Raw genomic sequence first — 57,671 nt, 5'->3', positions numbered from 1 at the left:
TCGCTAGTTTAATTAAGCGATAAAAATCTGAGCCAGTGCGTAGCCTAAACAACATGCGCCTACTACACCGATTAAACCCACCGACATGAATGAGTGGTTGAAGTACCACTTACCAATCTTGGTTGTGCCAGAGACATCGAAGTTAACCGTAGCGATATCTGATGGGTAGTTCGGGATAAAGAAGTAGCCGTACACCGCTGGCATCAAACCGATAAGCAGTGCTGGGTCTAGCCCTAAGCCAAGGCCAACAGGTAGCATCATACGTGCAGTTGCTGCTTGAGAGTTCACCACAACCGATACAATGAATAGCGCTAGTGCGAACGTCCATGGGTAGTTAGTCACCATTTCCACGATGCCCGACTTAAATTGAGGCATTGCGTATTGGAAGTAAGTATCCGACATCCATGCGATACCGAAGATAGCGATCGCTGCCACCATACCCGATTTGAATACCACGCCGTTTGGCACATCTCGCGGGTCAGTTTTCGTCGCCAACAAGATGATACCGCCGAAACAGAGCATCATCATTTGGATGATGACCGACATCTTGATTGGCTTGTCACCGTCTACGATGGTTCTGATTTCTGGCACCATCGCCACAATAACAATCACCACAATCGACAATAGGAAAATCAATACTGCATTACGCGCTGAGCTTGGAAGCACTTCATCCAAAGATGTCGCCGTCGTGTTTTCAATACGCTTTTTCCACTCAGGATCTTTCAAGCGCTCTTGATAATCAGGATCGTCGTTCAGTTCTTTACCGCGTTTCAAGCTGTACAGAGAAAGCAAAAGTGTGCCGAACAGCGTTGCAGGAACCGTCACCATCAAAATAGAAAGCAGAGTTATGGAATGTTGAATATCTGAAAGCTGCGCGAGGTAGTACACCACTGCTGCTGAGATTGGCGATGCAGTAATGGCAAGTTGAGATGCAACAGAAGCCGCTGCCATTGGACGCTCAGGACGAATCCCGTTCTTCAATGCCACATCACCGATGATAGGCATGATGGAATACACCGCGTGGCCAGTACCCAATAGAAAAGTCATCGAGTAAGTCACAAACGGAGCTATCAAGGTGACGCGTTTCGGGTTCTTTCTCAGCACCCTTTCCGCCACTTGCAGCATGTATTTTAAGCCACCGGCCGCTTCGAGGATCGAAGCACAGGTTACCACCGCGAGAATGATCAGCATTACGGTGACAGGTGGAGACGTTGGTGGCATCTTGAAGACAAACACCTCGATAACCAAACCAATACCAGAAACAACACCTAAGCCAATACCGCCATACCGAGACCCGATATAAAGGACGACTAATAAAAATAGAAACTCAAAATACAACATAAGCAACCCTGCTAAAAATGTGGACTAATGTTATTTTCTCCCTAAGCTCAGCCATTTACTTATTGCTTGGTCACACTATGATTGCAGGTTCACGTCAATTGTTTTTTATAAGATTATGGTCACGCTAGCACGCCCATAAGTTTATGAAATGTAATAAGAAGCCAGACGCAAGACCTAGATTTGTTATGTGGAATAATCATAATTGTTTCTGTTAGATCTGGATGGCCTATAAAATATCAAACTCATAACTGAACGGTATGATTTCATCCACAATCAATTGCACTCAAAGTCACTCAGAAGCATATTGCCGAGCTGATTCGATACATTCTTACTGAACGCTGACTCGCCTATCACTAGACACTATGTCAAAATACCCGCCCTCACGACGACAACACAGAAAGAACCACGTATATGAATTTTCAAGCTGCTATTTTTGATATGGATGGACTGCTGCTCGACACCGAGCGACTTTGTATGCAGGTTTTTGAAGAAGCATGTCACGCGCAAGGTGTTCCGTTTTTGCAAGATGTCTACTTAGGCATCATTGGTTGTAACGCAAAAACCATCGAACAGATTTTCCGAAATGGCTACGGTGAAGGGTTAGATTACCCCGCGCTGAATAATGAATGGCGCACCCGCTACAGTGCGATTGTTAAAAACCAAGCAATCCCAGTAAAAGATGGCGTGATTGAGCTGCTTGAATGGCTAAAATCGAATGACATTCCAATCGCGGTGGCGACCTCCACTCAGCTTGATATCGCAAAGAAAAAGCTTGAGCTGGCAGGCCTAGATTCGTACTTCACCTCGTTAAGCACAGGCTGCGAAGTGACTCACGGCAAGCCTCACCCAGAGATCTACTTACTGGCGGCAGAACGCCTAGGTGTTGCGCCTGAAACTTGCTTGGCGTTTGAAGATTCAAACAACGGCATTCGCGCTTCTATGGCAGCGAACATGATCAGCTTCCAGATCCCTGATTTGGTTGAGCCTTGCGAAGAAGTCAAAGCGCTTGGACACACTATCAGCCCTTCTTTGCATCATGTGTTAGCAAAACTTCAACAAGCTGCAGCTTAAGCTCTTATTACCGTTGATAACGCTTTAATCAACACAGAATAACCTTTCTATTAAGCCGACTCACAGAGTCGGTTTTTTTGTGGGTATTCCTTTTATAAAAGATAAAAACTCGCGCTTGAAACTGTTAAAGTCGATGTGAAACGATGGAAATCGAGAAGCAATATTGATAATGGAGAAAGGGACGCGTGATAGAAAAATTTGAAAGCCAACTGCTTGATTTTGCAAAGCAAGAGATGACACAAGATGCAGCGCACGATATCAGCCATATTAAGCGTGTCGTCAAAACCGCCAAGGCTTTGTGTGCTCAAGAGCAAGCTAAGCTTGAAGTCGTTTTACCCGCCGCTTATCTTCATGATTGCTTCACCTTTCCTAAGAACCATCCAGACAGAGCCCAAAGCTCGCAAATGGCGGCCGACAAGGCGATCTCTTTCCTCAAATCTGTCGAGTATCCCGCGCCCTACCTTGATGAAATCCACCATGCTATTGTCACTCACAGCTACAGCGCCAACATCACACCAGAAACCTTGGAAGCTCAAATCGTCCAAGATGCCGATCGCCTAGATTCTCTCGGTGCGATTGGTATTGCACGCTGCCTATACGTGGGTCAAAGCTTTAACGCAGAACTCTATAACCACGAAGACCCGTTCGCGGAACATCGTGACTTGGATGACAAGCATTACAGCGTCGACCACTTCTACGTGAAGCTGTTTAAGCTCGCTGAAACCATGAATACAGAATCCGCCAAGTTAGAAGCCAACAAGCGCACCGACTACATGCGTGGCTTTCTTGAGCAGTTGGGCGCGGAAGTTTAGTGGCTTAGAATTAACAGCTTAGAAAAGAGAACACGATAAGGAAGGAGACAAGGATATGGAAATAAACCGCTTTAAAGACTCCGACGCCGAAGAGATCGTCACTTGGTTTACATCCCTAGAAGACTACGTACTATGGGGCGGACGAACCTTTGGTTGGCCGTTAGAAGCCGCCTCCATCATTGAACGTTCTCAAGAGCCCTATGTCGAGCTTTACACATTCTCCACATCTAGCACTAACTCAAATGCTAATGACTTGCTCGGTTTTATGGAGTTTCAACGTATGTCAGACAGTGAACTTCGTTTCTGCCGAGTTGCGATTCACCCAAGCCAACGAGGCAAAGGGCTTGGGCAATCAATGATAGAAAGTGCATTAGACGCCGCGAAACAAATCCCTGATGTCACCACCATCAGCTTGGCGGTATTTCAGCAGAATATCGGAGCAAAACGTTGCTACGACAAAGCCGGCTTTCAGGTGGTTGACAAAGAACCAAGCGTGAAAGAGTTCAATGGCAAAACATGGCCCTTGTATCAGATGGAATTAAAGCTCTGCTAGTTTGTTTTGATCAACAAACTGGTTTTAATTGCTAGATTCAACCCCATATCATTAAGCATTGGCTACACAGATGTAATTTGGAACCTTCAATGACCCAAGAAAAATTCGACACTATTTACCAACGTGCAGCTCACCGCAAAGGCGGAGCGGCCGAACTCGAAAAAATTGTTCGTGCGCCCCTTTCACAAGCCGAGCTATCACAAATCACCGACGATCGTTGGCTAGCCGCCTTTACCGAAAAAGTATTCCAGTGTGGTATTTCATGGAATGTAGTGAGAAAGAAATGGCCGCAATTTGAAGAAGTGTTCTTTGAATTCAATATCGAAAAAATGCTGATGCTGCCGAATGAAATGTGGGAACAAAAAGCGCAAGATCCACGCATTATTCGCCACCTCACCAAGGTGATGACCATCCCTGCCAACGCAATGATGATCCACAATGCCAAGCGTGAAGCCGATTCATTCTCACAAATGGTTGCCGACTGGCCATCAGAACGCATTACAGAGCTGTGGGATTACCTGAAGAAACACGGTAAGCGATTGGGTGGGAACACAGGTGCTTACACCTTGCGCCAAATGGGCAAAGACACATTCATCTTATCTTCTGACGTGGAAGCACACCTACGCAGTACCGATGTGGTGGATAGCGGTCGTAACACCAAGCGAGCACAACTGGCTGCGGGTGAAGCCTTCAACGAATGGCAGCAACAGTCAGGTCGTAGCCTGAGCGAAATCAGCCAGATCGTTGCCTACAGCTGCGGTGATAATCGAGTTTAGTTGGATTAGAAATGGCTTAAAGCTAAAGGTTGCACACAGTTCCCTGCAAACAAAATGTTATAAGTCATTAACAAATAAGCGTGCATCGCACTTTCATCCGGTGGCATTGTATAGATAAGTGTATACAATATAGAGTAACACTCATGAATTATTCTCGACCAACCCAACTCGACTAAACAAGGGCCCTTATCTCTATGACAGTTCTCAAAAACTCTGTCTCCAAAGGTGTAAAAACGAAAGTAACAGGCCAGACTCAAGACGATGTTGTTTACTGCCATATCTTCGACGCGATACTAGAACAAAGGCTGCCACCAGCCACCAAATTAAGCGAAGAAGCCCTAGCAGAAATCTTTAGCGTTAGCCGCACCATTATCCGCCGTGCCTTACTGCGTCTTTCTTTAGAACAAGTTGTGGTGATCCGTCCTAACCGAGGAGCCGTGATTGCAGCCCCAACAGTAGACGAAGCCAAACAAATCTTTAAAGCACGTGAAGTGATGGAAATTGCTATCACTGAGCTGGCGGTGAAAAACGCCACCAAAGCTCAGATCGAAGAGTGCAGAAAATTAGTCGCGAAAGAGAACTGCGCCTTTGACCAAGGTGATTACGGCTCTGGCCTACGTTTGTCTGGTGAGTTCCACATCAAATTGGCTGAAATGGCAGAGAACGCACCACTGCTGGCTTTTCAACGCAGCTTGGTATCACAAACCTCATTGCTGATCGCCCAATACGAAACAGGCAACCACTCGAACTGTTCTCTAGACGAACACTCAGGCTTACTGGATGCGATAGAGTCAGGCAACGAACAACAAGCAGTAGAGTTGATGCAAGAGCACCTAAGCCACATTCGCTCTAAGCTCAACCTAGACAGCAGCACCGCATCGAGCGACCTGCATGTCGTGTTCTCAGATCTGCTTAAGAGCAAGTCATAGAAGATTTAACAACCTTTTGTTAACAAATCAAGAGAGGTAAGCCTTCGCGTTTACTTCTCTTTTTTCTACCCTCTCCCCTAAAAACAAATACGACGATCGGCTCACATCCATCTAAAAATACTGTCTATTCTGGCCTCAACAACGATCTTAGCCTCTACGGAATCACTTCCCACAGTGCCATAAACCTTGCCTTCATCTTGTATACATAGCCAGCAATTCATTCACGCCAGTAAACTATTTACCTTCAACTCAAACCCTTATAAAACAATAAACTATGACTAAAATAAAATTGTATACAATTACCACTAGCATCTCTTTGTTGCATTTTTGTAAATAAATAGTTGACCACAGGGTCAGGATGGATAATTATTGACCTAGAAGTCAAAAAGAATACACATGGAAATATGTCGATTTACAAGGAGGTCTCTTGATTACTTTTTTGCTCAATCAGGAAATAAGACGTGAAGATAATCTGTCGCCAAATATGACAGTGCTCAACTACCTTCGTACCAAGGTCAATAAAACGGGTACAAAAGAAGGTTGTGGGTCGGGTGACTGTGGTGCATGTACGGTAGTTCTCGGTGAAGTGGTTGATGGACAGCTGCAATACCGCTCGGTGAACTCTTGCCTTACGTTCGTTTCAGCGCTGCACGGAAAACAGCTAATCACAGTAGAAGATCTGCAAAACCGAGATAAGTCACTGCACCCTGTACAGAAAGCGGTGGTTGATTTTCACGGTTCACAATGTGGTTACTGCACGCCAGGTTTCATCATGTCGATGTTTGCCCTAGGCAAGAACAAACCCGATGCGAGCAAAGAAGATGTCATGGAATCACTGGCGGGTAACCTATGTCGCTGTACTGGCTACCGACCAATTGTTGATGCTGCGATGTCACTTTCAACAGACCAACCTTTGATCGACCAATTCGCTGAGCTTGAACGCAACACCATCAAGAAGCTAGAAGGTATTCAAGACACCGAAGCCAACTTACGCCTTGGTCACCTCACCGCTTTTTCCCCGAAAAGCACGGATGAGCTGGCCAAGCTTTTTCAAGCACATCCGAACGCGAAACTAGTCGCTGGCGGCACGGATTTAGCTCTGGAAGTGACGCAATTCCACCGCGAGATTGAAACACTGATCAGCGTAAACCTTGTTGAAGACATGAAAGTATGCGAAGAGACCGACACCGACTTAATCATTGGTGCCAACCTGCCTATCAGCGATTCTTACGCACTACTGAAAAAACACTATCCAGATTTTGGTGAACTACTGCACCGCTTTGCGTCACTGCAAGTGCGTAACCAAGGCACCATTGGCGGTAATGTGGCGAATGCTTCACCTATCGGTGATACCCCTCCTCTGCTGATTGCTCTCGACGCGAAGATCAAACTTCGTTGTGGTAACGAGTCTCGCACGATGCCAATTGAAGATTACTTCATCAGCTACAAAGTGACGGCGCAGAAAGAGAGTGAATTCATTGAACAGATCATCATTCCTAAGCCAACCAACGACAGCTTCCGAGCTTACAAAGTGTCGAAACGTTTAGACGACGACATCTCTGCGGTGTGTGGCGCGTTTGATATTCAAATTGAAGATGGCAAGGTTTCTTACGCTCGTATCGCTTTCGGCGGTATGGCAGCAACACCTAAGCGTGCAACTCGTTGTGAAAATACGTTATTAGGCAAACCGTGGACAGACGCTAATATTAAGTTAGCGATGCAGGAACTGTATAACGACTTTGAGCCGCTATCTGATTTCCGTGCAAGCCAAGAATACCGTTCATTGTCGGCGGCCAATATGTTGCGCCGTTACTTCATTGAACGACAGAACAAAAACAACCAAATCGAAACAAGGGTAACGTCTTATGTCTAAATCAAATTCCTCTGGTCACAAGAGCAATGCGATGACCCACGAAGAGATGGTTACCATTGCAAAACAAGACCTAAAAACTGGCGTAGGTAAAAGCGTTAAACACGACAGTGCAGCCAAGCAAGTCACGGGCGAAGCGGTATACATTGACGACCGCCTAGAGTTCCCAAATCAGCTGCACGTATACGCACGCCTGAGCACGCAAGCACACGCCAACATCACTAAGATAGACCTGTCACCGTGTTACGAATTTGAAGGGGTAGCGATTGCCATTCAAGCCAAAGACGTTCCGGGCGAACTGGATATCGGCGCCATCCTTCCTGGTGACCCACTGCTTGCCGATGGCAAAGTAGAATACTACGGCCAACCTGTGATTGCGGTAGCAGCTAACGATTTAGAGACGGCACGCAAAGCCGCACATGCAGCCATTATTGAATACGAAGAGCTACCCGCGATTCTTGATGTAAAAGAAGCGCTAGAGAAAGAACACTTCGTAACAGAAAGCCACACTCAACAACGTGGTGACTCAAAAGCCGCACTGGCAAAAGCGAAACACGTGATCTCTGGTGACCTAGAGATCGGCGGACAAGAACACTTCTACCTAGAAACTCAAATCAGTAGTGTAATGCCAACCGAAGATGGCGGCATGATCGTCTACACCTCGACACAAAACCCGACCGAAGTTCAAAAACTGGTTGCGGAAGTGATTGGCGTACCGATGCACAAAGTCGTGATTGATATGCGTCGTATGGGTGGTGGTTTCGGGGGTAAAGAGACTCAAGCAGCCTCTCCAGCGTGTATGGCCGCGGTGATTGCTCACCTCACCGGTCGTCCAACCAAAATGCGTTTGCTGCGTAATGAAGACATGCAGCAAACTGGTAAACGTCACCCGTTCTACAATCAATACACCGTCGGTTTTGACGACAATGGCGTGATTCAAGGTGCCGACATTACCGTTGCAGGTAACTGTGGCTACTCACCAGACTTATCAAGCTCTATCGTCGACCGCGCGATGTTCCACTCAGACAACGCTTATTACCTAGGTGATGCAACTGTGGTCGGTCATCGATGCAAAACCAATACAGCATCGAACACCGCTTACCGTGGCTTTGGTGGCCCGCAAGGCATGATGACCATCGAACACATCATGGACGAGATTGCACGTTACCTGAAAAAAGATCCTTTGGAAGTACGTAAGGCGAACTACTACGGTGAAGAAGGCCGTAACGTAACCCATTACTACCAAACCGTTGAAGACAACTTTTTACCTGAGATAACCGAACAGCTTGAACGCAGCAGTGACTATCACGCACGTCGTAAAGAAATCGCTGAGTTCAACAAGCAAAGCCCTATCTTGAAGAAGGGCCTTGCTATCACACCCGTGAAATTCGGCATCTCGTTTACTGCGACTTTCTTGAACCAAGCAGGTGCGCTCATCCATATCTACACCGATGGCAGTATTCATTTGAATCACGGTGGTACGGAAATGGGGCAAGGCTTGAACATCAAAGTGGCACAAATCGTTGCACAGGAGTTCCAAGTCGATGTCGAACGTATCCAGATCACCGCTACAAACACAGACAAAGTTCCGAACACATCACCAACCGCAGCCTCATCGGGCACCGACCTCAACGGTAAGGCCGCGCAAAACGCCGCAATGACCATTAAGCAGCGCCTGATCGACTTCGCTTCTTCGCACTTCAAAGTGTGGCCTGAAGAGGTGGTATTTAAGAACGGCATGGTGCAAATTCGCGACGAGATCATGACCTTCAACTCATTTGTTGAGCTGGCTTGGTTTAATCAAATTTCGCTATCGAGCACCGGCTTTTACCGCACTCCGAAGATCTATTACGATCACGAGAAAGCACGCGGTCGTCCGTTCTACTACTACGCGTATGGTGCCTCTTGTTCAGAAGTCATCATAGATACCCTAACCGGCGAGAACAAGATTCTGCGTGTCGATATTCTGCATGACGTAGGCGCTTCATTGAACCCAGCAATTGATATCGGCCAAGTCGAAGGTGGCTTTGTGCAAGGTGTCGGTTGGTTAACCACGGAAGAGTTGGTGTGGAACCAACAAGGCCGCTTAATGACCAATGGCCCAGCGAGTTACAAAATCCCAGCCATTGCTGATATGCCAATTGATTTCAGAACGCACCTTTTAGAAAACCGTAACAACCCAGAAGACACCGTCTTCAACTCGAAAGCCGTGGGTGAACCGCCTTTCATGTTGGGTATGTCGGCATGGAGCGCACTGAAAGACGCAATTAGCTATGTCGCCGTCGATGGCGCGATTCCTAAGCTCAACACACCTGCGACACCAGAGCGTATTCTGATGGCGATTCAGGAAGTCACTGAAACCGCACCGACTTCGGTCGATGCTCAATCAGAAACGGCTTAGGGCTCATGTGGATCGTTTAGATCGCAATAAATAGCTTAGGGCGCCTATACATAGCTTAGGAAGCATAAAAAGGGATTTAGGAGGACATATGTTTAAGGATAATTGGATTCACGAACTGGCAAAACTGGAAGAGAACTACGAGCCATGTGTAATGGTGACGGTGCTCGAAGACAGAGGTTCCGTTCCACGCGATGCGGGCACCAAAATGCTTGTCACTCGTGACCGAATCATCGCTACGATTGGTGGTGGTCACCTTGAACATGTGGCCACCAAAATGGCTCGCGAGATGCTGATTGCCAGCGAAAAATCGCTCAAAGTGGAACGCTTCAACCTAGGCGCTCGCTTAGGCCAGTGTTGTGGCGGAATGGCAACACTAAGCTTTGAACCGATTGGCACTCAGCAGAATCACCTTGTGTTGTTTGGCGCAGGCCACGTTGCCAAAGCGCTACTGCACATTGTCGCGACTCTGCCTTTCCGTGTGACCTGGATTGATGAACGTGAAGAAGTATTTCCTGAAACGCTGCCACATGGTGTGAAGAAGCTTGTCTCAGACGACCCAGTCGGTGAAGTAAAACACATGCCACCGAACAGCTATTACCTCGTGATGACGCACAACCACCAGCTCGATTTTGACCTAACTAAGGCCATCATCGACCGTGAAGACAGCCGTTACTTTGGCATGATTGGTTCGCTTACGAAGCGTAAGAAGTTCGACTTCCGCTTAGAGCAACGCGGCTATAGCCAAGAGCAAATTGAAACCATGCTTTGCCCTATTGGTATTAGCGCTGTGAATGGCAAACACCCTGCCGAAATTGCGGTGTCGGTTGCGGGTGAACTGATCGCACACTATCAAGGCCAAGCACTTGAACAAAAGCGCCCAACCAAACAATATCGAAATCAGGATTTGACCGATCAACACAGTCAACCAAGCGACGTAGGCGAACCACCATTGGAAGAGAAGATCGCCTAATAAAAGTCGCAAAGCTTCAGTGGCCATAAAGTCGCTGAAGTCATTAAAAGGAAGTAAACATGACAACGCAACGCAAAGCTTATCGCGCCAGCATTTTACACAGCGTCGCCGACCCAAAAGATGTCGGTATCGATGAGTCTTATGACTATTTTGAAGACGGTGTTTTAGTGGTTGAGAACGGCCATGTCGTCGACTTAGGCCATGCCGATGAGGTATTAGCTCGCCAACCTAAAACACTCGAAGTAAAAGAATACAAAGACAAGCTGATCACCTCTGGCTTTATTGATACGCACATCCACTATCCTCAAACAGGGATGATCGCGTCTTATGGCGAACAGCTACTTGATTGGTTAGAGAACTACACCTTCCCAGAAGAAAAACGCTTCAAAAACCCAGTCTATGCACACAAAGTGGCGAAGCTATTCCTAGACGAATTAGCAAGCAACGGCACCACCACGGCACTGGTATTTGGCACTGTACACAAAGAGTCGGTTAACGTGTTCTTTGAAGAAGCTGAGAAACGTAACCTACGCATGATCGCGGGTAAGGTGCTGATGGATCGCAATGCTCCTGATTACCTGACTGACACACCAGAATCTGGCTATACAGACTCAAAAGAGCTGATCGAAAAGTGGCATAACCGCGGCCGTTTGCTTTACGCGGTGACACCTCGTTTTGCGCCAACCAGCACACCAGAACAACTTGCTACTGTAGGTAAACTGCTAGAAGAATACCCAGACGTGTACATGCATACTCACCTTTCTGAAAACGAGAAAGAGATCGAGTGGGTGAAATCGCTGTTCCCAGAGCGCGACAGCTACTTAGATGTGTATGACCACTATGGCCTACTGCACAAACGCTCGGTATTCGCGCACGGTATTCACCTTTCTGATTGTGAATGTAAACGCCTTGCCGATACTGAATCTGCCATCGCCTTCTGCCCGACCTCTAACCTGTTCTTAGGCTCAGGTCTGTTCAGACTACCCGAAATGGAAGAGCACGGCATTCGTGTTGGTATGGGTACCGATGTGGGCGCAGGTACTAGCTTCTCAATCCTGCAAACCATGAGCGAAGCCTACAAGATCATGCAGCTTCAACATAAGAAGCTTCACCCAGCGAAATCCCTGTTCTTGGCAACATTAGGTGGTGCACGTTCTCTGCATTTAGAAGACAAGATCGGTAACTTAGAAGTAGGAAAAGAAGCCGATTTCGTGGTACTCGACTTACACGCCACACAATTGATGCGCTTCAGAATGGAACAAGCGACCAAGCTTGAAGAAAAGCTATTTGTGCTAATGAGTTTGGGCGACGACAGAACCGTCAGCGAGACTTACATCTACGGCGAGAAAGCCTACGATGTGAATTTCAAAGACTACCAAAAGCTCGTTAGCTAGCCTTAAAACTGAGTAACAATCGCTAGACAGCGACAGCCGTCGTTTATTAAAAATCCGTCCAGATTTATCTAGCCTTGAAAGACCAGTTGCTGATGCCGCTGGTCTTTTTTGTGCTTCATTCAAAGAAATATAAATTAACCGTTCACAAACAACGATCTTCGGTGACGCCAAGTCATTATATTGATAGGTTAATGTTTATACATCTCGATTTCATACTTCACTTTAGCGTCTCTCTAAAACATTCGTATCTCAGCTAAATGGAAGCACTCAATCTAGAAAGGAATTCTATGTTCGAACAGGTCGTCAGCATTCTGTTTCCCGTTTTTTCTTTAGCCAGTGCTGGCTTTGCGGTCGGTCGTTGGCTCAAGCCCGATTTCAAGCCGATCAATCGCATTAACATGGATGTCTGTATTCCTGCTTTGGTGTTTGCATCGCTGACCACCATGCCCCTCGACACCGAGCAACTACCACTTATCTCTGCCTCTTTGGTGGCGGTGTTAGTGCCAGCATTGTTAATGATTCCAATCTGTAAGATCTTTAAGCTCAACTTCAAAGCTTGGGCGCCGCCACACATGTTCCGCAACAGTGGTAACCTCGCCATTCCCCTATTCACCTATACCTTTGGCGAGAGCGCATTAGCCCCTGCTGTATTGCTGTTTGTGGTGTCGGCTTGCGTGCACATTAGTGTTGGCTTGGCGCTATTGAGTGAAGGTAATCCGATCAAACAGATCCTCAAGATGCCGATATTCTTAGCCGCTGCATTAGCGATGACGCTGAACTTATCTGGAGTTGGTGTTTGGAACCCAATCTACGAAGCCACATCACTACTCGGCCAAGCAGCCGTGCCAATCATGCTGTTGTCGCTGGGTTCGCAAATGGTCAACTTGAGATTGAGCGGATTAAAAGTCGGCTTATTGTGTACGGCTCAATCACTGTTTACTGGGGCCATCGCCTTTACCATCATCTACTTCTTCATCCCGCTGCCAACGCTGCACCTGCAAATGATGGTGCTGTTCACCATGCTGCCACCCGCCGTGATGAACTACCTGTTTGCAGAAAGGTTCAATGTAGAGCCACCCAAGGTCGCGTCTATGGTGTTGTTCGGCAACTTTTTGAGCGTGGTTACCTTGCCTATCTTGCTTTCTTTCGCGCTGTCTTTGTCGTCTTAAAGAACCGCGAACCTTCAGGTTTACGACTTTTAAAACTCAGCCGATCAATAAAAAGGGAGCGCAACTTAGCCAAGTTGACGCTCCCTTTTTCAGAATATATTTCCTGTATATCTTAGGCTGTGTTTCTCTCCGCAAGCACCTCTTTAAATGCGAACATGCCATTTAATGCAGAAGGGAATCCCGCATACACCGACATCTGCAATATCACTTCTTTAATCTCTTCCTCGCTGCATCCAACATTGAGTGCCGCATTCAAATGCACCTTAAGTTGAGGAGCACAATTACCGAGTGTGGTAAGGGCAGCGACGGTCGCGATCTCTCGTGATTTCAAATCCAAACCGGGGCGTGAATAGATGTCTCCGAAGGGATACTCGATAGTATACTTGGCAAGATCAGGGCAAATGTCTTGCAAGCTTTCGATAACCTGTTGCCCTGCTTCTCCGTCGATATGATTAAGTCTTTCTAAGCCAGTTTCAAAACGTGATTGATTCATGAGTCTGTTCCTGTATTTATAGTTCACAGGAACACCTTACAAGTTAGAGTCGACTCTAAGTCAACGGACTTTTCCATCTCGATACAGACTAATTTTTTCTTCCAACGCTGCCATGTGCTTTTGCTGCTCTTCGATATAAACTCGCAAATTCTGTTGATGTTGTTCGAGCAACACTTGGCGTTGAGAAGTCGATTCTGGCCCTAACTCCCTCAGCTTTGCGTATTCTAAAATCTCATCCAGTGGCATTGCGGTATCTTTTAAGCGCTTCACAAACTCAATCCAGGTAACGTCCTTCGATGTATACACTCGATGACCGCTACTGTTCCGCTGAACATTTTTCAGCAAGCCTATTTTTTCATAGTAGCGAAGCGTATGGGCAGACAAGCCCACCAACCGAGAAAACTCACTCACATTCATTACTTCACCTTTTCTATCTGGGTAATAAGTACTAGGAACTCAAGTTATGCGCACTTATCTAATTTGAGCTCTGCGGTCACTTTCGTCAAACGCAAAGCAATAGCGAAGCACACTAAGTAAGGACTCACATACCAGAAGATGCTTTCTAATGGCTGCTTCACCTGCGCTTCTCTGGTTTTTATGTATTGGTTTTTCTGCATCTCATACTGACTCAACATACCATCCACCCACACTGCATCACTTTCCACCAGCGATACGTTAGGCGCAGGAACCGTAAAATCAGCGGCGTTGGGCAACAGAGTGAAATCGACATCTTTGAATGTAATAGCCGTGTTCAAATACCACAAACACGCTTCATGGTGCTGTCCATTAGCGTCTAAAGATGGCTGACCTGTGCAGATGTCGCTTCTTAATTTATCCAAAGAGAACTGCTGAATCGACTCTAAAATAGTGACGGCTCTAGTTTGTTCAGTTTCAACCCAATCACCGGCTACCGATGCCCGAATTTCAGACACCGCACCTAACATGCCGATACCCGCGAGCAGCGGCCACAAATAGTCCATCAATTTCCATTTGCGTCGGCTCAAGTTGAATCCACACCAAATTGGAATATGTAAGAGGAGCGTTAGCCCAAGGGATAGCAAAACGAAATTCAAGGAGCTAGAGAGCATGAGTTCGCTATCGAAGAAGTGCTTCATAATGAGTTACTTGCCTGTATGACAAAGAGTAATTTGATACTAGGTTCGATATTAGAAAAGAGTGTAAGAGGAAAGTAAAAACAGCACCAAGAATTGGCGTTGGCGCTGTTTATTTGAGCATGTAATTACCGAGACAAAGCTTACTTTGGAATTATTCGATAGTACTGAAATCTAGATTTCTAGGTACCGCCACACTAACCACCTGAGTGCCTGCGATTAAATCATGCAAGCAGCGTCTATTTTTGCGGAAAACAAACAGGTAATTAAGAATAGATATAAACTGACCAATAACAGGAATATAAACAAAGATGCTCATAGGTAAGATTCGTTTGATCACTATGTTGAACAGTCCTATTTGCTTACCATCCATATCAACAATCGCAATTTCCATTACATTTTTTCCGATCGTTTGTCCCTTCTTTTGCAGTAAGTAGCCATGACACAATAGGAACACCACCCAACCGTAAACTGAGGCTATAAGTAGTTCTTTCGTATCAATTTTCCCTGTATCGAATATTTTTTGAAAATAATCGGTATAGAGAAAGATTGGCGTCATCATAGCTATACCAATCAGGCCATCAATCAAACTTGCCCCTACCCGGGACCATCGAGACGCGAGTACAATTGTAGGGGTGTTTTCTATTACTTCAGACATGTCCTTTCCTAAAGTCAAAATGCCTATAAATTAAAAAACGTCAGAAACTCAAAGCTCTGACGTCATCTTGAATTAGATTGAATCACTATATAGAAGGGCAGTTACCGCTTTCAGCCATTGCGACTTTGCGTACTTCAGCTTTCCCTACTTCTTCATCGACTAACTCAACACCTGCACCACCGACAAAAACGCCCATTTTAATGTATTGGTTAACGAAGTAATTCCGACCTTCAGCAGTAAAAAGGGAGACGTGATTTTCAGAAAATTCAGATTCCGTACTGACGACATGCTCTTCGTTTCCTTTGACCTCGTGATAAAAGAACACACCAGGAGCCGTTTCACCTACGCATTCTCCATCAACATATACGTACTTTTTGAGCGCGCCACCGACAAAAGTATCTTCACGATAGATATAGATGCCTGTATTACCTTCTTTAGGAGCAGGGAACGTTTTCGCTTGATCAGAAACTGAAGAATCGACTGTTGGCACAGAAGCACACCCAGATAATGCGAGAAGAAGAGCAGAGCAAAGAAATACCTTATTTTTCATGTAATAACCTAGACTTTATAAAAATGCGAAAAACATAACATATGCAAATGATTTAATTTTAAATGCCCATGCATATATGTGAGCTACATTGCATAATGAGTAGTTAAAATGCAGAAAAGTAGATGAATCGTACTAAACCATTGTTCTGTATAAAATTAATCACTCACGTGCAATTTTAATCAAATGGTTAGAGGAACTATTTTATGCAATCACTTCTAATGAACAGGAGATGTTCCGAGGTGAAAGCCTTTAGATAAGGTGAACTAAAAAACGTACGCCTAGCGATTTAACTAAGATATATAGATTGGAGACAAAAAGGGTAAGGACTGCTGACTATTTCAGAGCCAGCACATGCTCGATAAAAGTCGACTTCTTTTCGCGGTATTCATCTTGTGGCCAACCTTCACAAGACATTTTGAGGGTGTTGTATTGCTCCACTAATGCCGGATTCACACGTAGCTTGTCACGAAACGTTAGAAAGCATTCAAACTCAGAACCGTTGGCCACCACTTGCAACGCCACATCATCAGAAGATGTAGATTCCAACATACACAGTTCTGATGTTCTTAACGTATCGAGTTTCTCTTTAAAGCCGAGTGTTGTAAGTCGCTCTATAGCATCCTCAAGTTCGCCAAGCTCAACTCCAACGAAGATATCTAAATCGCCCTTAGATACGGCGGATGGAATAGAAGATGCGCCTACGTGCTCAACTCTCGCGTTAGGGATTAGCTTTTTGATATCACGCTCATATCGAGCAAACATTTCATGACAAGCAGTTTGGTATTGTTCAGCAGGGTAGAATTTCATACTTACTCGCTTCTATGACTGGCTCTAAGCATTAAAAGCTATTGAACACACCGATGGCTAACAGAAATAGTGCGATGCTAATCGCACCGATATAAGAGATTCTGGTTCGCTCTTTTTCAGTTGGAATCAATGAAGGGAAGCGTCCTAATGTAAATACCTTACAGACTATCCAACCAGAACCGTAACCAATAAATTCGATCACGAGCGACTGAAACATATATCTGAAGAATGCGCTTAATGCCCTAAAATACGCGACTATCACCTCTTCCATTCTCTGCCCTAATTAAAGTCAATTTGGAACAGAAAATGCCATGGGTAGAGATTCAGTTCAAGAACCTTATACAGAACTACATATGCATACAGTCTTTCAGACGAACACCGTACATCTCATTTAGATCGCTGCAATATTTGGGTATACGCTTTTGAGAAAGCACTCGGTATTCCTCAAGTTCATCGATGGGTTCGTATGATGAAACATGTTCTTCAACTTCGTTTTCCGCTTCAGTCCTTGGTAAAATTAAAGGCGTAGTTGGGTTATTACAGACCACGCTTTCACAAATGGTATCTTGGGAATGGTTAAATTCTTCGGCATCCAAAAAATCAGAGGTCGTTGCAAGAGTAATAGGGGTTAGAAGTAAAAGATTAAGAGGAAGAAAGTTGGTAAATCTCAAATTGATCATCACTTAAATTAATAACAAAAATTAAGTGATAATTATTATCAATAAAATGAACAATGTATAGACTTTATTGACAGGTCAGAGGTTTGATAAATATCTGAACCTCCGAATGAACTATTAGGACAAAGGGGAAAATCGTCAGTATGAATGATTAACACGTGAACTAGGACTAATACACGACTAAAGATAATCACTCACTATCGACATGCAATGACTCACTGAGTCTTCTTTCTCGCCAACTGGCGCAACATAGTGAATTGCAGCTTCGGCATGTGCTTGGTCTGCTAATTTACTGATAACCCATGCTGCTAGATATTTGGATGACAAGCAGCCACCCGCTGTAGCAATGTTACCTTCCGCATAAAACGGCTGATCCAACACAGTCACGCCGGATTCAATTACCCATGGTTTCGTTGTTAAATCAGTACAGGCTGGAACTTGATTCAGCAATCCCAATACCGACATTAACAAAGTCCCTGAACATTGACCGCCAATCAATTGTGTTTGTGGATTAAGGCTTAACCTTGAGAGTAATTTAGAGTCTTGGGCAATATCGCGAGTCAACATGCCACTACCGAACAACACCGCATCAGCAGTATTGGCAAATTCCAGAGGTTGCTGAGATTGAATTGTGACTCCATTCATTGAAGTCACTGATTCTGTGGGGCTAGTGATCTGCACATTCCAGCCAAACTCTTTCATTCGATTCAAAATACCCGCGGCGATAAAAGAATCCAGCTCGTTGAACCCATCAAATGTTAGTACGGCAATATCCATATTTATCCTTTCCTATCTCTTGATTCAATACGGTCATAACTACCTATATTTTACACTCCTGTCACATTTGCTCCACAAAATCACGATTTAAGCAGCTTATTACCTAAGCGTGTTAGTCTCATTAAGAGCAATAAATGATGCCCTTTCTAGCAATTCATCGTACGTTATTATTTCAATGTTTCGAGAATCTCTTCTAAAAAGCTCGAGCGTTTTGCGTTTCATTTTTTTGATTCCAGCAGGCTCGGACACGTCGTCTATTTGATCCCAACTACCAACAATTAGAACAGCTTTAGAGTCATACGCACTTTGATTGATTTCACTATAATCATCGGCATAGAGTTCACGAGTAGTTTCAATTTTCAATATACCGCTCGCTTTTTGCTCCAAAATTTGAGAGTAAGCCTCCATCAAATCTTTGGAAAGTTTCCAACTTTGTGCTCTGTTTTTTGTTGTTCCAAAAAGCGGGGGCGTAGGTAACTTTAACTCAACAAAAGTAGTGAACCTATGATCACCCATTAGAAAATCGGCAATGACGCCCTCACTTCCTCCAGCATTAGTATCAGATGCATGGAACTCTTTCTGCAGTACTCCTTGAAATCGATAATCCAAACCATATCCAAAGATCCATTGATTCATGGAGAAAAAGTGCTGCCATGCGGTTTCATCTTTTGTTTCTGGTCTTCCAATATCATGTTTATATTGTGGTAAATAGTTGGAGTAGAGAAGCTTTTTGAATATATCAAGCTGTGCTTTACGATAACCAGTATTAACCAAGTCTTGAGTGGTTATCATACCTTGAGATAATAAATCCCTGACAACCTCCCCTCCATCCGATCCAGAGAGCAATGTGGTGATTTTCTGCTTTGTTTCAGCATCAAGGATATCCATGGAATCTTCAGAAAGCCGAATACGACGCTCTGCTACTCCTTGAAGGTCGAGTTCTTGAATGAAATTGAGAAAAGTTTTTAGCTGCTGCATATTGAATTTTGAAAACTCAATAACTTGCTTTTCTTGCCCACTCACTAACTTACACAGCTTTATTCCCTCGATATCATCTTTATCTTTGAGATACACAACTTTCATCATTGTCCGAGGAGCTAACTGAATGTGAAACTCTCTTTCATCAGAAAAAATCACTTGGAAAAACCGACCTTTTTCAAAAGTATGATTATAGAGCGTCTCTAGCTTCGAGTTTCTAATCACATCTTCTTCTGTTGGTTTAAAACTTGATACGTCAAACACCGATTACCCCCTGATACATAGTCAATTTTGAAGTTGCTAAAGCTCTGAGCAAAAAAAAATTACACCCAAATAGTTAAATAACATCCAATCTCGCGAACTCTAAACCAGATATGCATATAGAGTCACCAACTGAATGATAAATCTGCATTTCTTTTGTCCAAAAACAAAATGCCCCGGTTATAGGAACCGGGGAAACAGGGTGGGATGAGTTTGGCGCGTGCCCGTAAACCAAACTCTCCCCAAGCCTCACCTAAGACTCATGCTCTTAGGTAAAGGATGCTGGGTACTGTTATTGAAAAGTACGGTTATTGCAAAGTACGGTTATTGAAGCGTAGCGCCTTGCTCTACCCAAGTGCCGATGAGTGCGCGTTCCTCATCAGTCATTTGAGTCATGTTTCCGAGCGGCATCACCTTAGTTGTTACCGTTTGAGCAACAATTCTTGGTACGTTTGCTTTAATCTCTTCTGGGGTATCAAACATCACACCACCTGGCGCAGCAGCAAAAGCAGCATGGCTAGGGGTTGATGAGTGACACACAGAACAGCGCTCTTGAATGACTTTGTTGATGGTTTCAAAGCTGACGCCTGCGCTCGCAGATTGCGTTGCATGCGCTGGAGCCTGTTGAGCATCAGTCGTTGCCGAAGCTGTGTTATTCGCAGCAAGTTCTTCTGGAGCCGATTCTGTCGCGCTCACTTGCGCTTCTTGAACCACTGGTGCTTGCACAACGGGAGTCATCTGTTTTTTCGCGTAAGGTGAGGTAACAAACGCGAGAGTAATCATACCCAGAGCCGCAACTGGCACTGTCCATGCAAACTTCTGACTACCATGGCGGGTGTTGAAGTAGTGACGCACCAAGATGCTGAAGATCGCTAAGCCAGCAAGAATCAACCAGTTGTATTCCGAGCCATAAGTGCTTGGGAAGTGATTACTGATCATGATGAACAGCACTGGCAGTGTCATGTAGTTGTTGTGACGAGAGCGCAATAAGCCTTTCGCAGGCAGTGCTGGATCCGGTTCGCGTTTCTCTTCAATCGCTTTCACCAAGTTACGCTGCGCAGGCATGATAACGCGGAATACGTTACCCACCATGATGGTACCAATGATGGCACCCACGTGGATGTAAGCACCACGCCCACTGAACACTTGAGTGAGGCCATAGGTCGCAGCGACGAGCAGCACAAACAGCACAACGCCAAGCAGTACGGGGGTTTTACCTAATGGTGAATCACACAGTAAGTCGTAGATAAACCAACCAGCAACGAATGAACCAATACCAATCGCGATTGCGGTGGTTGAATCAAGGCCAGAGCCCGGTGCAATCAGGTAAATCTCAGCGTTGAGGTAGTAAACCACACCCAGTAGACACACACCGGTGATCCATGTGAAGTAAGCTTCCCATTTGAACCAGTGCAGGTGCTCTGGCATTTCTGGTGGCGCAAGTTTGTACTTCTCTAGGTGATAAATACCACCACCGTGAATCGCCCATAAGTCGCCTGAAAGGCCCGTTTTTGGGTTTACTCGGTTAAGGTTGTTCTCTAACCAAACAAAGTAAAATGATGCGCCTATCCACGCAACACCAACAATCATGTGAGCCCAGCGTATTGCTAAATTCAACCATTCTGTAATATGCGGATCCATAATAAACTCCTGTATCACAACGCTTTAGCTAAGCGTTGCTCTTCCTTATTGTCGTCCGTTGGCAGATCGTCCAAATGCAATGCCACTCGGTCGCTGTCGAAATAAACTTCGTCACAATTGTGCCCTTCGCCGCCTCTATCGACGATCAAGAACTGGTCTTGATCAGTAAGCGCGAGAACTGGGTGATGCCACACCCCTTTGTGATAGTTCACTCCTTGACGGCCGTTACTCAAGAAAGCTCGGCTATTGGCTAATGTTGGATCGTCGCCTTTTGGCGCAACAACAATTAAATAGGGTTGACCAAGTAATGGAATAAATGCCTGAGAGCCAAGTGGATGACGCTCTAACATTTTGATGGTCAGTGGGTAGCTCAACGGTGTGGCTTGGAAGATGCTGATGATGGCTTCTCCGTCTTGGTCTTGCACATCCGTTGTCGCTAGCTTGTGGTAGCGACGTGTTGATCCACTGTTGATCATGAAGAAATCACTATTATCGGACTCGATAACATCGCCAAACTCTGCAAAAGCCTGCTTGGTTAACGGTTCGATAGATAAACGACGTATTCCATTACTCATACTCATTTCCTTACCTATTTCGCTTTCGTACCAAACAGACGCAAACGGCTAATACCGCCATCTGGGAATATGTTTGCACGTACGTGGGTAATTGCACCAAGGTCATTAACCTCAGAAATGAATTCGTGAATCTCGTGCGCTTGCAGCTTTTGTGCAGGCAACAGTTCACGCCAGAATAGGCTTTGTGTTTCTACTTGATCGTCGGTACCGCCTTTCACGTAAGCGGCTTGAATTGAGCAGCTGTCTGGGTAGTTACCTTTGAAGTGGGCCGTGTCCACGACGATACGTTCGATGTTGCCTGGGTGGCCTAGTGCCACGATAACCCAGTCGTTACCCGGTGTACGACGACGTGCTGTTTCCCAGCCATCACCCATGTTTTCACCGCGGCCAGGGCCTAAGATGTTGGCTTTGTTGCCGTAGTGCTCATCGCTACATGCCAATGCTCGGCCACCGTGTTCAACCGATGCTAGGTCGACTTGTTGCTGAGAATCAATTGCTTCCCAATCCACGCTTGGTCGGCCATAAACACGTAAGCGTGCAACACCTCCATCTGGGTAGATGTTCAAACGTAGGTGCGTAAATACTTGGTCACTTTCGATGTCTTCAAGATGATGATGATCACCCTGTAGTGCCATTGAAGGCAGAATTTCTTGCCACTCTGTTGAATCAGTTGGCTCACCTTGTGGTGAATAACACGCGTCAATTGATGCCGAAGGTGGGAAGTTACCTGTGAAGAATGAGGTATCAATATCAACGCCAGCAATGGTGCCAGCTAGGCCAAGGCGAACGACACAGTAGTCGTAACCTTCACCGCGTTTGCGTCTGCTTTCCCAACCGTCCATCCACTTGCCGTTATTGTCGTATAAGTCGTCTTTCCACTCGGGCGCTGCGTGGCTGAGTAGACGGCTTTTATCGGCAAAAAAATCGTCTGTTGCAAAGATAGCTTCTGCGCCGAGTTTTTCGTCTGCAAGGTTTATGAATTGTTCAAATGTTTGGGTCATGTCCGTGTAATCCTATCCAATTAATCAAGTAATAATAAAATGAGAACTTAGAGGCTTATGCTTTATTCAATAAGGCTTTGATAAACAAGTCTTCGATAAATCAAGCTCTAATAAGCTGCGCTCTGATAAACAAAGCTCTTGGCTCACTAAGACTGGGCTGAGATAGCTGTTAACTCCGTTAACTTACATATCCCAGAGACGAAACATCGCGATCTTGTTGATCTCTTGAATCGCCGTAGCAAACTCAGTTTCACTATCATTTCCTAATCGCATCTCGAACGACTCAAGAATTTGGTAACGATTGGCTCCCTTCACCGCCATGATAAAAGGGAAATTGAAGCGACTTTTGTAGCTGTTGTTATAAGAAGTGAATTTTTCAAATTCTTCGGCGTTGCACTGGTCGATGCCCGCCCCCGCTTGTTCTTTGGTCGACGACTCTGTGAGTTCGCCGTTTACTTCTGCTCGACCGGCTAAATCCGGGTGAGCGTTGATCAAAGCCAACTGTTTGCCTTGGTCTGCACTTAACAAGGTCGATGCCATTTTCAGATGAAGATTCTCGATATGGTCGTCTTCGGCATTCAAACCTTGGTCATACACCAGTTCTGCAACCCACGGGCTGTGTTCGTAGACGTCAGCGAAGTGAGCGACAAAGGTATCGCGGTCCATGGTCGTTGGTTGGCATGATCGAAATTCAGTCACGTTAAGCCTCCTTGCTTCACTGCTACTTTTGCTGTTGATGATTAGCGTTATTTGGTTGATATGGATGATGTTGGTGCCAATGGTTAGCAATATCGATTCGACGACATAACCACACGCTGTCGTGCTGTTTGACGTAATCGAGGAAACGTCTTAATGCAGCAATACGACCGGGGCGACCAATCAAACGACAGTGAAGCCCAACCGACATCATTTTCGGTGCGGTTTCACCTTCCATATAAAGGGTGTCAAACGTGTCTTTCAGATACTGGAAGAACTGCTCACCCGAGTTGAAGCCTTGCGCGGTTGAAAAACGCATGTCGTTCACATCGAGAGTGTATGGGATCACCAGTTGCGGATAACCAGTCTCGGTGTGCCAATAAGGCAGGTCATCATCATAGGCATCCGAGTCGTAAAGAAAACCGCCCTCTTCTGCGACCAAGCGACGCGTATTTGGACCCGTGCGACCTGTGTACCAACCTTGTGGGCGTTGACCTGTCACTTGTTGGATGATCTCAATCGCTTTAGTCATGTGGTCACGCTCTTCAGACTCATCAATGTATTGATAGTCTATCCAGCGATAACCGTGGCTACAGATTTCGTGACCCGCCTCGACCATGGCTTTGGCAACGTCTGGATGACGCTCAATCGCCATTGCGACCGCAAATACGGTCAGTGGAATTTCATATTCATCGAACAAGCGAAGAACACGCCACACACCTACACGGCTACCATATTCATAGATGGATTCCATACTGATGTGACGTTCGCCTTTGATCGGTTGTGCTGACGGGATCTCTGAGAGAAAGGCTTCAGACTCGTCGTCTCCATGTAACAAACAACGCTCACCGCCCTCTTCATAGTTCAATACAAAAGAAACCGCGACGCGCGCATTACCTGGCCATTGAGGGTTTGGAGGGTTAGCTCCGTAACCGATCAAATTTCTTGAATAATCCTTATTCATCCAAGTACTCCTAACATAAGTGGTTGGCTTAGCCGCTCTTTCACTGGTTCATCAAAATAAATCAGTTAATGGACTTTCCAAAAATCGAGTAACCTTACCCCTGTACATTTATTGTATACAATTATTTATCTCGATGTAAAGATTTTGTTATTCAAGTTAAATGCTCGCAACTTTTTGAATTAAAAACAACAAGTTAACAAAATTCAAGTTCATTAAAAAGCGATAATCAAGATCTATAAAGTCAAGAAAAACGACAGGTTAGCCAACATTTTTGTAACAATTCGCTTTACTAATTGTGTACAGTTCGTACATAGTTAGTGATAACAAAGTGACCAGTTGCATTCTTTGCAAGGTCGAAGCAGACAGATAAACCACGGAACAGAGGAGCGCCAAAAGCGCTATTAAAGGACTATGGGAAGACTAACAACACACGTATTAGACACGACTCACGGCTTACCGGGTGCAGAGATCAAGGTAGAGCTTTATAAGGTCAATGAAGGCTCAACAGAAAAGCTGGCGACGGTAATCACGAACTCCGATGGCCGAACCGATGCGCCGATTCTGGCAGGGAATGATTTCCGACCGGGGAAATATCAATTGGTGTTCTATGTAGCCGACTACTACAAAAACAAAGGTGTGGAATTGGATGGTGTGCCTTTCCTAGACGATGTGGTGATTCGCTTCGGCTTGGATGATCCCGATGCGCACTACCACGTTCCACTTTTAGTCTCACCATACAGTTTCTCGACTTATCGGGGCAGTTAGTCCCGATGCTTAGAACCCTGATCTAGGCTCAATCACCCAATAATAAACAGATTCATGCGTGATGTGTGCATCCCAAAAGGTGTGCACTCACTAAACACGCTCATATAAAAATACTAACAACGTTAACAGTTAAAAAATGAGCCACACAAAGTTCATCAATATCGAGTTAGAGCTAGGAAAACCTTAAAACTTAATATTGAAATCTCGCTGTATTCAATAAATGGATCACAACATAAAAGGACTTGCAGACATGAGTGAGAGTAAAACAGAAATACTCAACCAAGATGCGAACAACGGAATTTTAGAGAAACTCTTTAAGATTAAGGCACACGGAAGCAGCGTAAAAAATGAGTTAGTCGGCGGTGTCACCACCTTCGCAACCATGGCTTATATCATCTTCGTTAACCCACAGATCATGGCCGCTTCAGGTATGGATGCAGGGGCGGTATTTGTCGCTACCTGTATTGGTGCCGCGATTGGTTGTTTGTTAATGGGCTTATTCGCGAACTGGCCTGTCGGCCTTGCACCGGGTATGGGCTTGAACGCCTTCTTCTCTTTCACGGTTGTGAGCGAAATGGGTTACAGCTGGGAAGTGGCACTGGGTGCGGTGTTTATCTCCGGTATTTTGTTTGTCGGGATGAGTTTCTACAAAGTCCGCCAATGGATCATCGAGAGTATTCCTGAGAGCTTGCGCTACTCGATGACTGCGGGTGTTGGTCTGTTCTTAGGTCTAATTGGCTTAAAAACAGCAGGTATCGTCGTCGAAAACCCAGCAACTTTGGTTTCACTGGGTGACTTCACCAAGCCTGAAGCTCTGCTTGCTGCGATTGCATTCTTGATCATTGCGGTTCTGAGTGAACGTAAAGTGTTTGGTGCAGTACTGATCGGTATTTTGAGTGTAACACTAGTCGGCATGATGCTTGGCTTAGTTCACTACGATGGCTTCTTCGCTGCACCACCAAGCCTAGCTCCTACCTTTATGGCAATGGATATCGCAGGTGCACTGAACGTATCGATGATCAGCGTTATCTTGGCTTTCCTTTTTGTAAACATGTTTGATACAGCCGGTACCTTGATGGGTGTGGCTGAGCGTGCAAATCTGACCAATCCTGAAACGGGTAAGATTGAAGGCCTGAGCAAAGCACTGAAAGCCGACAGTATTTCAAGCGTGGCAGGTGCGTGTGTGGGTTGTCCGCCAGTAACCAGTTATGTAGAGAGTGCAGCCGGTGTTGCAGCAGGCGCACGTACTGGCCTTTCAGCAATTGTGGTTGGTGTATTGTTCTTAGCGGCAATTTTCCTATCACCGCTTGCAGGTATGATCCCAGCTTACGCTACGTCTGGTGCTCTTATTTACGTCGCATTCGTGATGATGAGCAGCATGCAGCACGTTGATTGGAAAGACTTTACCAACGGTGCTCCCGCTGCAATCACTGCACTGATGATGCCACTGACCTTCTCTATCGCGAATGGTATCGCACTGGGTTTCATTACCTACACAGTGCTTAAGCTGGCGACAGGTAAAACCAAAGATGTGTCTATCTCGATGTACTTCCTAGCGGCTATCTTCATCGCCAAGCTGGTGTTCATCGGTTAACCCTATAACTCCCGAGCAGTCGTTTCTTGATTGCTCACAACGTTGCTTGGCTGGTTCGCAAGCCAAGCAACAACATGATTTTTAAGAAAGCTAATTGCATTGATGACGAGAGAGCAGAAACCCGACCGAGTCAGTGCACCTTTTTTATGACCCTACGCAGTTTGTAGAAGTCATTATTTGACCGCCAATCGCCTGTCAACGGAAACGCAGGCAGAGGAATATCAAATGAAACTTCTGTACACCCTTAATGAAAGACCGCCTCATGGGCTAACCCTTCTACTCGCTTTACAGCACATGCTCGCCTCGATTGGTGGTATCGTCGCTGTCCCTCTGATTGTCGGTGCCTCCATCGGCCTACCCAACACAGAGATCGTCTCACTGATCAATGCAGCGCTATTGGCGTCTGGTATTGTGACTGTCGCGCAATGTCTTGGCTTTGGCCCTGTTGGTATTCGATTACCCGTTGTTATGGGTTCGAGCTTTGCCTTTTTAGGCGTGGCAATTTCGATCGGTAACGAAGGTGGTGTCGCCGCTATCATGGGCTCGGCGCTGATCGGCTCGTTTGTGGTCATTGGTGCCAGCTTCTACATGGACAAGGTTCGCAAGCTGTTCCCAACCGTGGTAAGTGGTGTTGTGGTTACCCTAATCGGCTTAACCATTTTACCGGTTGCCATGAACTGGGTTGGCGACTCTCCTGCCAACACGGAACAATTCGCCACGCTACCTAAACTCTTTCTCGCACTGGTCTCTTTGGGGATCGTGATTGGCGTATCGGTTTACTGTAAAGGCGCGGTTGCGGCTTCAGCTATCGTGATTGGTTTAGCAGGCGGTTACATTGTGGCTTTATCGCTCGGCATGGTCGACCTTGAACAAATCAGCTCTGCCGCTTGGGTTGGCGGACCTGAACCTTTCAAATATGGCTTTACCTTTTCTGCTAGTGCCATCATCAGTATGAGCTTGGTGTACATCGTAGTTATCGCGGAAGCAACTGGTGACTTCATGGCGTTGGGTAATAACTGCCAAACCCAAGTCAGTGGTAAAGATCTAAAACGTGGACTGCTAGGCGATGGCCTTGGTAGCACACTCTCTTCTATTCTCACTGCGATGCCATTAGCGTCATTCAGCCAAAACGTCGGCATTGTGGGTATCACAGGTGTGGCAAGTCGCTATGTAGTGGCTGCAACAGGTGGTTTACTAATTTTAGGCGGTTTATTCCCGAAATTAGCCGCTATTGCCGTCACGATTCCTAAACCCGTTTTAGGCGGTGTAGGTTTTGTGATGTTCGGAATGATTGCCTACGCGGGTATCCGCATGTTGATCAAAGCCGCAGACACCAAGCGAAATGCCTTGGTAATCTGTGTAGGTTTGGCGTCTGGCTTGGCCGTCACTTTCGAACCAAGACTGCTACAACACTTGCCACATGATTTGGCGAACTTCCTTCACTCTGGCATTACAACGGGCACCATCATGACAGTTCTACTGAATCTTGTGTTGCCGAAATCTTCACGAGCAGAAGAGCAAGAAGCTTTGGCCGAGAGCCAAGCGCAAGTTGAGCTAGAAATGAAAGAACAGGCTGAAGAAGAACGACACTCAGACGAACAATTAGAGATTCAACAAGCAAGTACAGAAGCAGACGTTCAAGCGGCATCAGAAAACCCTGAGCCGAAAACGAACTAGCTGATTCCCTAATTAACTGGTTCACTGACTAACGTAAAACCGATTTTCACAGAATCAGGGAATGATTAGAGCGTTGAACGTTTTAAGGCCCCTGATTCGAATTTATCTATCAACAGCAAATACCAATAAAGACCCTCTTCCCTGAAAAGGCTGAGATGGCTAAGGACTACTATGAATGGAAACCATCTGGATTAAGAATCCTCTCGCAATCTACACTGGCTCACTGGCTGATGCAGAAGGCGGTATTGTCATTAAAGGTAATACAATCATTGAGCTGGTTGGCAAACACAAAGAGCCAACCTTACCCGTAGATTACAGCGTCGACGCCTCTCGTCATGTTGTGACTCCTGGGCTTATCAATGCGCACCACCACTTCTATCAAACCCTAACGCGAGCCTACCCCGGCGCACTGAATAAAGAACTCTTCCATTGGCTACAAAGCCTCTACCCTGTTTGGGCTAACCTCGATGCTGAGATGATGAGCCTTGCCACTGAACTGGCGCTGGTTGAGCTAATGATGTCAGGTTGTACGACAGCATCAGACCATCATTACTTGATACCTAACGGGCTAGAGCACGCGATTGATTTACAAGTCGAGGCCGCAGAGAAACTAGGCGTGAGAGCGATATTCACGCGCGGCTCCATGAGCCTTGGGGAAGATGAAGGTGGACTACCTCCACGACACACCATTCAAACCGAACAGACCATCATTGATGACAGTGAACGCTTAATCCGCGATTACCACCAGCGTGATGAAGGGGCGATGATTCAAATCGCACTCGCGCCTTGTTCGCCGTTTTCAGTCACTACAGACCTGATGAAAGAGACCGCCAAGATCAGTGAGCGTGAGAACGTGATGATGCACACTCACCTATGCGAAACCTTGGATGAAGAGGACTTCTGTATTGAGAAGTTTGGCTTGCGCCCTGTCGATTACCTAGAGGATGTGGGTTGGCTGAACGAACGCACTTGGCTTGCTCATGGTATTCACTTCAACCCAGAAGAGATCAAACGTTTGGGTAAAGCGGGCATTGGAATTAGCCATTGCCCGACGTCCAACATGATGCTGGCTTCCGGTATTTGTAAGAACAACGACCTTGAAGCAGCAGGCGTAAAAGTCGGGCTAGGTGTGGATGGTTCGGCCTCAAACGACGGCTCCAATATGATTGCCGAAGTGCGCATGGCAATGTACTTACAGCGCCTGCAATATGGTTCTGCTAATGTTTCACACTTTGACGCACTGCGCTGGGCGACATCAGGCTCGGCACGCGCAATGGGCAGAACCGACATTGGTACACTAGAGGTTGGCAAACAAGCCGACATCGCAATGTTCAAGCTCGATGATATTCGCTTCTCTGGTAGCCACGATCCACTCGCTGCATTACTACTTTGTGGTGCTCAACAAGCGGATAAAGTAATGGTAGCCGGAAAATGGCGAGTTAATGATGGTGCCGTTATTGGCGTAGACATGGAGCAACTAATGCACCGCCATCATGCTGCTGCAATGAAGCTCGGTAAGTTGGCGATGAATAATTAGTATCTCAAGTATCTTAGTTTCGATAAAAAAAGGCCGACGTGATGTCGGCCTTGTTCATTCTGTTCGATTTTTAGAAACAGATTTACATCTTAATCCATCAAGCTCTTCGACTTAATCGCCTTCTTAGAAAGCTCTTTGGCAAAGGCTTTGATATCGATTTCAAACTCATCGACGCTTTGACGGATTTCATCCAGTTGAACGGTCTGCATCACGCGGTTTTCCATTACGATTTGGCCGTTAACGATAGTGGTGTCGATGTTGCTTGGGTTCGCTTGGTAAACCAAAGTCGCGTATGGGTCGTAATTTGGCATCATGTTCGCTGATTGTGTCTCTACAATCACGATGTCCGCCTTCTTACCCACTTCAAGAGAACCGATTTGATCTTCCATGTGCAAAGCTTTCGCACCGCCTAATGTCGCCATCTCAATCACTTGCTCAGGGATCATGATGGTGCGATCGGAATGCTTCAATCGTTGCATGTTCGCTGCGTAACTTAGGGTACGCATGATATCAACTTGGTTGGAGCTCATTGGCCCGTCTGTGCCTAAACCAATACGCATATCAGCTCGGTACATTTCCCACGCAGGAGCTATTCCTGTCGCACCTTTGGCGTTCGCCATTGGATTATATGAGATACCCGCATCAGCCTGTTTCAATAGCTTTTGGTCATTCTCTGAAAGGTGAATACCATGAGCAATCACTACACGCTCATCGAGCACACCGATTTCATCCATGTATTCGACAGGTGACGTGGCGTTGGTTTCATCTTTGATACGCTTTTCTTCATTCGGAAATTCAGCAACGTGAATCAGCACTGGCGCATCGTATTGAGCCGATAGCTTATTAATTTCTTGAAGCTTATCTTTACTCACGGTGTACACCGCATGTGGCGCATACGCAGGCGTGATTAGCTCATCGTTTTTGTACTGCTCGATAAAGCCTTTGGCATACTCAATCCCACCGTAAGGTTCTTTGGCATCGACCACCGGGAACTTAATCACGGTTTCGCCCAACACGGCGCGCAAGCCAACTTCTTTGGTCGCCTTCGCCATCTCATCCATGTGGTAATACATATCGGCATAAGTGGTCACGCCGCTTTGTGCCAGTTCTATGCTGCCTAGCTTAGTTGCGTTGTAAATAAGTTCACGGCTTAACTTTTCGGCTTCTAGAGGGAAGAAGTAAGCAAACAGACGATTCGAGATGCCCTCTTCCCCTAAGCCACGAAACGCGATCATAGGTAAATGGTTGTGAGCATTGACCATGCCCGGCATGACGATTCCATCTTGAGCATCAATCACTTTTTCTGCGCGATATTGAGTCATTAAATCCTCGTTACCGACTGCGATGATCTGGTCGTTTTTCACCACTACAACGCCATCTTCAATCACATCCATTTTTGAATTGATCGTGAGAACCTGTCCATTGGTGATGATCAGATCGGCGTTGTATGTTTGCGTCGCGACCGTCGAACCACAGCCTGCCAGTAGAACTGTGCTGATGGTGCATGCCAAGCTTTTGAGCGTCATTGCTAAACCTATATGTTGTGCGTGTAATAAATATAGAAGTCTAATATTAGCTTCTAGCTTTAATAAAAATGAGGGAGTTGAATTTTTGCCGATACTATAACGCTAACTTTAAATAAAATGGCATACCTAATCGAGCCAAATTCAAGATAAATAAGTTATTGCACAACAGGTCACAAAAGTAGCTTTGCACATATGCTCACTCACATGCACAAACAAAAAAGGCCTGCAATCGCAGACCCAAAAAAACATTCAAATAACGTTAGCTTTTCACCCCACACCCTTTAATCACGAGCTGGGTAATGAACTCAGCGGCATCTTCATAGTCTTTATCATCGAGCTGGTCTTTCTGCATCACGCTGCAAATTTGCCAACCAAAATCGGCGTAGGTTTGGGTTGCCGCCCAGATGGTGAACATCAGATGGTGTGCCGGAACGTCATCCATTAAGCCTTGTGCTGACCACGTTGAGAACTTATCGAGGATCATCTGAGATTGCTTATACAGCTCATCACCGATCTCTTTCGGCAGCACTTTCGCGCCCGACATCACTTCGTTGGCAAACACTTTAGAGGCATGTGGATGGTCGCGAGAAATAATCAGTTTGGTTTGAATATATTGAGATAAAGCTTCAACAGGATCGCTCAGCTCTTCAATCGGACGAGATGCTTCTAGCAAGGGCTGAGTGACGGTTTCAAGCACAGCGTTGTAGAGCTTATCTTTAGAGCTGAAATAATAGAATACATTAGGTTTGGGAATGTCGGCCGCTTTTGCAATATCAGCCATTTTTGTTGCGGCATAACCATGAGTGGCGAATTGTTCACACGCGACTTCAATGATTAAATCTTGATTCTTTTGTCTGATCCTAGACATATTGCATCCTTTACAGCTCGTTACTAAAATCATAGTAATCAACGTGCTTCATTAGTCCAGAAGATAATCTCAGAACTCAAGGTCACCGCATTGATAACAATAAAATGGCCGCTCTATTTGTTAAGAAGCGACCATTCCATACCGTGTTTTTGAACTGTTCAAGTTAAAGAATCAATATTGCGCGAAAGTCATTCACATTGGTCAGCGTTGGTCCCGTGGTAAGAAGCACATCGACTTGCTTGAAGAAATCGTAGCTGTTGTTGGCATCGAGGTAGTCTTGCGCTTTAAGCGACAAGCTCGAACCTTGCTGCCATGTTTGTGGGGTAATCCACGCGCCCGCATTGTCTTCCACGCCATCAATCCCGTCGGTATCAGCAGCCAATGCAAATATGTTGTCTTGGCCTTTAAGCTCATTATATAGGCTCAACAAGAACTCACAGTTACGCCCACCGCGACCATTGCCTTTAACGGTTACTGTGGTTTCGCCACCGGAAAGTATCACGCAAGGCGTCTCAAATGGGTGCTTGTGATTGGCCACTTGTTTAGCCAACGCAGCGTGAACTTTCGCAACATCTCGCGCTTCTCCCTCTATACAATCACTCAACACATAAGCCGGAATGCCTAAGCCTTCAGCTTCTGCTGCAGCGGATTCCAATGCCGACATCGGGGTGGCGATAATATGGTGCTCAGCATTCTTCCAACAGACGTCATCTGGCTTAACGGTTTCTGACTCTGGATTATTTAACCATTCAAATGCCGAGTGTGGTGTTTCTACTTGGTAACGCTCTAAAATTGCCATCGCATCAAAACGCGTGGTGGTGTCTGGTACGGTTGGACCAGAGGCAATCACACTAATGTCATCACCCGGCACATCAGAAATCGCCAGTGACACTACCCTTGCAGGATACGCCGCTTTGGCGAGTCGACCGCCTTTTATCGAAGATAGATGTTTGCGAACACAATTCATCTCATCAATGGCGGCACCTGATTTAAGCAACGCCTTATTGATTTGTTGCTTCTCTGCCAAGCTGATGTCGCCACCGGGCAGACTTAGCAAAGCGGAACCGCCCCCCGACAATAGGCAAATCACCGTGTCGTCGGCGCTCAAGCCACTCACCAATTGCAGCATACGTTGGCTCACTTCTAAGCCCATCGCATCTGGCACGGGGTGCGCCGCTTCAATCACCTCAATGTGTTCGCAAGGGGCGATGTGTTCGTAGCGAGTCACCACCAAGCCTTCAAGATCACGCAGCGCGAGATCTTGTTGTTGCTTAACTTGCCAGACGGCTTCGAGCTCTGCTGCCATTGATGCGGCCGCTTTTCCTGCTCCTATCACCACAGTACGCCCAGCTTGATTAGCAGAGCGATAAAAAATGTCTTGAGGAAGAAAAGGTTCGATGTGATTTTTAGGTAGCGCCTGATTAACAGCACTTGAGAAAAGGGTTTGTAGAAACTGCTTAGCATCAATGTCCATCAGCCACTCCTTAGTTGACGGAGAAAAAAAGAACCCCGATACAAGGCCAAAGGGTGCCTGCTAAGATCAAGTTGGAAAGGAACAACTTCAACCTCTGGCTCGTATCAGGAACGCGTATAAAAGGAGACGAAACTACGCGATTTATAAACAAACTGTTGGGCTACGAATCGATAGCAGCCCTAATTAATTAACGAATCGAGTGGTCAGAACGTTTCTCAATCGCTTGGATAAGAGCAGAGTGATCCCAACCTTCGCCGCCCATTTCAGCACACTCACCAAACAACTCTTGAGCATTTGCCGTGTTCGGTAGGGCGACACCCAACTCTTGTGCACCCGTTAGTGCAAGGTTTAAGTCTTTTTGGTGAAGTGAGATTCTAAAACCGGGGTCGAATGTGCCTTCAACCATGCGCTCGCCGTGTACTTCCAATATCTTAGAGTTAGCAAAGCCACCTAATAGCGCCTGACGTACGCGTGCTGGATCAGCACCTGCTTTCGAAGCAAAGACTAACGCTTCAGACACGGCTTCGATATTCAGCGCCACAATGATTTGGTTTGCTACCTTACAGGTTTGACCCGCACCGTTGTCGCCGACTAGCGTGATGTTCTTACCCATGATTTCGAACAAAGGTCGTGCTTTATCAAAGGCGTCTTGCTCGCCGCCCACCATGATAGTCAGCGCTGCATTAATCGCGCCCACTTCACCACCTGAAACTGGCGCATCGAGGTATGATGCACCACCTTCGTTGATACGCGCTGCAATGGCTTTGGTGGCGATTGGCGAGATTGAACTCATATCGATAACTAGCTTGTCCGTTGCATCACCTGCAGTAAGACCTTGCTCGACACCGTTATCACCAAACAGGACGTCTTCTACTTGAGGTGTATTCGGCACCATTAAGATAATGATATCTGCTGCTTCAGCCGCTTCCGCTGGTGAATGACAGACCGTTGCGCCCGCTGCCACAAGATCGGCAGGTGCTGCATTAAAGTGATCCGACAGAATCAAATCGTGACCTGCTTTTTGAAGGTTACTCGCCATAGGTTTACCCATGATGCCAGTTCCGATAAATGCAATTTTAGACATGTTGTTCTCCTTAACGTTTGAGGGTTACCAGACGTAATTAACGGTACTGGTGCAGCCAACCAAGGCCTTCTGTCGTTGTCGTTTTAGGTTTGTATTCGCAGCCAACCCAACCCTGGTAGCCCAGCTCATCAAGATAATTGAGCACGAATGGGTAATTGATTTCTCCAGAACCCGGTTCGTGTCGGCCTGGGTTATCAGCCAGTTGGACGTGTGCGATTTGGCCAATGTTCTGCTGCATGGTCGGCGTAAGATCGCCTTCCATTATTTGCATGTGATAAATATCGTATTGGATAGAAAGGTTATTGCTCCCTACCTCTTTGATGATCGCTTTGGCTTGCTCTGTGGTGTTCAAGAAGAAGCCCGGAATATCGCGGGTGTTGATCGCCTCTATCACTAAGCGGATGCCCTCTGCTGCTAGCGCGTTCGCCGCGTAATGCAGGTTAATCACAAACGCCGATTGCGCATCTTGTTGGGTCACACCTTGCGGTACAATCCCCGCCAAGCAATTCACTTGAGTACAACCGAGCGCTTTTGCGTAAGCGATGGCTTTAGGTACACCCGCTTGAAACTCTTCAACTCGTGTTGGGTCTACCGCAATACCACGGTCGCCAGCGTCCCAATCACCTGCAGGCAAGTTAAATAGCACTTGCTCTAGGTTATTAGCGTCTAGCTTTGCTTTGATTGCCTGAGCATCAAAGGCGTAAGGGAAAAGATACTCCACACCTTGAAAGCCCGCTTCTGCGGCAGCTTCAAAGCGATCCATAAAATCAACTTCCGTGAATAACATTGACAAGTTTGCTGCAAATTTTGCCATTACTCTGTCCTTATTCTTTATTTGGTAAAACTATGACTGTTTAGTGAAGCAACGGTTATTTGGTGTAGCTACGGTTGCTTAGTAAGGCTCCGATTTCTTGGAGACTTTCCGTAGAGCTAAACCTCATCTCTACGGATACACATGACTTAATGATTACTTGTACGCCAGCGCCGTTGGGGCATCGCCACGGCTTTCGGCAAGTGGCTCAAATTCGTTGATGGCGTTGATCTCTACGCCCATCGCAATGTTGGTCACTCGCTCAAGAATCAGCTCAACAACAACCGGTACTTTATGCTTGTTCATCAGCTCTTTGGCTTGCTCAAACGCCGCCGCAATTTGGTCTGGCTCACGAACTCGAATCGCCTTACAACCTAAGCCTTCAACAACGGCTACATGGTCAACACCGTAGCCTTCAAGCTCTGGCGCATTCTGGTTATCAAACGCCAGTTGTACACAATAGTCGATATCAAATTGGCGCTGCGCTTGACGAATCAAACCTAAGTACGAGTTGTTCACCAACACATGAATGTATGGCAAGTTGAACTGCGCACCTACCGCCAGCTCTTCGATCATGAATTGGAAATCATAGTCTCCAGAGATAGCGACAATATCGCGATTTGGATCGGCCGCTCGTACACCCAATGCGGCTGGCGTTGTCCAACCTAGTGGACCAGCCTGACCACAGTTGATCCAGTTACGCGGCTTATAAACATGCAGGAACTGAGCGGCAGCAATTTGCGACAAACCAATGGTGCTCACATAACAAGTGTCACGACCAAATGCCTTATTCATCTCTTCATAAACACGCATCGGTTTCATTGGCGCTTCATCGAAATTGGTTTTACGCAGCATGGTCGACTTGCGTTCCTGACACTCACTTGCCCAAGCATTTCGGTTCGGCAGCTTGCCAGCATCACGCCACTCTTGCGCCACTTCAACCATTAGCTCTAGTGCAGCTTTCGCATCAGAGACAATGCCTAAATCCGGACAGAACACACGGCCGATTTGGGTTGGTTCAATATCCACATGTACGAACTTTCGGCCTTCGGTATAAACATCCACAGAACCGGTATGACGGTTAGCCCAGCGGTTACCAACACCAAACACAAAATCAGAATTCAGCATGGTTTCGTTACCATAACGGTGAGAAGTTTGTAACCCCACCATACCCGCCATTAAGTCATGATCATCTGGGATAGAGCCCCAACCCATTAAGGTTGGAATAACAGGAACACCAGTGATCTCGGCAAACTTCTGCAACAATTCAGACGCGCCAGCGTTAATCACGCCACCACCCGATACAATCAGCGGTTTTTCCGATTGAGACATCATGGTTAATGCTTTCTCAACCTGCGCGCGTGTCGCTTGTGGCTTATAAGGCTCTAGCGGTTCATAGGTATCGATATCAAACTCAATCTCAGCCAGCTGAACATCAATCGGTAGATCAATCAGGATTGGACCCGGACGACCCGAACGCATTAAATGAAAGGCTTTTTGGAACGCGCGTGGCACTTGCGCCGGTTCAAGAACCGTAGTCGCCCACTTAGTGACTGGTTTAGCGATAGATTCAATATCAACCGCTTGGAAGTCTTCTTTATGAAGGCGAGCACGCGGAGCCTGACCTGTAATACATAGGATTGGGATTGAATCTGCAGACGCCGAATAAAGCCCCGTGATCATGTCCGTTCCCGCAGGGCCAGAAGTACCAATACACACACCTATATTGCCTTGATTGGTACGTGTGTACCCTTCAGCCATATGGGATGCACCCTCTACGTGACGAGCTAAGACGTGGTCGATTCCTCCGAGCTTTTTCATAGCCGCATACATAGGGTTTATTGCTGCGCCGGGAACACCAAATGCGATGTCTACACCTTCACGTTTAAGCACTTCTACCGCTGCTTCAATCGCTTTCATAACTGCCATTCGAACCTCCAGTTCAGATTGTATACAATTAAACTAACTTTTGTGTACTATGAACCATCCTCGCTATTTATCAACCCCGGAATGAAACAATCTTGTTACATCACACGGCCACTTTGAGTAAGCACCGACCTTGAAAAGCTTACAATTCATTGCTTTACATGAAATATCTTTACGTAAAAATAAATTACAAAAAGACCAAATGATAAATAAATGTTAAATACCCTTTGCTTGTTTACAATTTATGCAATATAAATACTCTTAAAAAGAGCATTTTGTATACAAAGTAGCATCGTATTGTTCAAAGGAGACAACAATGATGAATGACGTAAAAGAGAGAGAAGAAGTACAGTGTATGCAGGTACTCGGGAATATGGACAACTCCGAGTACAAAGAGATCTTGTCTAAAGATGCATTAAAATTCTTAGAAGCTCTCGTCAATAAGTTTGGAGATCGCCGTCATGCCCTGCTAAGTGACCGCGACATAAAACAAGCTCAATATGACGAGGGTGAGTTACCCAACTTCAGAAAAGACACCGTTTCCATTCGTCAGAATAAAGAGTGGAAGGTAGCAACACCACCACCAGAGTTACTGGATCGACGCGTAGAGATCACCGGACCTATCGAAAGAAAGATGGTGATCAACGCGCTAAACTCAGGCGCGAAGGTCTTCATGTGTTGCTTTGAAGATGCCTCTTCCCCAACTTGGGCCAATATGGTCGAAGGGCAAATCAACCTAAGAGACGCCAACCTTGGCACCATTAGTTATTTCGATGAGAAGAAGCAGAAGCGTTACCAATTAAACGACGATCCTGCACTGCTGATCGCACGCCCACGAGGGATCCACCTTCCTGAGCAATCCATCCAATTCAACAATCAGCCTATCGGCGGTTGCTTGATGGACTTCGCCTTGTACTTTTTCCATAACTATCAGTCACGTGCACAACAAGGCTTAGGCGTTTACTACTACATTCCCAAGCTTGAGAGCATGGAAGAAGCACAGTGGTGGGACGATATTTTCAGCTTCACCGAAAACTATTTCCACGTACCCAAAGGCACAATCCGCGCGACGGTTTTGATTGAGACACTTCCAGCCGTATTCCAAATGGAAGAGATCTTATACGCAATGCGTGATCATATCGTGGCAATGAACTGTGGCCGTTGGGATTACATCTTCAGCTACATCAAAACGCTGAAAAACCATAAAGATCGTATCCTGCCTGATCGCCACGGGATCGGCATGGATCAAGAATTCCTAAATGCCTACAGCCAGCTGTTGGTGCGTACTTGTCATGCTCGCGGTGCATTGGCGATGGGTGGTATGTCAGCCTTTATTCCAGCAAAAGATCCGCAAGAAATGGCGCGTGTGACTGCCAAGGTAATCGAAGATAAACAAAGAGAGTCTCAAAACGGCCACGATGGCACATGGGTCGCGCACCCTGCACTGGTTGATTTAGCGATGTCGATATTCGATAAACACCTCGATGGCAAAGTAAACCAAATGGATTTCCAAAGCCCAGAGCATGTGATCAACGCCGATACGCTACTCAAGCCTTGTGAAGGTAGCCGCGACGAAGCAGGAGTACGTAAAAATATACGCATTGCGCTTTATTACATTGAGGCTTGGATCCAAGGCTACGGCTGTGTACCTATCTACGGCCTTATGGAAGATGCCGCCACCGCAGAGATCTCAAGAGCCAATATTTGGCAGTGGATCCACCACGGTGTCACGCTTGATGACGGCCAAACCTTTGCCAAATCACTATTCCACTCTTGGCTTTACCAAGAGCTAGACACCATAAAACATGAAGTCGGAGACTCGCGCTATGCAGCAGGTCGATTTGAAGAGACAGCTGATCTTTTCTATCAACTTTCTACAGCCGATGAGTTCGCTGCCTTCCTAACTTTACCCAGCTATGGGCTGTTACAAGAGTCCAGTTAGGACTCTTGTACCGAGCTGAATCAGTCAATGATATTCACAAACAAGAGTAATGATTGGCTGGCTGAGCTTGGTACGTATGCCCCTTGAAAAACTAGGAGATAACATGGGAAGTTTGACTCTACAACAAGCGTTAACCATCATCGATGGAACCTTAAAAGCAGGAAACAAGATCCACACAGAACCTTTGACGGTCGCCGTCTTAGACAGCGGTGGCAAGCTGATTTCTCTGCAACGTCAAGACGGCTCTAGCATGATGCGACCAGACATCGCGATTGCTAAAGCGTGGGGGGCACTCGCACTGGGTTGTTCCTCTAGAAAACTCGCCCAAGATGCTGACAACCGACCAGCATTCATCTCCGCCGTAAACGTGCTCGCACACGGAAACATGGTACCAGTTCCAGGGGGGCTACTGATTCGAGACAAAGATAAAACGGTATTGGGTGCTATCGGGGTTAGCGGCGATATATCAGATATCGACGAAAGCTGCGCCATTAATGGCATTGGCTGTGCTGAACTGTTTAGCGATGAGATGCTACAAGCTTAACTAGCCAATTCACTGTACTTGAAATTCTTAGACAGAAACAAAAAACCGAAGCCTGAGCTTCGGTTTTTATTCATAAGTTGCACCAACAACACTAACGAATAAACTGCGATTAGACAAAAACCACTAACGAACAAGAACCATTAAACGCGTCCATTTGGCGTCTTGCTTAAACTTATTAGACAACCAGTAATCAACACTAAACGATCCCGCGCCAAGTACCGCTAACGCCAAATACCCACCAGCAACAGAGACGTTTTTGTAGAAGTGAATCATTTGACCCGACGAACTTGGGTCGAAGTGAAACATAACACCAGAAACCAAAGAGAAAAACGCAATCGAGAACGCTGTAAAGCGAGTCATAAAACCAGCTAAAATTGCAAGCCCGCCACCGAGTTCAAGTAAAATAACCAAAGGCAACAAGTGAGCGCTGACGCCTTGAGAAGCCATGTATCCCACCGTTCCTTCATAGCTAAATAGCTTTCCCCAGCCCGCTTGAATAAACAAGTAAGCCAATAAAATACGAGCGAAAAAAGTCAGTGTGTCGTTCAATCTAGTGTTCATAGTTCTAAGCCTTGATAAGTTTCATTGCCGATAGGTTATTCGACTTAGCATTAAGATGATAACGAGAAAAATAGAACAACTTGTTTGAAATTTTAGTAGACATACTCACATACAAATTACTGACTAAATCCGAAGATTCAACAACCTCAATACTGTTACCATTGCCTTAAACTCATTGAAACACTTGCCCCATTTTTATTGATTTTATGAAGACTCTGAAGAAAACACTGCCGCTCGACACCTTACAAATATTGGATGTTCTACAACGTGAAGGGACTTACTCGTCAGCCTCTGCGCATCTCAATCGATCCGTTTCTGCATTGAGTTATCAGATTCAAAAATTGGAAGATGAACTCGGCATCTTGATCTTAGATCGTTCAGGACACAGAGCCGTGTTTACTCAGGTAGGACAAATGTTAGTGGAAAATGGCCGACAGTTACTAACTGGGTCAGATGAACTCATAAACCAAATACAACGTTTCTCAAGTGGTTGGGAAAGCGAACTGTTTGTTTCCTATGACGGCATTATCGGACAAGACATTGCGTTGTCGTTAATCGCCGACATGGCAACAGAATGCAGCACGCAACTGTATGTCCAAGAGGATATTTTGTCGGGGGGCTGGGAAGCATTAATCTCAGGAAAAGCAGATATTCTTATCTCATCGATGCCCAATATCGAGCTACCGAATACTGTGAACAGTAAAACCATCGGCCGTATAGAAATGATCTGGGTGGCCGCGAAAAGTGCCTCCATTTTAAACGAACCCAATCCGCTCAGTGAATCCACACGACGTGAACACACGATCATCGCAGTGGCCGATACCGCGAAGTCAGCGCCTAAAGTCACCAAAAACATCTTACTGAATCAAAAAACCAGTACGGTCAGTTCAATGAGCAGTAAGTTAACGGCAATTCAACGGAACTTGGGTATAGGCACTCTGCCTAAACAGCTTATAACCGCCGGAGTTTAGTGGAAATTGGCCACGCAAGAACCGTTGATATCGTGCTCGCGTGGCAAATAGGTAACATGGGGAAAGCGAAAACACTCGCTTTGAAAAAGTTAGAAAAATGCTGGAGAGCGTCGGCTCAAACTCACTAGCTCGATCCTATTCAGATAAGCCGACAAGCTTATTTATCTCGTCCAATGAATCGACTTTGTTGGACACTCTCTCCTTGAGGTGTGGTTGCTTTAAATCGGTACACCCTCGGGATATTTCCCTTGTAGAAAAAGGCTTGCCCTCTACCTGATGTTTCTGTCACTTGTTGCCCGCGAATATTAGTGGTGACCTGAGCGTTAGGCACGCGTTCTCCATCTTTATAAACCGTGACGACGACCCCGTTAGTTTGTTCATTGATCGCCATTTTCAATTCTGCATGAGATGCAAATGAAGTCACAAGTAGTACTGCGCTAAGGGCTATTTTAAGTTTCATTTTAGTATTCTCTGTCTTGTGGGAATACGAGAAATATACGGATGGGGACTCTCTATTGATAACGGGAAGTCTTAAATAGGATGTCCTAAAATATTGAATTACATCGATGGAACTTGTTCGGTTTTCTGGCTCAGTGCCGTTCCCAAATTAACTGATACTAAATAGCGCAACACCAAATTGCAGACACAAAAAAACCGAAGCTCATCACTTCGGTTTTCAAATCAGATTAAGCTAGCTCAGTTCAAGAAATTCAATAAGTTCAGCAAGCCGATCCAGCCAGTCAATTACTCGTAAGCACTCAACCATGCTTTCAGTAACTGGTTAGTATTTTTCTTCTGGCTCACAGACAGAGATTTCACCAGCTTCTTCTGCGTTTCAACATGCTCAGTCATCATTTGGTCAATCAGAATCAGACCATCTTTGGTTAGCTGAACGCTCACACTGCGTCTGTCTTCTTTACTGTGCTCACGGCTGATCAGTCCTTTCGCTTCCAGTTTATCAAGGCGATTGGTCATCGCGCCTGAAGTCAGCATCATCGAACCAATCAGCTCTGAAGGAGTGAGTCGGTAAGGCTTTCCAGAACGTCGCAAGGTGGCTAGCACATCAAACTCACCGAGTTTCATGTCGTATTTTTTATGAAGCTCGGCAACTTGAGTCTCCATATACTTGGCAATACGCATAATCCGGCCCATCATTGCCATAGGCTCAGTTTCTAGCTCAGGCTTTTCCTTTGCCCATTGCTCTACTACGCGGTCGATAGCATCCATTTGCAATCTCGCTCCGTTATTAGTCTTGATTACTTCAAACTAGTTTAACATAAAGATACTTTACAACCACTAGTTCTCAGTATACAGTTCACACAATAGTTATCTTAACGTAAAGATATTTTGAATGAACATATTATTAGCAATGATCCCCGCGTTCTTTTGGGGAACAACCTATGCAGTGACGCAATTTACGCTACAGGAGTGGCCACCATTATTACTCGGTGCTTTGCGTGCGTTACCTGCTGGTTTGTTATTGCTAGCAGTAAAGCCGACACTGCCTAAAAAAGGTGAGTGGCAGATCATTTTCACATTGGGCCTTATCAATATTGCGACCTTCTTTGGCCTGATCTTCGTGATGGCACTAACGCTGCCTTCAGCGATTTCTGGCGTGGGTATGATCTCTGTGCCTGTGTTCGCGATGATCTTCCATTGGGTAGTGAAAAAGCAGCGCCCGCATCTAATTCAAGCCCTGTCAGGTATTGGTTTGATCACCTTAGCGTGGATACTGTTTAACCCAAGCCAAATCGCTTTGAATCCAATTGGTTTAGGAGCCATGTTCGCCGCAATCATGTGTATTGTAATAGGCAGCAGCATTACCAAATCACTGGGTAATCGCATGCACTGGTGGAAGGTATTAACTTGGCAGCTGATTCTAGGCGGTACGATTTTGTCTGTCGCGTCTGGCGTTCATGCGTTCATCGACCCGCAACCTTATGTTAATGCTGTCGCTCATTTCGATTCTCGTAATGCAATGGGTCTATTGTGGGTGATTGGGCTAAATACAGCACTAGGTTACGGCATGTATGTATGGTTACTACAACGCATGTCAGTGGTCGATTTCACCTTCGGTGGCATCGCTAACCCAGTGGCTGGCATAGTTACGGGGATGGTGTTGATGGGTGAATCCTTCACTCCAGTACAGTATTCACTGATGACAGGCATGATCGTAATGTCACTACTACCACAGCTTATTCTGGCAGTAAGGCAGTCCAAGCAAGTTAAGCCTGTTACGCAGTAGACGCTGTTCTTAAACGTATTGATCAAGAACGCGCCTCATTGTGGGCGCATTTTTTGTTGCTACGCTAAAAACAATAGCCCAACAGCCATACTCGCCGAGTTGATCATTTCTTAAACCAAATTAAACCTCACAAAGAATAATGACTTTACTTTAACTATCTAAAGTGAATTTATTTTCTATAAAATAATTATATTAGAGATTTAATTTCCACAGAAAACTTTAATTAGAGATAAAAAGACAAAACTTTTCTCCGACTACCTCCTTATACTGTGCCACGTCATTAAGGCGCTACAAGCCTATGATTTAAAATAATTATTAATGAGTAGTCACCATGAATTCGAAGTCGCTAACTATCTTGCTTTTTGTCTCTGTTTGCTTAATTTGGGGAACCACTTGGTTCGCTATGGAAGTAGCATTGCATTCTATCCCACCTATTTTTGCTACTGCGTTGCGCTTTTTACTTGCAGCACCTCTGCTTGCGGTATTGGCGAAAGTCTTCAACCAACCTCTGCTGTTCCCTAAAGGTAAGCGCCAATGGCTGCTTATTGTTGCGCTGATGTATTTCGCGATTCCGTTTACGTTGATGATCTATGGTGAGCAATACATCTCTTCTGGTTTAGCGTCGATCATCTTTGCCAACATGCCGGTCGCTGTGATGCTGATGTCTGGCTTATTCTTAGGTCTACGACTGGCGAAGCACCAGATATTCGGTTTGATTACTGCTGTTGTGAGCCTATGTTTAATCCTTGGCAACGAAATGCAAATGGGTGGCGATGACTACCTCATCGGCACGGTTTGCTTAGGCCTTGCTGTTGCGATTCACGCAGTGATGTATGTATTAGTTCAAAAGCACTGCAAAGGCATTGAAGTACTGACCTACAACGCCGTACCGAGCCTAATTGCAGCTCTATTCTTATTTGCCGTATCAGCTATGGGCGAGAACGTAAATGTTGAATCTTTCACTTGGGATTCAATCTCAGCTGTGGTGTACCTAGGCTTTGTAGCGAGTGTGGGCGGCATTGTTGCTTACTTTAAATTAGGTCAGGTTTCGACACCTTTCCAAGCTTCTATCTGCTTCCTCATTTTCCCTGTAGTTGCGTTGCTAATATCTTGCTACGTCAATGGTGAGGTTCTATCTGAACAATCTCTACTAATGATGATCCCTCTACTTTGTGGCATCTTGCTCACCAAGGCACCGAAGAGCATCTTCAAGCTGCGCTCGACGCTAAAGACTGCAAGCAGCAACTAAGCAACATCTAAACTTACCCTAGAAGCTGACCATGGTTTCTAGGGTTTTGTTTAGCCCTAATGCTCTTCCACAAACTCCCCCTCGTAGCGAATAACGCTCCAAGCGAATGACTTAAAAGTCACAATCAACTACATTAGAGCCACTATAATTGTCGGTTTTCAGCATCTCTTTCAACCTCCCTATCCAACAAAGGAATGACATGAGTACTCCCATCAAACACATGCGCCTTGTCAAAGGTCAGCCTTGTCGTGTGACTGAGTTGTCTAACAGCGACGACGCATTTTTGGAGCCGCACAGGCATGAATATTGGGAGTTGGTGTGGTGCGTAGATAACCAAGGAAGTCAGAGCATCGATTTCATTGACTACGACAATAAGGTCGGCCGTGTTTTTACCGTTGCGCCAGGTCAGGTTCACCGCTCTGAGTTGGTGGGAGAAAATGCTCGTTTACTGGTCTTTACCCCAGGCTTTGTCAAAACCAATCATCGCAATACACAACTGGTCGATACTGTTTTTGCCATGCATCAAAGTCGCCCTCCCTACTTAGATTGCAGCGAGGAAGGCAACCGCTACCTACTGCCTATTTTCACAATGCTGAAAGAAGAGTGCGCGCGAGAAGAGAGCGACTGGGATTTGGTAGAATCACTCATGAATAGCTTTTTGCGCTACATATTACGTTTCGCAACCCAATCATCATTGAAAGGCGAAGTGCGTGACAGCCGAGTAAACCAAGTGGTCGATTTGATTGAGCAACACTACACCACCCACAAGAGTTGTGAGTTTTATGCTCAAGCACTGTCGATAACCAACAAGCGCATCAACGAAATCGTCAAGGCTGAGAAAGGCAAAACCGTGACTCAGTTAATACACGATCGAATCATCTTGGAAGCTAACCGTGAATTGATCTTTTCTACCAAGACAATTAAAACCATCGCTTTTGAACTCGGCTTCGAAGATCCTGCCTATTTCAGCCGTTTTTATCGCGGGCAGATGAACGAATCCCCCGCAGAGTTTCGAACTCGATGTGCAGATAGTGCAACATAACACGCAGATAATCCCTTTTTAGAATCCAGTTAAGTTCGGATAATGCTCCCTCTTTATTGTATCCACTTTGGTTACATCCAATTTGTTGGGAGCTTGCTCAAATGGCCATCAACCTAAAAACCGATCCAATATCTAAATCCTTTTATCAATACCTTTGGCCTGCACTAACGGGCATGGTGATCAAATCTCTTTTTATCATGGGAGACGCTTGGTTCGTCGGACGCGGTGTTGGCCCTGATGGGCTTGGTGCTATCGCTCTAACCATCCCTGCTTTTTCAATATTTACTGCTATCGCTATGATGGTGGGTATTGGCGGTGCGGCTCTTATGTCTATTGAAGTCGGCAAAGGAAATTCGGCGTCGGGTCAAACTCTCTTTAGCCAATCGATGCTGAGTACCGCCGTGCTTAGCACCATTTCAGTCAGCATCGCTCTGTATTTTCTAGACGACATTATTGCGTTAATGGGCGCTTCTGGATACATGGCTGAACTGACTCACGATTACCTGTCTGTGATGTTGCCATTCTTTGTGTTGTACTCGTTAGCTTGGGTCATGTCGTGCTTTGTTCGGAACGATACCAACCCAAAACTGGCGACTTACGCGATGTCGATAGGTGCTGTCGTTAACCTAGTTTTGGACTACTTCTTCGTCTTGAAATGGGGCTGGGGAATGAAAGGAGCAGCCTACGGTACAGCCATTGCACAAGGTGTCATCGCTTGTATTTTATTAAGCCACTTTGTACGTAAACAGGGCACCTTGGAACTGAGCTTAAAAGGGATAGGCTTGGGCAAACTGCCAAGCATCCTAAAAATAGGTACGCCGACATTCTTTATTGAAGTAACCGCAGCGATGACAATCTTATTGTTCAACTACGTGTTACTGCATCAGTTTGGTGAGAATCACATTATCGCCTATGGCTTAACCGCAAACATCGGGGTATTCGCCCTGTTTGTGATGGTCGGAATCGCTCAAGCCTGCCAGCCAATTATCAGCTTTAATCATGGTGCTAATCAGCCAAACCGCATCGAAGCAATTTTTCGCTTAGGTTTAAAAAGTGCAATGGGTAGCGGCTTGGTGTTTATGATTATTGTGTACCTGTGTGCGCCTCAAATCGCAGCCCTTTATTTAGGTGATTCTAGTGATTTGATTGGGCTATCTGCAACCGCCTTAACGTTCTTTTTCTTCGGTGTGCCGTTAATGGGAGTCAACTTGGTGATCGCCAACTTGTTTCAGGCAACGGCGAAGCCTAAGCAAGCGACACTAATCTCTCTTGGTCGTGGTTTTGTCTTCGTCGCATTAGGCATAGTCATCTTACCTAAGCTATTCCCAGAACAAGGGATTTGGGCAAGTATTCTGTTCGCCGAGACCCTAACCGCGATAGTCAGTCTCAGCATGTTACGCAGCTACAGGAAACGCTTTACAGGCTCTTTAGAAAAACAGGTGGCATAGGAAGTCATCCGCTTAGAGCGTAACACTCCTTGATCATCAAACAGCACATACAAAAAAGCTCCAATAGCGCTATTGGAGCTTTTTTGTTGTCTCTACCCAGCGTTAACGCCAGCTAAACATTCGCACTTCATTACCTTCTTCAGGTGTCTTAGGAATGTTTAAAGACAACACCAAAGAAACCGCCGCCATCGCAGCACCGATGTAGAAAACCGTTGCAGGGGACGATAACCAAATCACACCAAACACGACCGGAATAACGACTGCGGCGATATGGTTGATGGTGAAAGAGACACCAGCAGTTGATGCCATGTCTGCAGGGTCTGCGATTTTCTGGAAGTAAGTTTTGATCGCCAACGCCAATGCAAAAAACAGGTGGTCGACCACATAAAGTGCCGCCGCCCATTCCGCGCTTTGCACCAAGCCATAACCGACAAACACACCAATCAAACCGACATACTCGAAGATCAACGCTTTGCGCTCACCAACCACACCGATGAATCGTCCAATGCGTTTCGCAAACAAGAAGTTAAATAGGTAGTTAACCAAGAACAACAATGTAACGTCGGCAGCCGAGTAGCCAAACTTCTCTACCATCAAGAAGCCAGCAAACACGGTGAAGATCTGTCTTCTCGCGCCGCTCATAAACGTTAGTGCGTAGTAGAGCCAGTAACGCTTTCGCAGTACCAACTTTTTATTCTGTGGCGTCTTGGTCTGAAACTCAGGGAAGCCAAAGGTCATCACTAAAACCAGAATAAAACCAATACCGCCAGTGATGCCGTACACCCAAGCAAAATCGAGCTTGAGCTGTTCTAACATCACCCAGATAGACCCGTAAGTGATTAAGGATGCCAGTGCGCCAACTGAGATCATCTTACCTAGCATCTCAGGTGCTTCATCTTTACTCAGCCATTGCAGTGACAAAGACTGCTTCAGCGTTTCAAAATAGTGAAAGCCCGTCGACATTAAAATGGTGGTCAACAGCAAACCAGTCAGTGAGGGGAACAGACCGGTAATCGCTGTGCCCACGGTTAACATCGCCAGCGATATCAACATGAATCGTTGCTCACGGATGAAAGCCAGCACAAACACCACGGTAAACGCTAAAAAGCCCGGAATCTCACGCACACTTTGCAGTAAGCCGATATCCGCACCATCAAAGTTCGCTTTCTCAATCACGAAGTTATTAAGCAAAGCCATCCAGCTCGAAAACGCGATCGGCACAACAATCGAAATCAGTAATAAAAAGTTTTGCGGCGTTTTCCAGCTCGCGGTTCTATCGAACATTGACGGACTCCTGTTCGTCTAATTGAGTGAGCACTCGTAAGGTCAACTGCTCAGTATAAGGGTTAATCTTCCAATGCTCCGGGCTCCAGCCTTTTACGAAACGTTGGAAATCGGCCCACGCCAAGTAAAACATAGGTCGCCATGCGGCTTCGACTTCATCGAACGAAAGCTGTGGTTGATAATATGCCAATGCTTCTTTCAAGTGCTGGAAGTAAGTATCTAATACCTGTGGTTCAAGCTGTGCGCAATCTTGTGGCCTCACAGCGCTGCTCATAAATAGAGCCACGTCTTTCATCGCACAGCCGTGACCGACGTATTGGAAATCTACCGCAGCCGCACGCTCGCTTTCAGAATCAAAACAAAAATTAGCGAGCTTAGCATCACCATGTACCAAGGTCTGATATGGGCATTCTTTTAATAGACGGTTGATGTGCTTAGCTTGGTTCTTCAAGGGTAAACCTGCCAAGGCATTTAACTCGTCAGGACGTGTGTCCAAATGCCAATATGTGCCAACTTGCCACAGTGATGACGACTGATCTTTATCGATATGGATGTGCTTTGCGTGAAAGTTAGCCAGCCATTTAAGGCAAGCATCGCGTTGTTTTTGCTCTTCTCGAGTGTAACTAGATGCCTGATAATCAGAAGCAGCAAGCACATCAAACTGAGAGGTTAGCGGAAAACCGATATCCGCTAAGTCTTGCATCACTATCAACCACTCATTATCTCCTAGTTCACATTGCAGCCCAACAGGTACAGGGCAGCGCTCGTCCCATTGTTGGGTAAACGACTGATACCATGCGGTCTCAACTTGGTAAGAGTGCACCTTTCGTTGGTGAGATAATTTGGTGTTCCATCCCCTGGGGTGTTCGGCTTTATCTGGCAGCGCGACATGTTTAACAATCACACTATTGAGTTCAGCACGGCTTGCTTGGGAAAATACTAAGCGAACTAACTCGCCGTAGCCGCCCCATAGGCGTTGAATCACTTGGACATCAAATCCTTCATGACAACCCAACGAGGTCGCTATTTTTTGATAAAGCTTATTTTGATAAAGCTCAGGCTGATTTTCACTTGAGGTAGCTCTAGCTTGAACTCGATTATTCGACGATATTGATTGAGACATATTACTCGTTGTTATGCTTTATCGGATAGAAGATGTGACCACTGTGGCTGCCTATTCATGTAGTGAACCACATAGCTACAAACCGGCACAATTTTGAAGCCTGCTTGCTCAATTTCAGGCAATACCGACTCCATCATCACCTTACCAAAGCCCTTGCCTTGCAGTTCATCAGGAATGCGTGTCGACGTGATATGTAGTACATCTCCGTCCTTTTGATACTTAACGACCGCGAACTGGTTGGGCTCTAGCTCAACTGTGATCTGATTCACTTCTTGTTCCCATTTTACTGCCTGCATTCTCAACTCCTGCAAATAAGTGATACAACAAATAATAAAAGTTTGAAGTACGAGTTCCTTGTAATAGACTAACGCAAGTGCATATAAATAAAACTAAGTACTTACAAACACAGCAAATAATTCAGTGCAATCGGCTTGATATAAAAGGCACTCTATAAATTTATGTGAGTACGTCCACTAAATCTAGCACGTAATAACCCCTTGTTAGCAAGTTACCAATATAACTAACAGACGCATGTTGGCGCATGGAGAACATATAATGAACGCACCTCTGAAGAAGCCTTTGGAGCATAATCAGGCACTTCAAGACCCTCGTAACCGCACCGTTTCCACCATCAATAGTACTGATGCACTGGCCATGATTGAACACGGCAGTGAGCTGACATTAAATGTCTCGACTCCCGTTGGCACTAAGTTTCTTGCCACCACCAAGTTTATCGGCACGCACAGTGATAACTGTATTGTGGTTGAGGTTCCCGAGGTATCCAATGAAGATCTGAACTTTTTCTTTCAAGAAGGTTTTTGGATGACTGCTCGCGCGTATTCTCTAAGAGGTGAAGGCGCGCTTATCCACTTTAGAAGCCAAATTCACCATAAGATTGGTGAACCCTTCCCTATTCTTGTACTGTCTACACCAAGCACGATGCAAGTTACTCAGTTGCGTAAAGAGACACGCTATGAAGTGAACCTGGCTTCAAGAATCATCTTCAACGACCAACGAGCAAATTGCGAGATACGAGATTTATCGAAAAGTGGTTGTCGATTCGTGACCTCGCCGACTTCTCGTGCGATTCAGATTGCCGATCGAGTGTCTATTGAGATAACCCCTGAGAACTACAATGGACCGCTGATTCCGCCATTGCGAGGCATCGTCTGTAACCTGCAGAAATCGACGCACTACGCTCGATACGGTGTCGAATTTGATGATATTGGCCGAGCTAACGCCAAACACTTGTTGGCCAAACTGAAGTTCGATGGAACGAAGCTCTGCTTACGAAACGGATAACGTCATTTAACACGCGACTCCCACCAATACAGCAAGCTGACCAAATACAAATAGCTCACTAGCGAACTAGATAGTAACCAATAAAAAGCCATCGACCCTAAAATCGATGGCTTTTGTGCTCTAGCTAGTTGTTTAGTTATTTACGCAGCGCGTTCAGTTTTGCTTGAGCGATACCAAAGATAGTATCAATTGGATAGCTACCCTCATCACTGGCCTCACCTGCGGCTTTGCCTGTGAACAGTTCAATCGCTTCTGTTACATGGTCAATAGCCCAGATATTAAACTCGCCCTTTTCAACCGCTTTTACGATGTCGCTACGCAGCATCAGGTTGTGAACATTTGAACGCGGGATGATCACCCCTTGTTCGTTTGAACGCCCTTTGATTTCACACACATCAAAGAAACCTTCAATTTTCTCGTTCACACCACCAATTGGCTGAGACTCACCAAACTGGTTCATAGACCCAGTAATTGCAATATCTTGACGGTTCGGCTGCTTAGAAAAAGCAGACACTACCGCACAGAACTCGGCCATACTCGCACTATCCCCATCGACACCACCATACGATTGCTCGAAGGTGATGTTAGTGGTGAGTGGTACTTTCGCTGTTTTACCAAACACAGAAGAAAGGTAAGCCGACAAGATCATTACCCCTTTCGAGTGAATACTGCCACCTAGGTCTACGTTTCTTTCAATATCAATCACTTCACCATCACCGTAAGCGGTGGTTGCTGTGATTCGGTTCGGCGCACCAAACATATGATCCGTCGTACTAAGTACAGACAACGCATTCACTTGTCCAACCGCCTGACCATCGACATGGATTAGCGTTGTGCCGTTAGTGAAGGTTTCCATCACACTGTCTTGCAGTCGTCCGACACGCATCTGTTGGTTAGATAACGCTTGGTCGACGTGCGTTGCGCGAATCAGATTCGATTTCGAGCTTCTCGCCACGTAGTTTGACTCACGAAGAAGATTAGCAATGTGCGCTGAGTGCAGAGACAATTTACCTTGGTCACCCGCCTGACGAGAGCTGTGCTCAATAATGCGAGCAATCGCTTTTCGGTCACAATGCAACATGTTGTTGTCGTGCACGATACTCGAAATAAAGCGCGCGTAATGCATTTCAGAATCGGGAGTACGCTTCATCTCATCTTCGAAATCGGCTGTCACACGGAACAATTCACCAAACTCTGCATCGTAATGCTGCAGCAATTGGTAAGTTCGGTAATCGCCAAACAGAATGATCTTAACGTCCAATGGAATCGGTTCTGGATCAAGCGATACCGCGCCCGTTAAGGTCACCTCTTTTTCTAATGAAGTGAAACTCAATTGACGTGAACGCAGCGCTCGTTTCAAGCCTTCCCAAACGTACGGCTGCTCAAGTACCTTCACCGCGTCCATCAGTAATACGCCGCCATTGGCTCTGTGTAAGCTACCTGCGCGAATCAATGAGAAGTCAGTAAATACGGTACCCTTAAACGTTGCCGTTTCTACATAGCCAAACAGAGAGTGATAATTTGGATTCTCTTCAACCACGATTGGTAGAGTCTCCTCCTTCTGGCTCACAATCACATTAACCTTGTAGCGACGCGGCATTTTCTTATCCAGAGAGGCCGTTGCAACTTCTGCTTGTTCCGTGCTCTCTTCTAGGAAGATGTCAGCGTTGTCGACAATGTCTTTCCGCAGTGCCGTTAGGTACTTTTTGATGTCTGGGTATTGGCTGTAATCCTTCTTCAATTGCTTGATGAAGTGAGTGATCACATCTCGCGCCGTATCATCATTCAGCTTTTGAATTTTCTCAGTGTACGTTTCTTCAAGCTCCGTCAATTCACGAGAAATGGTTCGCAGCCCGACTTCCAACCCATCAATGGTTTTATCGAATTGATCTTGTTCTTCCGGTGAAAGCAGCTCAAAGCTCTCTTCGGTATGAAGATCATCGCCATTCATTGCCACAAACTGGTAATCACCCTGAGTGGTGATCGTCAGGTTAATGCCCTTGTCTTTCGCTTCTTGGCTAATGCTTTCTAATGCGGCTTGTTGCTTAGCTGCTAATTGGTTTTTAAGCCTGTCAGCACGGCTAAAGTACATCTCGTTGTCAAACGCTAGAGGCATACCTTTCAAAAGTTTACGCATCAATTTTTCAATATCTTGCTTTAAACTGCTGCCAACGCCACGCGGCAATTTCAGTACCTTAGGTGTACGAATATCTTCAAAGTTCGCGATATAACACCAATCAAAAAGCTCCTGCACTTCTTGAGGATGACGGTTCAGATAGCGCAAGATCATGGTGCGTTTACCCAGACCATTTCGCCCTATCGCATAAATGTTGTAACCCTTTTCCTTGATTGACATCGCGAACTCAACAGCTTTTTGTGCCCGTTCCTGCCCGACGATTTCGTCAATTGGAGCCAGTTCTTTGGTCGACTTACATGGTAGCTTGTCTAAATCCGCTACCTGATACAGCTGTTCTGTATTGAGTCTTTGCATCGCCATCGCCGCCTCCTTAGTCCTTCATTACTTGGGTGTAGATAAAATCAGTGTAGATGTAATTTCCTACAAATTTAGTGACTTACGCTACACAGCTGTTCAACCGAACAAATAACACACGATTTAAGCCATATTTAGGAATAACCCGTCATTTAATTCACCAACTTAACACGTGAATGATTTTAATTTGCAATTGATAATAAATATCATTAACATTTCAAGATATTATAAATTGAGGATGTGGATATGGAAATTGAACGATGCTGGATGCACTACCTAAAAGCTGAACAATTAATGGAACAAGGCCACTGGCCTGAAGCGCAGCGTCTATATAATGATGTTCTCATTTCTCTTCCTCATCATATCCAAGACGCGGCGTATCAAAGCGACATTAAGCCTTGCCAGTTTGCTTGCTTACTTGCAGGGCTTAGAGACGCAAGCGTTGCTCAATCAGAGATTCTCAATCGTCTAGGTCAACAGCAGAAAGCATTCGATACCTTGAATCAGTCGTACGCACTGATGCAATTTATCTCACTTGAAAGCACTGAGCTGATTCAACGTACCTTTGGATTATTAGAAAAGCAGAGTGAAGATTTACTCAATCACCTGATCGCTTTTTGCAGTGCTCAGCGCAGTTCGCATTGGATGCTGGAACTAGAACAAATTCAACGTGCTCATCATCATTTTGGGCAACTTAAAACAACGTCAGAAGTTCAATCTTCACCAAATGTCTTAAATTGATAAGGATATATCATGTCGGACCGGGCCATTCTCAAAGTCAATAACCTCTTCGTTAGCTTCACAACCAATGATGGAATCATTGATGCGGTCAAAAAGGTTAACTTTACCCTTAACTCCAGCGAAACCTTGGCCATTGTTGGTGAGTCGGGTTCAGGTAAATCAGTCTCTTCCAACGCATTGATGCGTTTACTTCCTGATAACGCCATTATTGACCCTCAATCTCAAATAGAGTTCGAAGGACAATCGATACTAGAAAAAACAGAACGCCAAATGCAGTCAATTCGGGGTGACAGAATCGGCATGATCTTTCAAGAGCCTATGACCTCTTTGAACCCATATCTGCGTGTAGGCATTCAAGTAGCTGAAGCCATCATGTGTCACCGTAAGGTATCGAAGTCAAAGGCCAAACAGCGCGTACTTGAGTTGTTTGAGCTTGTTCATCTACCAATGCCAGAGCAAGCCTATACTAAGTACCCTCACGAGTTTTCTGGTGGTCAGCTGCAACGCATCATGATCGCAATGGCCTTGATCAATGAGCCCGATATTTTGATTGCCGATGAACCCACCACGGCATTGGATGTGACCGTTCAAGCGGAAGTACTCTCTCTTATCAAAGAAATACAAGGCAAAATGGGCATGGCGATTCTGTTCATCACCCACGATTTAGGTGTGGTGAAACATTTTGCTGACCGTGTGGTGGTGATGTGTAAGGGTGAATTGGTTGAAGAGGGGCAGACGCAAGAGCTGTTCGATAACCCTAAGCACGACTACACGCGCATGCTGATTAACTCGATTCCGAAAGGCGCTAAGGTTCCTGTTGAGGCATCAGCCCCAGAGCTGTTGTGTGCTGACGACATCCGAGTTCAATTCTTGGTTAAATCACATTTTATCAAGAGTAAAAATCAGTACTTCGAAGCCGTCAAAGGCATTTCATTGAACCTTAAACAAGGCGAAACCTTGGGTATTGTTGGTGAATCCGGATCAGGCAAATCGACCCTTGGACGTGCGCTGATCGGCTTACTACCAAGTAGCGGACGCATTGTTTACAAAGGCCAAGATGTCAGTTTATTAACCGACAAAGAACGCCATAAACTCAAGAAAGATGTACAAATGGTATTCCAAGACCCTTATGGTTCTTTGTCACCACGTATGACAGTTGGGGAAATCATCACCGAAGGCTTAACGGTGCATCAACCTCAACTCTCTAAGAAAGAACGATTGGAACGGGCACGCAAAGCGCTGATTGAAGTACGTCTAGAACCAAATTCAATTAACCGTTATCCGCATGAGTTCTCTGGTGGACAAAGACAACGTATCGCGATTGCTCGTGCGCTGATTCTTGAGCCATCTTTCATTCTGTTGGATGAACCGACGTCAGCACTCGACCGCTCAGTACAACTGACCGTGATTGACCTGCTGAAAGACATTCAAACCAAGCACAACATCGGTTTCCTTTTCATCAGCCATGACCTCTCGGTAGTGAAAGCACTTTCGGATCGTGTTTTGGTGATGCAGAAGGGCGAAGTGATGGAAGAAGGCTCTGCCGAAGAGATTTTCAATGCGCCGAAAAATGACTACACCAAGAAATTAATTGAGGCGTCATTCGACTTAGAAAATAAATCCGAAAAAAATGCCGCTTAGAGGGAACTAATCAAGATTAACAGCGTCTTATAAGCACATTCTGAATAATCTCCTAATGGATTGAAATCTAGAATGGATATAGCAAAACTGGTTTGGCCGCCAAAAGAAAAATGTCGCATGGATGCGACATTTTTCGTTTCTGGGGTATATGAAAAATCAACTCAGTGATTACGGAGGTTTGCTAAAGCTGACGGACTTTAAACAGGGTTAGCTGGTAGTCGGGTCATAGTCGCAGAGCGGCTTCGTTCAACTCTTTATTGGACAAAAATTTATTAGTGTATCTGCGAAATTAGCAATTAATGAATAACTCCAGGTATGGAAAATCGCTTAACTTAACGTTTAGTATTGATGGTGCGGGTTACACAACGACACCACGCTCACTCTGAATCTCTTCGGTTTCACAATAACTGAGTTTATAGGCAACATAATAACGTACGATTTCAAGAATAACTTCAGAAGGAAAGTGGCAGCCTGTAAACATTAAGAGTCAGTAACATGAATGGAAATTAAGCAAATCTTAACTTAAAGACTCAAAGTTTGCGACAGCACCCCAAAGCCTCACACCAGCAAGTCTTTTGCTGCAATTTGCCACATATGATGCAATGCGCTACAATTGACATCAACAAACAAATGACCATCGACCAAGGTAAGACATATGGCTACTACAAGCGTTAGACTTGATGAGAGCCTAGTAGATAGAGCTGCAACCATTGGAACAGCTTTAAATCGAACGACCCCCAAGCAAATTGAGCATTGGGCGAAAATAGGCAAGATCATGGAGGATAACCCTGACTTAACCTACGAGTTCGTACTGCAGGCAATCATCGCTAAAGCCGAATTAGAGCACGGGAATACGACCTCTTATGAATTTAGCGAAAGTAACAAAGATTGAGCAAACTACGACATTTGCCAAGACCGTAAAAAAGCTACACAAAAACCAGAAACAAGATCTAGATAAAGCAGTAAAAGAGGTTATAGAAAACCCTTTTATTGGCGTGATGAAGAAAGGCGATTTGTCTTTTCTTAGGGTGCACAAGTTTAAGATGAACAAGCAGCTCACCTTGCTTGGGTACAACTACGATGAAGACGGGACGTTAGTCCTGACCTTAATGGCGTTGGGTAGTCATGAAAACTTTTATCGAGATGCATCCAGAACATTTAGATAACCAAAGCCTCGCCAAGCGCGAGGCTTTTTTGTGCCCCTCAAACACCTACAAACTGATCGAAAAAGAACTTAAGGTTATAACGCTGAAGGAAAGGTGGAATCTACCCCCGTGAAACATCACGGGGATTAACAACATGAGAAGAGTGGATAAGTTTTAGTATGGTAAAAACCCATGAACAGGGTG

The 57,671-nt window shown here is 45.6% G+C and carries 55 protein-coding genes; 26 read left to right on the top strand and 29 right to left on the bottom strand.

Going from position 1 to position 57,671, the window contains the following annotated elements:
• Nucleotides 1-12: 12 nt before the first annotated feature.
• Nucleotides 13-1,341, bottom strand: coding sequence for an anaerobic C4-dicarboxylate transporter (locus ITG09_23030; protein ID UPR54252.1), 1,329 nt, complete (start codon nt 1,339-1,341; stop codon nt 13-15).
• 411 nt (nt 1,342-1,752) lie between these two features.
• Between ITG09_23030 and ITG09_23025 the strand changes: the two genes are divergently transcribed.
• The 10 genes from ITG09_23025 (at nt 1,753) to ITG09_22980 (ending at nt 13,286) form a co-directional block, all read left to right on the top strand.
• Nucleotides 1,753-2,412 (top strand): HAD family phosphatase, encoded by a 660-nt coding sequence (locus tag ITG09_23025; GenBank protein UPR54251.1) that lies wholly within the window; start codon nt 1,753-1,755, stop codon nt 2,410-2,412.
• A 185-nt stretch (nt 2,413-2,597) separates the two neighbouring features.
• Entirely contained in the window at nt 2,598-3,224 is a 627-nt protein-coding gene (locus ITG09_23020) for an HD domain-containing protein (protein ID UPR54250.1), read from the top strand.
• Between the two features lie 55 nt (nt 3,225-3,279).
• Nucleotides 3,280-3,777: a GNAT family N-acetyltransferase gene (locus ITG09_23015; GenBank protein ID UPR54249.1), complete on the top strand. Its 498-nt coding sequence runs from the start codon at nt 3,280-3,282 to the stop codon at nt 3,775-3,777.
• An 89-nt stretch (nt 3,778-3,866) separates the two neighbouring features.
• Nucleotides 3,867-4,553 (top strand): DNA-3-methyladenine glycosylase I, encoded by a 687-nt coding sequence (locus tag ITG09_23010; protein UPR54248.1) that lies wholly within the window; start codon nt 3,867-3,869, stop codon nt 4,551-4,553.
• Nucleotides 4,554-4,747: 194 nt separating this feature from the next.
• The gene (locus ITG09_23005) at nt 4,748-5,482 is read left to right on the top strand and encodes a GntR family transcriptional regulator (protein UPR54247.1); all 735 of its coding nucleotides are present in this window, start codon (nt 4,748-4,750) and stop codon (nt 5,480-5,482) included.
• A 427-nt stretch (nt 5,483-5,909) separates the two neighbouring features.
• Nucleotides 5,910-7,355, top strand: coding sequence for a xanthine dehydrogenase small subunit (gene xdhA, locus ITG09_23000; protein ID UPR54246.1), 1,446 nt, complete (start codon nt 5,910-5,912; stop codon nt 7,353-7,355).
• On the top strand, nt 7,348-9,753 hold the full coding sequence (gene xdhB, locus ITG09_22995) for a xanthine dehydrogenase molybdopterin binding subunit (GenBank protein ID UPR54245.1): 2,406 nt from the start codon (nt 7,348-7,350) through the stop codon (nt 9,751-9,753). The genes xdhA and xdhB overlap by 8 nt, the downstream gene beginning before the upstream one ends.
• 88 nt (nt 9,754-9,841) lie before the next feature.
• Nucleotides 9,842-10,723 carry a xanthine dehydrogenase accessory protein XdhC gene (gene xdhC / locus ITG09_22990; GenBank protein ID UPR54244.1) on the top strand — a complete coding sequence of 294 codons (882 nt, stop codon included), beginning with the start codon at nt 9,842-9,844 and terminating at the stop codon, nt 10,721-10,723.
• Nucleotides 10,724-10,782: 59 nt separating this feature from the next.
• Nucleotides 10,783-12,117: a guanine deaminase gene (gene guaD, locus ITG09_22985; GenBank protein UPR54243.1), complete on the top strand. Its 1,335-nt coding sequence runs from the start codon at nt 10,783-10,785 to the stop codon at nt 12,115-12,117.
• A 287-nt stretch (nt 12,118-12,404) separates the two neighbouring features.
• Nucleotides 12,405-13,286 carry an AEC family transporter gene (locus tag ITG09_22980; protein ID UPR54242.1) on the top strand — a complete coding sequence of 294 codons (882 nt, stop codon included), beginning with the start codon at nt 12,405-12,407 and terminating at the stop codon, nt 13,284-13,286.
• A gap of 112 nt (nt 13,287-13,398) precedes the next feature.
• Here the strand turns inward: ITG09_22980 and ITG09_22975 are convergent, their stop codons facing one another.
• From ITG09_22975 to puuE, 15 genes are all read right to left on the bottom strand, one after another.
• Entirely contained in the window at nt 13,399-13,779 is a 381-nt protein-coding gene (locus ITG09_22975; protein ID UPR54241.1) for a carboxymuconolactone decarboxylase family protein, read from the bottom strand.
• 60 nt (nt 13,780-13,839) lie between these two features.
• Nucleotides 13,840-14,196: a MerR family transcriptional regulator gene (locus ITG09_22970; GenBank protein UPR54240.1), complete on the bottom strand. Its 357-nt coding sequence runs from the start codon at nt 14,194-14,196 to the stop codon at nt 13,840-13,842.
• A gap of 44 nt (nt 14,197-14,240) precedes the next feature.
• Nucleotides 14,241-14,759: a hypothetical protein gene (locus tag ITG09_22965; GenBank protein UPR54239.1), complete on the bottom strand. Its 519-nt coding sequence runs from the start codon at nt 14,757-14,759 to the stop codon at nt 14,241-14,243.
• A gap of 286 nt (nt 14,760-15,045) precedes the next feature.
• Complete coding sequence (locus ITG09_22960) at nt 15,046-15,549, bottom strand: RDD family protein (GenBank protein ID UPR54238.1); 504 nt, start codon at nt 15,547-15,549, stop codon at nt 15,046-15,048.
• An 85-nt stretch (nt 15,550-15,634) separates the two neighbouring features.
• Complete coding sequence (locus ITG09_22955; protein ID UPR54237.1) at nt 15,635-16,099, bottom strand: DUF2846 domain-containing protein; 465 nt, start codon at nt 16,097-16,099, stop codon at nt 15,635-15,637.
• Between the two features lie 333 nt (nt 16,100-16,432).
• The gene (locus ITG09_22950) at nt 16,433-16,906 is read right to left on the bottom strand and encodes a GrpB family protein (GenBank protein UPR54236.1); all 474 of its coding nucleotides are present in this window, start codon (nt 16,904-16,906) and stop codon (nt 16,433-16,435) included.
• A 31-nt stretch (nt 16,907-16,937) separates the two neighbouring features.
• Nucleotides 16,938-17,177 carry a hypothetical protein gene (locus ITG09_22945; protein ID UPR54235.1) on the bottom strand — a complete coding sequence of 80 codons (240 nt, stop codon included), beginning with the start codon at nt 17,175-17,177 and terminating at the stop codon, nt 16,938-16,940.
• Between the two features lie 76 nt (nt 17,178-17,253).
• Nucleotides 17,254-17,577 carry a hypothetical protein gene (locus tag ITG09_22940; protein ID UPR54234.1) on the bottom strand — a complete coding sequence of 108 codons (324 nt, stop codon included), beginning with the start codon at nt 17,575-17,577 and terminating at the stop codon, nt 17,254-17,256.
• 186 nt (nt 17,578-17,763) lie between these two features.
• Nucleotides 17,764-18,360: a DJ-1/PfpI family protein gene (locus ITG09_22935; protein ID UPR54233.1), complete on the bottom strand. Its 597-nt coding sequence runs from the start codon at nt 18,358-18,360 to the stop codon at nt 17,764-17,766.
• Nucleotides 18,361-18,459: 99 nt separating this feature from the next.
• Nucleotides 18,460-19,602: a DUF4263 domain-containing protein gene (locus ITG09_22930; protein UPR54232.1), complete on the bottom strand. Its 1,143-nt coding sequence runs from the start codon at nt 19,600-19,602 to the stop codon at nt 18,460-18,462.
• 321 nt (nt 19,603-19,923) lie between these two features.
• The gene (locus ITG09_22925; GenBank protein ID UPR54231.1) at nt 19,924-21,240 is read right to left on the bottom strand and encodes a urate hydroxylase PuuD; all 1,317 of its coding nucleotides are present in this window, start codon (nt 21,238-21,240) and stop codon (nt 19,924-19,926) included.
• A 14-nt stretch (nt 21,241-21,254) separates the two neighbouring features.
• On the bottom strand, nt 21,255-21,815 hold the full coding sequence (locus tag ITG09_22920) for an ureidoglycolate lyase (GenBank protein UPR54230.1): 561 nt from the start codon (nt 21,813-21,815) through the stop codon (nt 21,255-21,257).
• Nucleotides 21,816-21,829: 14 nt separating this feature from the next.
• Nucleotides 21,830-22,816 carry an allantoicase gene (alc, locus tag ITG09_22915; GenBank protein UPR54229.1) on the bottom strand — a complete coding sequence of 329 codons (987 nt, stop codon included), beginning with the start codon at nt 22,814-22,816 and terminating at the stop codon, nt 21,830-21,832.
• 183 nt (nt 22,817-22,999) lie between these two features.
• Complete coding sequence (gene uraD / locus ITG09_22910; protein ID UPR54228.1) at nt 23,000-23,515, bottom strand: 2-oxo-4-hydroxy-4-carboxy-5-ureidoimidazoline decarboxylase; 516 nt, start codon at nt 23,513-23,515, stop codon at nt 23,000-23,002.
• Nucleotides 23,516-23,537: 22 nt separating this feature from the next.
• On the bottom strand, nt 23,538-24,476 hold the full coding sequence (gene puuE, locus ITG09_22905) for an allantoinase PuuE (GenBank protein ID UPR54227.1): 939 nt from the start codon (nt 24,474-24,476) through the stop codon (nt 23,538-23,540).
• Between the two features lie 411 nt (nt 24,477-24,887).
• On the opposite strand from puuE, the gene uraH reads away from it, so the two are divergent.
• The 4 genes from uraH (at nt 24,888) to ITG09_22885 (ending at nt 30,049) form a co-directional block, all read left to right on the top strand.
• Entirely contained in the window at nt 24,888-25,241 is a 354-nt protein-coding gene (gene uraH, locus ITG09_22900; protein UPR54226.1) for a hydroxyisourate hydrolase, read from the top strand.
• A gap of 250 nt (nt 25,242-25,491) precedes the next feature.
• Nucleotides 25,492-26,835, top strand: coding sequence for an NCS2 family permease (locus ITG09_22895; protein UPR54225.1), 1,344 nt, complete (start codon nt 25,492-25,494; stop codon nt 26,833-26,835).
• 225 nt (nt 26,836-27,060) lie between these two features.
• Nucleotides 27,061-28,512: a purine permease gene (locus ITG09_22890; GenBank protein ID UPR54224.1), complete on the top strand. Its 1,452-nt coding sequence runs from the start codon at nt 27,061-27,063 to the stop codon at nt 28,510-28,512.
• A 175-nt stretch (nt 28,513-28,687) separates the two neighbouring features.
• Entirely contained in the window at nt 28,688-30,049 is a 1,362-nt protein-coding gene (locus tag ITG09_22885) for an 8-oxoguanine deaminase (GenBank protein ID UPR54223.1), read from the top strand.
• 89 nt (nt 30,050-30,138) lie between these two features.
• On the opposite strand, the gene ITG09_22880 is transcribed toward ITG09_22885, so the two are convergent.
• From ITG09_22880 to gcl, 6 genes are all read right to left on the bottom strand, one after another.
• On the bottom strand, nt 30,139-31,575 hold the full coding sequence (locus ITG09_22880) for an amidohydrolase (GenBank protein ID UPR54222.1): 1,437 nt from the start codon (nt 31,573-31,575) through the stop codon (nt 30,139-30,141).
• 259 nt (nt 31,576-31,834) lie between these two features.
• On the bottom strand, nt 31,835-32,443 hold the full coding sequence (locus tag ITG09_22875; protein ID UPR54221.1) for a TetR family transcriptional regulator C-terminal domain-containing protein: 609 nt from the start codon (nt 32,441-32,443) through the stop codon (nt 31,835-31,837).
• A gap of 163 nt (nt 32,444-32,606) precedes the next feature.
• A complete protein-coding gene (locus tag ITG09_22870) occupies nt 32,607-33,917 on the bottom strand; it encodes a glycerate kinase (protein UPR54220.1) in 1,311 nt (436 codons plus the stop codon).
• Nucleotides 33,918-34,104: 187 nt separating this feature from the next.
• Nucleotides 34,105-35,001: a 2-hydroxy-3-oxopropionate reductase gene (locus ITG09_22865; GenBank protein UPR54219.1), complete on the bottom strand. Its 897-nt coding sequence runs from the start codon at nt 34,999-35,001 to the stop codon at nt 34,105-34,107.
• 37 nt (nt 35,002-35,038) lie between these two features.
• Entirely contained in the window at nt 35,039-35,815 is a 777-nt protein-coding gene (hyi, locus tag ITG09_22860; GenBank protein UPR54218.1) for a hydroxypyruvate isomerase, read from the bottom strand.
• 153 nt (nt 35,816-35,968) lie between these two features.
• On the bottom strand, nt 35,969-37,741 hold the full coding sequence (gene gcl / locus ITG09_22855) for a glyoxylate carboligase (GenBank protein ID UPR54217.1): 1,773 nt from the start codon (nt 37,739-37,741) through the stop codon (nt 35,969-35,971).
• A gap of 313 nt (nt 37,742-38,054) precedes the next feature.
• Here gcl and ITG09_22850 point away from each other — a divergent pair, with 313 nt between their 5' ends.
• Nucleotides 38,055-39,680 (top strand): malate synthase A, encoded by a 1,626-nt coding sequence (locus ITG09_22850; protein UPR54216.1) that lies wholly within the window; start codon nt 38,055-38,057, stop codon nt 39,678-39,680.
• 103 nt (nt 39,681-39,783) lie between these two features.
• Nucleotides 39,784-40,224: a heme-binding protein gene (locus tag ITG09_22845; GenBank protein ID UPR54215.1), complete on the top strand. Its 441-nt coding sequence runs from the start codon at nt 39,784-39,786 to the stop codon at nt 40,222-40,224.
• Nucleotides 40,225-40,347: 123 nt separating this feature from the next.
• On the opposite strand, the gene ITG09_22840 is transcribed toward ITG09_22845, so the two are convergent.
• Nucleotides 40,348-40,785 (bottom strand): DoxX family protein, encoded by a 438-nt coding sequence (locus ITG09_22840; GenBank protein UPR54214.1) that lies wholly within the window; start codon nt 40,783-40,785, stop codon nt 40,348-40,350.
• A gap of 206 nt (nt 40,786-40,991) precedes the next feature.
• On the opposite strand from ITG09_22840, the gene ITG09_22835 reads away from it, so the two are divergent.
• A complete protein-coding gene (locus ITG09_22835) occupies nt 40,992-41,756 on the top strand; it encodes a LysR family transcriptional regulator (protein UPR54213.1) in 765 nt (254 codons plus the stop codon).
• Between the two features lie 157 nt (nt 41,757-41,913).
• Here ITG09_22835 and ITG09_22830 read toward each other — a convergent pair whose 3' ends face one another.
• Entirely contained in the window at nt 41,914-42,216 is a 303-nt protein-coding gene (locus ITG09_22830) for a hypothetical protein (GenBank protein ID UPR54212.1), read from the bottom strand.
• A 284-nt stretch (nt 42,217-42,500) separates the two neighbouring features.
• A complete protein-coding gene (locus ITG09_22825; GenBank protein UPR54211.1) occupies nt 42,501-42,983 on the bottom strand; it encodes a MarR family transcriptional regulator in 483 nt (160 codons plus the stop codon).
• 124 nt (nt 42,984-43,107) lie between these two features.
• On the opposite strand from ITG09_22825, the gene ITG09_22820 reads away from it, so the two are divergent.
• The 4 genes from ITG09_22820 (at nt 43,108) to ITG09_22805 (ending at nt 47,740) form a co-directional block, all read left to right on the top strand.
• Nucleotides 43,108-44,001, top strand: coding sequence for an EamA family transporter (locus ITG09_22820; protein ID UPR54210.1), 894 nt, complete (start codon nt 43,108-43,110; stop codon nt 43,999-44,001).
• Nucleotides 44,002-44,332: 331 nt separating this feature from the next.
• Nucleotides 44,333-45,250 carry a DMT family transporter gene (locus ITG09_22815; protein ID UPR54209.1) on the top strand — a complete coding sequence of 306 codons (918 nt, stop codon included), beginning with the start codon at nt 44,333-44,335 and terminating at the stop codon, nt 45,248-45,250.
• Nucleotides 45,251-45,449: 199 nt separating this feature from the next.
• Entirely contained in the window at nt 45,450-46,292 is an 843-nt protein-coding gene (locus ITG09_22810; GenBank protein UPR54208.1) for a helix-turn-helix domain-containing protein, read from the top strand.
• A gap of 101 nt (nt 46,293-46,393) precedes the next feature.
• Nucleotides 46,394-47,740: an MATE family efflux transporter gene (locus ITG09_22805; protein UPR54207.1), complete on the top strand. Its 1,347-nt coding sequence runs from the start codon at nt 46,394-46,396 to the stop codon at nt 47,738-47,740.
• 102 nt (nt 47,741-47,842) lie between these two features.
• On the opposite strand, the gene ITG09_22800 is transcribed toward ITG09_22805, so the two are convergent.
• Genes ITG09_22800 through ITG09_22790 form a run of 3 tightly spaced genes read right to left on the bottom strand, consistent with a single transcriptional unit; the run spans nt 47,843 to nt 50,443 of the window.
• Nucleotides 47,843-49,024: an MFS transporter gene (locus tag ITG09_22800; protein ID UPR54206.1), complete on the bottom strand. Its 1,182-nt coding sequence runs from the start codon at nt 49,022-49,024 to the stop codon at nt 47,843-47,845.
• A complete protein-coding gene (locus ITG09_22795) occupies nt 49,014-50,147 on the bottom strand; it encodes a phosphotransferase (protein UPR54205.1) in 1,134 nt (377 codons plus the stop codon). The genes ITG09_22800 and ITG09_22795 overlap by 11 nt, the downstream gene beginning before the upstream one ends.
• Before the next feature lie 11 nt (nt 50,148-50,158).
• A complete protein-coding gene (locus tag ITG09_22790; GenBank protein ID UPR54204.1) occupies nt 50,159-50,443 on the bottom strand; it encodes an N-acetyltransferase in 285 nt (94 codons plus the stop codon).
• Between the two features lie 259 nt (nt 50,444-50,702).
• Between ITG09_22790 and ITG09_22785 the strand changes: the two genes are divergently transcribed.
• A complete protein-coding gene (locus ITG09_22785; protein UPR54203.1) occupies nt 50,703-51,449 on the top strand; it encodes a flagellar brake protein in 747 nt (248 codons plus the stop codon).
• A 136-nt stretch (nt 51,450-51,585) separates the two neighbouring features.
• On the opposite strand, the gene ITG09_22780 is transcribed toward ITG09_22785, so the two are convergent.
• Entirely contained in the window at nt 51,586-53,946 is a 2,361-nt protein-coding gene (locus tag ITG09_22780; GenBank protein ID UPR54202.1) for an AAA family ATPase, read from the bottom strand.
• Between the two features lie 240 nt (nt 53,947-54,186).
• Here ITG09_22780 and ITG09_22775 point away from each other — a divergent pair, with 240 nt between their 5' ends.
• The 4 genes from ITG09_22775 to ITG09_22760 all read left to right on the top strand — a co-directional run bounded on the left by ITG09_22775 (nt 54,187) and on the right by ITG09_22760 (nt 57,488).
• Entirely contained in the window at nt 54,187-54,681 is a 495-nt protein-coding gene (locus ITG09_22775) for a hypothetical protein (protein ID UPR54201.1), read from the top strand.
• 12 nt (nt 54,682-54,693) lie between these two features.
• Nucleotides 54,694-56,322 carry an ABC transporter ATP-binding protein gene (locus ITG09_22770; GenBank protein UPR54200.1) on the top strand — a complete coding sequence of 543 codons (1,629 nt, stop codon included), beginning with the start codon at nt 54,694-54,696 and terminating at the stop codon, nt 56,320-56,322.
• A gap of 655 nt (nt 56,323-56,977) precedes the next feature.
• Entirely contained in the window at nt 56,978-57,214 is a 237-nt protein-coding gene (locus tag ITG09_22765; protein ID UPR54199.1) for a hypothetical protein, read from the top strand.
• Nucleotides 57,186-57,488 (top strand): type II toxin-antitoxin system RelE/ParE family toxin, encoded by a 303-nt coding sequence (locus ITG09_22760; protein ID UPR54198.1) that lies wholly within the window; start codon nt 57,186-57,188, stop codon nt 57,486-57,488. The genes ITG09_22765 and ITG09_22760 overlap by 29 nt, the downstream gene beginning before the upstream one ends.
• Nucleotides 57,489-57,671: the final 183 nt, after the last annotated feature.

Source organism: Vibrio cyclitrophicus (assembly GCA_023206055.1).
In the GTDB taxonomy this organism is placed as follows: Bacteria; Pseudomonadota; Gammaproteobacteria; order Enterobacterales; family Vibrionaceae; genus Vibrio; species Vibrio cyclitrophicus_A.
The sequence above is the reverse complement of the archived record's forward strand: the minus strand, read 5'-3'. Positions and strand labels throughout refer to the sequence as shown.

Coding starts and splice junctions, on each gene's coding strand:
- ITG09_23030 (UPR54252.1), bottom strand. CDS start 1,341: ATGTTGTATTTTGAGTTTCTATTTTTATTAGTCGTCCTTTATATCGGG.
- ITG09_23025 (UPR54251.1), top strand. CDS start 1,753: ATGAATTTTCAAGCTGCTATTTTTGATATGGATGGACTGCTGCTCGAC.
- ITG09_23015 (UPR54249.1), top strand. CDS start 3,280: ATGGAAATAAACCGCTTTAAAGACTCCGACGCCGAAGAGATCGTCACT.
- ITG09_23010 (UPR54248.1), top strand. CDS start 3,867: ATGACCCAAGAAAAATTCGACACTATTTACCAACGTGCAGCTCACCGC.
- ITG09_23005 (UPR54247.1), top strand. CDS start 4,748: ATGACAGTTCTCAAAAACTCTGTCTCCAAAGGTGTAAAAACGAAAGTA.
- xdhB (UPR54245.1), top strand. CDS start 7,348: ATGTCTAAATCAAATTCCTCTGGTCACAAGAGCAATGCGATGACCCAC.
- xdhC (UPR54244.1), top strand. CDS start 9,842: ATGTTTAAGGATAATTGGATTCACGAACTGGCAAAACTGGAAGAGAAC.
- guaD (UPR54243.1), top strand. CDS start 10,783: ATGACAACGCAACGCAAAGCTTATCGCGCCAGCATTTTACACAGCGTC.
- ITG09_22980 (UPR54242.1), top strand. CDS start 12,405: ATGTTCGAACAGGTCGTCAGCATTCTGTTTCCCGTTTTTTCTTTAGCC.
- ITG09_22975 (UPR54241.1), bottom strand. CDS start 13,779: ATGAATCAATCACGTTTTGAAACTGGCTTAGAAAGACTTAATCATATC.
- ITG09_22970 (UPR54240.1), bottom strand. CDS start 14,196: ATGAATGTGAGTGAGTTTTCTCGGTTGGTGGGCTTGTCTGCCCATACG.
- ITG09_22965 (UPR54239.1), bottom strand. CDS start 14,759: ATGGACTATTTGTGGCCGCTGCTCGCGGGTATCGGCATGTTAGGTGCG.
- ITG09_22960 (UPR54238.1), bottom strand. CDS start 15,549: ATGTCTGAAGTAATAGAAAACACCCCTACAATTGTACTCGCGTCTCGA.
- ITG09_22955 (UPR54237.1), bottom strand. CDS start 16,099: ATGAAAAATAAGGTATTTCTTTGCTCTGCTCTTCTTCTCGCATTATCT.
- ITG09_22950 (UPR54236.1), bottom strand. CDS start 16,906: ATGAAATTCTACCCTGCTGAACAATACCAAACTGCTTGTCATGAAATG.
- ITG09_22945 (UPR54235.1), bottom strand. CDS start 17,177: ATGGAAGAGGTGATAGTCGCGTATTTTAGGGCATTAAGCGCATTCTTC.
- ITG09_22935 (UPR54233.1), bottom strand. CDS start 18,360: ATGGATATTGCCGTACTAACATTTGATGGGTTCAACGAGCTGGATTCT.
- ITG09_22925 (UPR54231.1), bottom strand. CDS start 21,240: ATGGATCCGCATATTACAGAATGGTTGAATTTAGCAATACGCTGGGCT.
- ITG09_22920 (UPR54230.1), bottom strand. CDS start 21,815: ATGAGTAATGGAATACGTCGTTTATCTATCGAACCGTTAACCAAGCAG.
- alc (UPR54229.1), bottom strand. CDS start 22,816: ATGACCCAAACATTTGAACAATTCATAAACCTTGCAGACGAAAAACTC.
- puuE (UPR54227.1), bottom strand. CDS start 24,476: ATGAATAAGGATTATTCAAGAAATTTGATCGGTTACGGAGCTAACCCT.
- uraH (UPR54226.1), top strand. CDS start 24,888: ATGGGAAGACTAACAACACACGTATTAGACACGACTCACGGCTTACCG.
- ITG09_22895 (UPR54225.1), top strand. CDS start 25,492: ATGAGTGAGAGTAAAACAGAAATACTCAACCAAGATGCGAACAACGGA.
- ITG09_22890 (UPR54224.1), top strand. CDS start 27,061: ATGAAACTTCTGTACACCCTTAATGAAAGACCGCCTCATGGGCTAACC.
- ITG09_22885 (UPR54223.1), top strand. CDS start 28,688: ATGGAAACCATCTGGATTAAGAATCCTCTCGCAATCTACACTGGCTCA.
- ITG09_22880 (UPR54222.1), bottom strand. CDS start 31,575: ATGACGCTCAAAAGCTTGGCATGCACCATCAGCACAGTTCTACTGGCA.
- ITG09_22875 (UPR54221.1), bottom strand. CDS start 32,443: ATGTCTAGGATCAGACAAAAGAATCAAGATTTAATCATTGAAGTCGCG.
- ITG09_22870 (UPR54220.1), bottom strand. CDS start 33,917: ATGGACATTGATGCTAAGCAGTTTCTACAAACCCTTTTCTCAAGTGCT.
- ITG09_22865 (UPR54219.1), bottom strand. CDS start 35,001: ATGTCTAAAATTGCATTTATCGGAACTGGCATCATGGGTAAACCTATG.
- hyi (UPR54218.1), bottom strand. CDS start 35,815: ATGGCAAAATTTGCAGCAAACTTGTCAATGTTATTCACGGAAGTTGAT.
- gcl (UPR54217.1), bottom strand. CDS start 37,741: ATGGCAGTTATGAAAGCGATTGAAGCAGCGGTAGAAGTGCTTAAACGT.
- ITG09_22850 (UPR54216.1), top strand. CDS start 38,055: ATGATGAATGACGTAAAAGAGAGAGAAGAAGTACAGTGTATGCAGGTA.
- ITG09_22845 (UPR54215.1), top strand. CDS start 39,784: ATGGGAAGTTTGACTCTACAACAAGCGTTAACCATCATCGATGGAACC.
- ITG09_22840 (UPR54214.1), bottom strand. CDS start 40,785: ATGAACACTAGATTGAACGACACACTGACTTTTTTCGCTCGTATTTTA.
- ITG09_22835 (UPR54213.1), top strand. CDS start 40,992: ATGAAGACTCTGAAGAAAACACTGCCGCTCGACACCTTACAAATATTG.
- ITG09_22830 (UPR54212.1), bottom strand. CDS start 42,216: ATGAAACTTAAAATAGCCCTTAGCGCAGTACTACTTGTGACTTCATTT.
- ITG09_22825 (UPR54211.1), bottom strand. CDS start 42,983: ATGGATGCTATCGACCGCGTAGTAGAGCAATGGGCAAAGGAAAAGCCT.
- ITG09_22820 (UPR54210.1), top strand. CDS start 43,108: ATGAACATATTATTAGCAATGATCCCCGCGTTCTTTTGGGGAACAACC.
- ITG09_22815 (UPR54209.1), top strand. CDS start 44,333: ATGAATTCGAAGTCGCTAACTATCTTGCTTTTTGTCTCTGTTTGCTTA.
- ITG09_22810 (UPR54208.1), top strand. CDS start 45,450: ATGAGTACTCCCATCAAACACATGCGCCTTGTCAAAGGTCAGCCTTGT.
- ITG09_22805 (UPR54207.1), top strand. CDS start 46,394: ATGGCCATCAACCTAAAAACCGATCCAATATCTAAATCCTTTTATCAA.
- ITG09_22800 (UPR54206.1), bottom strand. CDS start 49,024: ATGTTCGATAGAACCGCGAGCTGGAAAACGCCGCAAAACTTTTTATTA.
- ITG09_22795 (UPR54205.1), bottom strand. CDS start 50,147: ATGTCTCAATCAATATCGTCGAATAATCGAGTTCAAGCTAGAGCTACC.
- ITG09_22790 (UPR54204.1), bottom strand. CDS start 50,443: ATGCAGGCAGTAAAATGGGAACAAGAAGTGAATCAGATCACAGTTGAG.
- ITG09_22785 (UPR54203.1), top strand. CDS start 50,703: ATGAACGCACCTCTGAAGAAGCCTTTGGAGCATAATCAGGCACTTCAA.
- ITG09_22780 (UPR54202.1), bottom strand. CDS start 53,946: ATGGCGATGCAAAGACTCAATACAGAACAGCTGTATCAGGTAGCGGAT.
- ITG09_22775 (UPR54201.1), top strand. CDS start 54,187: ATGGAAATTGAACGATGCTGGATGCACTACCTAAAAGCTGAACAATTA.
- ITG09_22770 (UPR54200.1), top strand. CDS start 54,694: ATGTCGGACCGGGCCATTCTCAAAGTCAATAACCTCTTCGTTAGCTTC.
- ITG09_22765 (UPR54199.1), top strand. CDS start 56,978: ATGGCTACTACAAGCGTTAGACTTGATGAGAGCCTAGTAGATAGAGCT.
- ITG09_22760 (UPR54198.1), top strand. CDS start 57,186: ATGAATTTAGCGAAAGTAACAAAGATTGAGCAAACTACGACATTTGCC.